Source organism: Pseudomonas sp. LTJR-52 (assembly GCF_003691465.1).
Classification (GTDB): Bacteria; Pseudomonadota; Gammaproteobacteria; order Pseudomonadales; family Pseudomonadaceae; genus Chryseomonas; species Chryseomonas luteola.
In genome coordinates this window covers 3137479-3194503 of sequence record NZ_CP033105.1, presented here as the reverse complement: position 1 = coordinate 3194503, position 57025 = coordinate 3137479, and the positions used below count along the sequence as shown (strand labels likewise).

Annotated in this window: 55 protein-coding genes (2 of these 55 running past the window's edge); 42 read left to right on the top strand and 13 right to left on the bottom strand. The window is 53.9% G+C overall.

What is annotated here, in order from left to right:
• The 3 genes from EAW52_RS14950 to EAW52_RS14940 all read right to left on the bottom strand — a co-directional run.
• A protein-coding gene (locus tag EAW52_RS14950; RefSeq protein WP_122043081.1) for a phosphonate ABC transporter ATP-binding protein crosses the window boundary here: on the bottom strand, positions 1–161 show its start. It extends 640 nt beyond the left edge of the window; only the first 161 of its 801 coding nucleotides appear in the window; its start codon is at positions 159–161; its stop codon lies off the left edge, out of view.
• Positions 158–1006, bottom strand: coding sequence for a putative selenate ABC transporter substrate-binding protein (locus tag EAW52_RS14945; RefSeq protein WP_122043080.1), 849 nt, complete (start codon positions 1004–1006; stop codon positions 158–160). Before EAW52_RS14945 ends, EAW52_RS14950 begins: the two co-directional genes overlap by 4 nt.
• Before the next feature lie 146 nt (positions 1007–1152).
• A complete protein-coding gene (locus EAW52_RS14940) occupies positions 1153–3081 on the bottom strand; it encodes a transglycosylase SLT domain-containing protein (RefSeq protein ID WP_122043079.1) in 1929 nt (642 codons plus the stop codon).
• A 217-nt stretch (positions 3082–3298) separates the two neighbouring features.
• Here EAW52_RS14940 and EAW52_RS14935 point away from each other — a divergent pair, with 217 nt between their 5' ends.
• Positions 3299–5218 carry an ATP-binding cassette domain-containing protein gene (locus EAW52_RS14935; protein WP_122043078.1) on the top strand — a complete coding sequence of 640 codons (1920 nt, stop codon included), beginning with the start codon at positions 3299–3301 and terminating at the stop codon, positions 5216–5218.
• A gap of 33 nt (positions 5219–5251) precedes the next feature.
• On the opposite strand, the gene EAW52_RS14930 is transcribed toward EAW52_RS14935, so the two are convergent.
• Positions 5252–5686, bottom strand: a complete 435-nt coding sequence (locus EAW52_RS14930) for a universal stress protein (protein WP_010797693.1) — start codon at positions 5684–5686, stop codon at positions 5252–5254.
• Positions 5687–6177: 491 nt separating this feature from the next.
• Between EAW52_RS14930 and fadB the strand changes: the two genes are divergently transcribed.
• From fadB to EAW52_RS14900, 6 genes are all read left to right on the top strand, one after another.
• Positions 6178–8325 (top strand): fatty acid oxidation complex subunit alpha FadB, encoded by a 2148-nt coding sequence (fadB, locus tag EAW52_RS14925; RefSeq protein ID WP_122043077.1) that lies wholly within the window; start codon positions 6178–6180, stop codon positions 8323–8325.
• Between the two features lie 27 nt (positions 8326–8352).
• Positions 8353–9528: an acetyl-CoA C-acyltransferase FadA gene (gene fadA / locus EAW52_RS14920; RefSeq protein WP_122043076.1), complete on the top strand. Its 1176-nt coding sequence runs from the start codon at positions 8353–8355 to the stop codon at positions 9526–9528.
• Positions 9529–9588: 60 nt separating this feature from the next.
• Positions 9589–9840, top strand: a complete 252-nt coding sequence (locus tag EAW52_RS14915) for a DUF1653 domain-containing protein (protein WP_010797696.1) — start codon at positions 9589–9591, stop codon at positions 9838–9840.
• Positions 9841–9984: 144 nt separating this feature from the next.
• Positions 9985–12597: a type I DNA topoisomerase gene (gene topA, locus EAW52_RS14910; protein ID WP_122043075.1), complete on the top strand. Its 2613-nt coding sequence runs from the start codon at positions 9985–9987 to the stop codon at positions 12595–12597.
• Between the two features lie 92 nt (positions 12598–12689).
• Positions 12690–13208: a DUF6586 family protein gene (locus EAW52_RS14905; protein ID WP_122043074.1), complete on the top strand. Its 519-nt coding sequence runs from the start codon at positions 12690–12692 to the stop codon at positions 13206–13208.
• Positions 13209–13354: 146 nt separating this feature from the next.
• On the top strand, positions 13355–13591 hold the full coding sequence (locus EAW52_RS14900) for a hypothetical protein (RefSeq protein WP_010797699.1): 237 nt from the start codon (positions 13355–13357) through the stop codon (positions 13589–13591).
• Here the strand turns inward: EAW52_RS14900 and sulA are convergent, their stop codons facing one another.
• Entirely contained in the window at positions 13592–14062 is a 471-nt protein-coding gene (gene sulA / locus EAW52_RS14895; RefSeq protein ID WP_122043073.1) for an SOS-induced cell division inhibitor SulA, read from the bottom strand.
• 30 nt (positions 14063–14092) lie between these two features.
• Positions 14093–14704, bottom strand: a complete 612-nt coding sequence (gene lexA / locus EAW52_RS14890; RefSeq protein WP_010797701.1) for a transcriptional repressor LexA — start codon at positions 14702–14704, stop codon at positions 14093–14095.
• Between the two features lie 170 nt (positions 14705–14874).
• Here lexA and EAW52_RS14885 point away from each other — a divergent pair, with 170 nt between their 5' ends.
• The 3 genes from EAW52_RS14885 to EAW52_RS14875 all read left to right on the top strand — a co-directional run bounded on the left by EAW52_RS14885 (position 14875) and on the right by EAW52_RS14875 (position 17433).
• Positions 14875–15582, top strand: coding sequence for a TetR/AcrR family transcriptional regulator (locus tag EAW52_RS14885; RefSeq protein ID WP_122043072.1), 708 nt, complete (start codon positions 14875–14877; stop codon positions 15580–15582).
• A 105-nt stretch (positions 15583–15687) separates the two neighbouring features.
• On the top strand, positions 15688–16686 hold the full coding sequence (nagZ, locus tag EAW52_RS14880) for a beta-N-acetylhexosaminidase (protein ID WP_122043071.1): 999 nt from the start codon (positions 15688–15690) through the stop codon (positions 16684–16686).
• A gap of 9 nt (positions 16687–16695) precedes the next feature.
• Positions 16696–17433: an S-methyl-5'-thioinosine phosphorylase gene (locus EAW52_RS14875; RefSeq protein ID WP_010797704.1), complete on the top strand. Its 738-nt coding sequence runs from the start codon at positions 16696–16698 to the stop codon at positions 17431–17433.
• Positions 17434–17479: 46 nt separating this feature from the next.
• On the opposite strand, the gene mfd is transcribed toward EAW52_RS14875, so the two are convergent.
• Positions 17480–20929 carry a transcription-repair coupling factor gene (mfd, locus tag EAW52_RS14870; protein ID WP_122043070.1) on the bottom strand — a complete coding sequence of 1150 codons (3450 nt, stop codon included), beginning with the start codon at positions 20927–20929 and terminating at the stop codon, positions 17480–17482.
• Positions 20930–21084: 155 nt separating this feature from the next.
• Between mfd and EAW52_RS14865 the strand changes: the two genes are divergently transcribed.
• Together EAW52_RS14865 and sthA are read left to right on the top strand one after the other, a co-directional pair.
• A complete protein-coding gene (locus EAW52_RS14865) occupies positions 21085–22530 on the top strand; it encodes a glyceraldehyde-3-phosphate dehydrogenase (RefSeq protein ID WP_026003962.1) in 1446 nt (481 codons plus the stop codon).
• 206 nt (positions 22531–22736) lie between these two features.
• Positions 22737–24131, top strand: coding sequence for a Si-specific NAD(P)(+) transhydrogenase (sthA, locus tag EAW52_RS14860; protein ID WP_010797707.1), 1395 nt, complete (start codon positions 22737–22739; stop codon positions 24129–24131).
• Here sthA and EAW52_RS14855 read toward each other — a convergent pair.
• Genes EAW52_RS14855 through EAW52_RS14845 form a run of 3 tightly spaced genes read right to left on the bottom strand, consistent with a single transcriptional unit; the run spans position 24128 to position 25736 of the window.
• A complete protein-coding gene (locus tag EAW52_RS14855; protein ID WP_122043069.1) occupies positions 24128–24871 on the bottom strand; it encodes a glycerophosphodiester phosphodiesterase in 744 nt (247 codons plus the stop codon). The two genes, sthA and EAW52_RS14855, sit on opposite strands and share 4 nt — an antisense overlap.
• Complete coding sequence (locus EAW52_RS14850) at positions 24868–25161, bottom strand: phosphodiesterase (RefSeq protein WP_122043068.1); 294 nt, start codon at positions 25159–25161, stop codon at positions 24868–24870. The genes EAW52_RS14855 and EAW52_RS14850 overlap by 4 nt, the downstream gene beginning before the upstream one ends.
• Positions 25161–25736: a PilZ domain-containing protein gene (locus EAW52_RS14845; protein ID WP_122043067.1), complete on the bottom strand. Its 576-nt coding sequence runs from the start codon at positions 25734–25736 to the stop codon at positions 25161–25163. Before EAW52_RS14845 ends, EAW52_RS14850 begins: the two co-directional genes overlap by 1 nt.
• A 241-nt stretch (positions 25737–25977) precedes the next feature.
• Between EAW52_RS14845 and EAW52_RS14840 the strand changes: the two genes are divergently transcribed.
• The 12 genes from EAW52_RS14840 to murB are packed head-to-tail and all read left to right on the top strand — an operon-like array spanning position 25978 to position 36733.
• Positions 25978–27234, top strand: coding sequence for a lipoprotein-releasing ABC transporter permease subunit (locus EAW52_RS14840; RefSeq protein WP_122043066.1), 1257 nt, complete (start codon positions 25978–25980; stop codon positions 27232–27234).
• The gene (gene lolD / locus EAW52_RS14835) at positions 27227–27910 is read left to right on the top strand and encodes a lipoprotein-releasing ABC transporter ATP-binding protein LolD (protein ID WP_019365915.1); all 684 of its coding nucleotides are present in this window, start codon (positions 27227–27229) and stop codon (positions 27908–27910) included. The genes EAW52_RS14840 and lolD (EAW52_RS14835) overlap by 8 nt, the downstream gene beginning before the upstream one ends.
• 34 nt (positions 27911–27944) lie before the next feature.
• Positions 27945–29189, top strand: a complete 1245-nt coding sequence (locus tag EAW52_RS14830) for a lipoprotein-releasing ABC transporter permease subunit (protein ID WP_122043065.1) — start codon at positions 27945–27947, stop codon at positions 29187–29189.
• The gene (gene lolD, locus EAW52_RS14825; protein WP_010797714.1) at positions 29182–29865 is read left to right on the top strand and encodes a lipoprotein-releasing ABC transporter ATP-binding protein LolD; all 684 of its coding nucleotides are present in this window, start codon (positions 29182–29184) and stop codon (positions 29863–29865) included. Before EAW52_RS14830 ends, lolD (EAW52_RS14825) begins: the two co-directional genes overlap by 8 nt.
• A gap of 56 nt (positions 29866–29921) precedes the next feature.
• A complete protein-coding gene (locus EAW52_RS14820) occupies positions 29922–32153 on the top strand; it encodes a DNA internalization-related competence protein ComEC/Rec2 (protein ID WP_122043064.1) in 2232 nt (743 codons plus the stop codon).
• 49 nt (positions 32154–32202) lie between these two features.
• A complete protein-coding gene (locus EAW52_RS14815) occupies positions 32203–32841 on the top strand; it encodes a MotA/TolQ/ExbB proton channel family protein (protein WP_019365918.1) in 639 nt (212 codons plus the stop codon).
• Complete coding sequence (locus tag EAW52_RS14810; RefSeq protein ID WP_010797717.1) at positions 32838–33278, top strand: biopolymer transporter ExbD; 441 nt, start codon at positions 32838–32840, stop codon at positions 33276–33278. The genes EAW52_RS14815 and EAW52_RS14810 overlap by 4 nt, the downstream gene beginning before the upstream one ends.
• Entirely contained in the window at positions 33275–34273 is a 999-nt protein-coding gene (lpxK, locus tag EAW52_RS14805; protein ID WP_122043063.1) for a tetraacyldisaccharide 4'-kinase, read from the top strand. Before EAW52_RS14810 ends, lpxK begins: the two co-directional genes overlap by 4 nt.
• Positions 34274–34298: 25 nt before the next feature.
• Positions 34299–34484 carry a Trm112 family protein gene (locus EAW52_RS14800; protein ID WP_122043062.1) on the top strand — a complete coding sequence of 62 codons (186 nt, stop codon included), beginning with the start codon at positions 34299–34301 and terminating at the stop codon, positions 34482–34484.
• Positions 34481–35248: a 3-deoxy-manno-octulosonate cytidylyltransferase gene (gene kdsB, locus EAW52_RS14795; RefSeq protein ID WP_122043061.1), complete on the top strand. Its 768-nt coding sequence runs from the start codon at positions 34481–34483 to the stop codon at positions 35246–35248. Before EAW52_RS14800 ends, kdsB begins: the two co-directional genes overlap by 4 nt.
• A complete protein-coding gene (locus EAW52_RS14790; protein ID WP_122043060.1) occupies positions 35248–35727 on the top strand; it encodes a low molecular weight protein-tyrosine-phosphatase in 480 nt (159 codons plus the stop codon). The genes kdsB and EAW52_RS14790 overlap by 1 nt, the downstream gene beginning before the upstream one ends.
• A complete protein-coding gene (gene murB / locus EAW52_RS14785; RefSeq protein WP_122043059.1) occupies positions 35708–36733 on the top strand; it encodes a UDP-N-acetylmuramate dehydrogenase in 1026 nt (341 codons plus the stop codon). Before EAW52_RS14790 ends, murB begins: the two co-directional genes overlap by 20 nt.
• A gap of 56 nt (positions 36734–36789) precedes the next feature.
• Here the strand turns inward: murB and rne are convergent, their stop codons facing one another.
• Positions 36790–40110 carry a ribonuclease E gene (gene rne / locus EAW52_RS14780; protein ID WP_122043058.1) on the bottom strand — a complete coding sequence of 1107 codons (3321 nt, stop codon included), beginning with the start codon at positions 40108–40110 and terminating at the stop codon, positions 36790–36792.
• 566 nt (positions 40111–40676) lie between these two features.
• Here rne and rluC point away from each other — a divergent pair.
• Genes rluC through EAW52_RS14765 form a run of 3 tightly spaced genes read left to right on the top strand, consistent with a single transcriptional unit; the run spans position 40677 to position 43279 of the window.
• The gene (gene rluC, locus EAW52_RS14775) at positions 40677–41630 is read left to right on the top strand and encodes a 23S rRNA pseudouridine(955/2504/2580) synthase RluC (RefSeq protein ID WP_122043057.1); all 954 of its coding nucleotides are present in this window, start codon (positions 40677–40679) and stop codon (positions 41628–41630) included.
• Positions 41623–42273, top strand: coding sequence for an HAD-IA family hydrolase (locus tag EAW52_RS14770; RefSeq protein ID WP_122043056.1), 651 nt, complete (start codon positions 41623–41625; stop codon positions 42271–42273). Before rluC ends, EAW52_RS14770 begins: the two co-directional genes overlap by 8 nt.
• A gap of 28 nt (positions 42274–42301) precedes the next feature.
• Positions 42302–43279, top strand: coding sequence for a S49 family peptidase (locus tag EAW52_RS14765; protein ID WP_010797726.1), 978 nt, complete (start codon positions 42302–42304; stop codon positions 43277–43279).
• 15 nt (positions 43280–43294) lie between these two features.
• Here the strand turns inward: EAW52_RS14765 and EAW52_RS14760 are convergent, their stop codons facing one another.
• Entirely contained in the window at positions 43295–43873 is a 579-nt protein-coding gene (locus EAW52_RS14760; protein ID WP_122043055.1) for a nucleoside triphosphate pyrophosphatase, read from the bottom strand.
• 120 nt (positions 43874–43993) lie between these two features.
• Here EAW52_RS14760 and EAW52_RS14755 point away from each other — a divergent pair, with 120 nt between their 5' ends.
• From EAW52_RS14755 to EAW52_RS14695, 13 genes are all read left to right on the top strand, one after another.
• Positions 43994–44530, top strand: coding sequence for a YceD family protein (locus tag EAW52_RS14755; protein ID WP_122043054.1), 537 nt, complete (start codon positions 43994–43996; stop codon positions 44528–44530).
• Positions 44531–44543: 13 nt separating this feature from the next.
• A complete protein-coding gene (gene rpmF / locus EAW52_RS14750) occupies positions 44544–44726 on the top strand; it encodes a 50S ribosomal protein L32 (RefSeq protein ID WP_010797729.1) in 183 nt (60 codons plus the stop codon).
• A 3-nt stretch (positions 44727–44729) separates the two neighbouring features.
• On the top strand, positions 44730–45740 hold the full coding sequence (gene plsX / locus EAW52_RS14745) for a phosphate acyltransferase PlsX (protein ID WP_122043053.1): 1011 nt from the start codon (positions 44730–44732) through the stop codon (positions 45738–45740).
• Positions 45741–45825: 85 nt separating this feature from the next.
• Complete coding sequence (gene fabD, locus EAW52_RS14740; protein WP_122043052.1) at positions 45826–46764, top strand: ACP S-malonyltransferase; 939 nt, start codon at positions 45826–45828, stop codon at positions 46762–46764.
• A gap of 14 nt (positions 46765–46778) precedes the next feature.
• Positions 46779–47522, top strand: coding sequence for a 3-oxoacyl-ACP reductase FabG (gene fabG / locus EAW52_RS14735; protein WP_019365930.1), 744 nt, complete (start codon positions 46779–46781; stop codon positions 47520–47522).
• 163 nt (positions 47523–47685) lie between these two features.
• Positions 47686–47922: an acyl carrier protein gene (gene acpP, locus EAW52_RS14730; protein WP_007160597.1), complete on the top strand. Its 237-nt coding sequence runs from the start codon at positions 47686–47688 to the stop codon at positions 47920–47922.
• 120 nt (positions 47923–48042) lie between these two features.
• Positions 48043–49287 carry a beta-ketoacyl-ACP synthase II gene (gene fabF / locus EAW52_RS14725; RefSeq protein ID WP_122044816.1) on the top strand — a complete coding sequence of 415 codons (1245 nt, stop codon included), beginning with the start codon at positions 48043–48045 and terminating at the stop codon, positions 49285–49287.
• Entirely contained in the window at positions 49287–50105 is an 819-nt protein-coding gene (gene pabC, locus EAW52_RS14720) for an aminodeoxychorismate lyase (protein ID WP_122043051.1), read from the top strand. The genes fabF and pabC overlap by 1 nt, the downstream gene beginning before the upstream one ends.
• The gene (gene mltG, locus EAW52_RS14715) at positions 50105–51154 is read left to right on the top strand and encodes an endolytic transglycosylase MltG (RefSeq protein WP_122043050.1); all 1050 of its coding nucleotides are present in this window, start codon (positions 50105–50107) and stop codon (positions 51152–51154) included. Before pabC ends, mltG begins: the two co-directional genes overlap by 1 nt.
• Positions 51151–51783 (top strand): dTMP kinase, encoded by a 633-nt coding sequence (gene tmk / locus EAW52_RS14710; protein ID WP_122043049.1) that lies wholly within the window; start codon positions 51151–51153, stop codon positions 51781–51783. Before mltG ends, tmk begins: the two co-directional genes overlap by 4 nt.
• Positions 51776–52762, top strand: coding sequence for a DNA polymerase III subunit delta' (locus tag EAW52_RS14705; protein WP_122043048.1), 987 nt, complete (start codon positions 51776–51778; stop codon positions 52760–52762). The genes tmk and EAW52_RS14705 overlap by 8 nt, the downstream gene beginning before the upstream one ends.
• A gap of 31 nt (positions 52763–52793) precedes the next feature.
• The gene (locus tag EAW52_RS14700) at positions 52794–53150 is read left to right on the top strand and encodes a PilZ domain-containing protein (protein ID WP_010797738.1); all 357 of its coding nucleotides are present in this window, start codon (positions 52794–52796) and stop codon (positions 53148–53150) included.
• Positions 53151–53209: 59 nt separating this feature from the next.
• On the top strand, positions 53210–53995 hold the full coding sequence (locus tag EAW52_RS14695; RefSeq protein WP_122043047.1) for a TatD family hydrolase: 786 nt from the start codon (positions 53210–53212) through the stop codon (positions 53993–53995).
• 212 nt (positions 53996–54207) lie between these two features.
• On the opposite strand, the gene EAW52_RS14690 is transcribed toward EAW52_RS14695, so the two are convergent.
• Positions 54208–55338: an aminotransferase class V-fold PLP-dependent enzyme gene (locus EAW52_RS14690; RefSeq protein WP_122043046.1), complete on the bottom strand. Its 1131-nt coding sequence runs from the start codon at positions 55336–55338 to the stop codon at positions 54208–54210.
• A 166-nt stretch (positions 55339–55504) separates the two neighbouring features.
• Here EAW52_RS14690 and EAW52_RS14685 point away from each other — a divergent pair, with 166 nt between their 5' ends.
• Positions 55505–56146: a TetR/AcrR family transcriptional regulator gene (locus EAW52_RS14685; protein WP_010797741.1), complete on the top strand. Its 642-nt coding sequence runs from the start codon at positions 55505–55507 to the stop codon at positions 56144–56146.
• Between the two features lie 77 nt (positions 56147–56223).
• On the top strand, positions 56224–57025 hold the 5' portion of the coding sequence (locus tag EAW52_RS14680; RefSeq protein ID WP_122043045.1) for a GTP 3',8-cyclase MoaA. The gene runs 167 nt beyond the window's last position; only the first 802 of its 969 coding nucleotides appear in the window; its start codon is at positions 56224–56226; its stop codon lies off the right edge, out of view.

Sequence of the window (57025 nt, the reverse complement as noted above, 5' to 3'; positions counted from 1 at the left end):
TTATGGCTTGTCGCCATCAGGCGGAGCAAGCTGGTCTTGCCTGCTCCAGAAGGGCCAATCAGTGCTACGCGTTCACCTTTGGTGATCTTCAGGTCAAGCTTTGAAAGCGCACGATGCCCATTGGCGTGAAGAAGCTCCACGCCAGCTAACTGGACGCTCACTTCAACAGACCGGCCGCACGTGCAGAGCCTTCGATGCCCTTATAGTTTTCAGGAGAAGTTTCTACAAAACGACTGGCTGCCTGTAGATCCAGAATGGCTTTGTCTTCAGGCTTCGAAGGATCCAGTGCAAGAAAGGCCGCCTTGATTTTGGCCGCCAGTTGCGGATCCAGATTGCCTCTGACGGTCCAGTTGTAATCGTAATAGGGCGGAGTGGTCGCGAAGACCTTGACCTTGCTTGTGTCTACTTTCTTGGCATCAACCAGCTTCTGCCAGACCGAAGCGTTCAAAACGCCTCCATCCACTTTTCCAGCCTGTACCCAGGCGGCAGTTGCATCATGGGCTCCAGAATAGGCTACACGTGAGAAAAACTGCTCCGGTACTACCCCTTCCTGCTGCATGAAGTAACGGGGCATCAGGCTGCCGGAGGTCGAAGAGATCGAGCCAAAGGCGAACGTTTTGCCTTTCAGGTCTTGAACCGATTTGACGTTTGGATCAGCTGTAATGAATTTGCTGGTGAACTTCTGATCCTCTTCCCGTTGTACCAGCGGATTCATAGGCGCTTTGAGTTGGGCCTGGACAAAGGTAAAGCCACCCAACCATGCCATGTCCAGTCTGTCAGAGGCCAGCGCTTCGACCACGCCTGCATAATCGGAGACCGGCACGAAGGTAACAGGCATGCCAATCTGCTTTTCCAGGTACTCTCCCAGCGGTTTGAACTTGCGAAGCAATTCGGTAGGTGCTTCATCCGGGATAGCCGAGACGCGTAGTGCATCTGCTGCCTGGGTAAGAAGGGAAGTGGCGCACAGGGTAAGACCGGCCACGAGGGCCAGGGAACGCTTCAACATGAGTTTCTCCGGTTCAATAGCGGAAAAAATAGAGCCGCGAAGTATACGGAGATTGACGAAATTTCACAGCCGCTTAATGGCACCCTGGTGTGGTGACGTGTAACAAGGCAGGAGCTACAAAGCTATTGCAGCTCCTGCTTAAGTCATCAAGTTTCGTCAAAGAAGCGTTCATGCCACTCTACCAGTGGCTGAGGCGTATTGAGTTTTTGGCCGTAGATGACAGCATACGCCAGCACATTTTGGACATATTGACGGGTTTCATCAAACGGAATGGTTTCTACCCAGACATCGAACGCCAAGTGCCGGGCGTCCTTTAGCCATCTTTTTACACGTCCGGGACCGGCGTTATAAGCCGCTGAGGCTAGAACGCGGTTACCGTTGAATTGCGCATGAACCATGCTCAGGTAAGCGGTGCCCAGCTGGATGTTCGTGTCCGGTTGCAGGGCTGATTGAGGGCTGGCCAATGGAATAGAAAACTTGCTGGCAGTATGTTTTGCCGTCGCAGGCATCAACTGCATCAAGCCCATGGCTCCCACGCCTGAACGGGCATCGGCCATGAAGCCGCTCTCTTGCCGGGTAATAGCGAAGACCCAGCTGCTATGCAAGCCTCGCTGGCGCGCTTCACGAACGAAACTGTCGCGGTAGGCGATAGGGAAGCGGATGTCCAGATCGTCCCAGTACTTGGCTTGGCTAATTGAGCGAATAGCCGGGAAATACCATTGCATGTCGTAGGCCATGCGGGCCTGGGCAACCAATTCGTCCCGGTTAAAGCTGCGGCTGACATGAAACCACTCGCGCCGCGCATTTACAAACTCACCACGTGCATAGAACTCGAGCGCGCGCTGAATACCAGGCGTGGTGCGTACTCGGTTGCGGAGGCTATTGCTCAGTACGAGCGGACGATTGTTCAGCTGATAAGGTGCCTTGATGCGGTCGGCTGCTAGAAAGCCGTAGAAATCGCGCTCACGCGAAACTGGCTGGTAATCGGCCAGTACGCTTGAGCTTTGCGGCTGAGACAGCTCCAGGGTACGGGCGCGCCAGTATTGCCAGCGGTTGGTTTCCAGAAGCGATGGGGGAAACCGCTGGATTAATTGGTAAGCCTCTTTCCAGCGGGCCAGGCGCAGTAGAAGGCGCGCACGCCATTCGCTGACCGTGTCATCACGGAGTTCTGGATCGTAACGCTCCATGAGCGGAAGGGCTCGTGGGTCAAAGTTCTTGGCCAGGGTCAGCCCAATCTCACGCGCAATAGATACTTTTTCGTCGCGCGAAAAGGGTAGGCGCTGACTGTAGGTATCGAGTAGGCCCAATGCTTTCTCGGGATCCTGTTTGGCAAGGCGTCGCAAACCCAGACCAACCACATCGGCCATGGGCTCGCTGGCAGGTGTGAAGCGCTGCACATCGGCTAGCTGTTGGGGTTTCTGAGCGATATCGCTCATCAGGTTGGCAAGTGAGCCCAGGGTGGGCATCTGCTGTCCCAAATGGGTGACTAGCCCGTAATTACGCGCTTCGGCCGCCAGCTTGGCACGTTTCCAAACCATGCTTTCAGGCATCTGGCCGCGAGCAGCCCAGGCACTGAAAAGGCCATCACAGGCGGCTGGTTGTGACTTGCCTACCAGCCAGAGCTTTTCCGCTGTCTTGAAGGGTTGTGTTGTCTGGCCTTCCTGAATCTGGTGCTGGGCATTCAGGCAATCCAGTTCGGTAAAGTTGAGCTTGGAGTCATAGTGGCGGTCAAAGGTACTCCAATCGCCGCGCTCGGAGAGCCAGCGCAGCCAGCGCAGCTTCATCCAGTTTGCCTGCGGGAGATCGCCATGCTCGGCAAGAAAGGCTTCTATTTCTGTATTGCTGGCGTTCTTGAGGCGTGCGGTCAGCTCGTCATATTGCAGGTAGGGCTCCAGGGGATACCCTTGCAACGCATTGCGTGACTGCAAATAGAGACTGGCATCTCCCTTGGCCAGCGCTGCCTTGGCTTGGTCGTATAGGAGACGTTGTTGCTCAATGGGGGCCGCGTGAGCGGTTTCCAATCCAATGAGAGAAGCAAAGACACAGGTCAACAGCTTGAACAGACGGCCGCGCATGAGATTCCCGGAGAAGACTGCTGGTACATGCGGCTCGGCCGCACAAAGGCGATTACTTTAGCTTGTCGGCCATTACGACGAAAGCGTATGAGCTACCAACGGTCAGGCTAATAATCTTGTCGTCATATGTACGAAAACATTGAGTGCCGTCGGTAGGAAAACATGCAGTTCGTGCGGATGGGCACTAGAATGCACGTCCTTTTTCTTGGAGATGCCTATGACCTTGCTCAAATTCACCGGCGTATCCCTGGCTTTCGGTGCCATGCCATTGCTGGACGGAGTGTCCTGGCAGATCGCTCGGGGTGAGAGAGTCTGCGTGATCGGGCGCAACGGTACTGGCAAGTCCAGCATGCTGCGCCTGGTTAAGGGCGAGCAGATGCCAGACGATGGCGAGATCTGGCGTGCTCCGGCGCTGAAGATTGGAGAGTTGCCCCAGGAGCTGCCTCGGGCAGATGATCGTACCGTATTCGATGTTGTGGCCGAGGGACTGACTGGCGTAGGGGAGTTGCTGGCGGAGTATCATCGACTGTCCCAGAACATTCACACTGACGAAGACCTGACGCGTCTGATGCGCGTTCAGCAGGATTTGGAAGCCAAGGATGGCTGGCGACTGCAGCAGCTGGTCGAGAGCACGCTGAGTCGCCTTCAGTTGCCTGCAGAAAAGACCCTTGCAGAGCTTTCCGGAGGCTGGCGTCGGCGTGTGCTATTGGCGCAGGCCCTGGTGGCTGAACCTGACTTGCTATTGCTCGATGAGCCAACCAACCATCTGGATATCGGGGCTATTGCCTGGTTGGAAGAGGCCTTGAGTCAATATCCGGGTGCGATTCTGTTCATCACCCACGATCGAGCTTTCTTGCAAGCCCTGGCGACACGCATTCTTGAGTTGGATCGAGGCCATCTGATCGATTGGCAGGGCGATTACGCCAGTTTTCTGGTGCATAAAGAGCAGCAGCTTGCAGCGGAAGAGACCGCCAACGCACTGTTCGATAAGCGTCTGGCTCAGGAAGAGGTCTGGATTCGTCAAGGCATCAAGGCTCGACGTACCCGCAACGAAGGGCGAGTGCGTGCATTGAAGGCCATGCGCTTTGAACGCAGCGAACGACGCGAACGCCAGGGTAAGGCAAATCTGCAGCTGGAAACCGCCGACAAGTCTGGAAAACAGGTCATTGTTGTCGAGCACGTGGATTACGCCCATCCAGGCAGCGAACCCATTATCCGTGATTTTTCCCTGGTGGTGCAGCGAGGCGACCGGATGGGCTTGTTAGGCCCTAACGGCTCTGGAAAGACAACGCTGCTCAAACTGCTGCTGGGTGACCTTGAGCCGACGGCAGGAAAAATCGTGCATGGCACCAAGCTTGAAGTGGCCTATTTCGATCAGCTGCGACATGCGCTTGAGCCTGAAAAAACCGTCATCGACAACATGGCTGAAGGGCGTGAAATTATCACAATCAACGGTCAGGATCGTCATGTCCTCAGTTATCTGGGGGACTTCCTGTTTAGCCCACAGCGTGCCCGGACGCCAGTGAAAGCGCTGTCGGGGGGCGAGCGTGCCCGGTTGTTGCTGGCGAAGCTGTTCAGCAAGCCGGCCAATCTGTTGGTACTCGACGAGCCTACCAACGATCTGGATGTGGAAACGCTCGAACTGCTGGAGGAAGTGCTTCTGAGTTTTGAGGGCACCGTGTTGATGGTCAGCCACGACCGGGCGTTTCTCGATAACGTCGTGACCAGCACCCTGGTATTTGAAGGCGAGGGCCTCGTGCGCGAGTACGTCGGAGGCTATCAGGATTGGCTACGTCAAGGCGGATCGCCTCGCTTGTTAGGTGCGACAGGATCGAAAATGGAGGCCAAGTCGGATGCGGCGGCCACTCAAGAGACACCCGTAGAAGCATCCAAGGTAGCAGCGCAGCAGGCGCCGGCCCGTAAAAAGCTCAGTTATAAGGATCAACGCGAGCTGGATGCCTTGCCGACACAGATCGAGGCGACAGAAAACGAGCTGGCGAGACTGCAAAGCCAGATTTCCGATCCGGCGTTCTACCAGCAGCCGCTTGAAACGACGCGTGTCGTTGTTGAGCGCTTCGAGGCTTTACAGCGTGAGCTCGATCAGCTGCTGGAGCGATGGGCTGAACTGGAAGAATGAAAAAAAGGGCTCCTGAGGGAGCCCTTTTTAGTATTACTTCCGGGTCAGGGAGACCGCTAAGGTGTCACACGGGGCACCATGTAACAAGTCATTGGCGGTCGAGCCCAGAAGAAGGGCAAGGCCATGGCGGCCGTGGCTGCCTACAACGATCAGATCACAGGCATTTTCGCGAGCAAAGCGGTGGATTTCCTGGCGAGGCTGCCCATAGGCTAACTGACACTGGCCCTCCAGAAGACTGTATTGCGCAACAAAGCTGTCCAAGCGCTCACGGGACTGTTCGATCTGCTGTTGTTGAAGGGAAGAAAGGTCCATGGGCACGTCACCGCCGAACGCCATAGCCATTGGTTCGACCACATGGACCAGGGAAACTTTGCTTTGGAGGCCGGTAGCCAAGTCGACAGCACGACGGATTACGGCATGGCATTCATCAGTCAGGTCGATGGCTACCAGAATGTGTTTATAAGACATTTTATTTCTCCTCCTTAAGGATGGCGAACATTTCAAGTATGGCCTGTCTGGTGCGGCTCGCACCTGCTATCCAGATACCGTTTGGACCGCATTTCGCGGTACTTGCTCCTTGCTGCGGGTGTTGCGCCTCGCTGTTGTTAACAGATCGCTGCGCCAATTGCACCTATCCTTTGTAGAGATTGACGATTTTTCAGTCCCATGCCGTCCGGGCTCAATGGGTTGTTATGCCACGTTAACGCATGGGTCGAATTGACATAACGCAGGTTTTGAATGATCGTGTAGGGGCTGTCAAACACTTGTATGAATCAGATGTTTGTCTTGCGGGCCCTGTAGTGCTCGGGCAGAGAAGAGAAGGTTGCCGCAAGGTATAGCTTTCGCGTTCCGCCCGGGCTTAACGAATCCTAGTATCACGCCATGCAGTTGGCTGCCTGCCTGAATGGGCAACAAGGCTTGGATGTGAGTGTTCCGCTTCCACGTATGGAGATCAGTTGATGATTTACGAAGGTAAAGCCATCACGGTTAAGGCTCTAGAAAACGGTATCGCCGAGTTAAAGCTTGATCTTACTGGCGAGTCGGTCAATAAATTTAATCGCCTGACCTTGAACGAGCTGCGCCAGGCTGTCGATGCCCTCAAGGCCGACGCTTCGGTCAAGGCCGTCATTCTCAGTAGCGGAAAGGATGTTTTCCTCGTAGGGGCAGACATCACCGAGTTTGTCGAAAGTTTCCGTATGCCAGACGAGGATCTGCTGGCAGGGAACCTGGAGATCAATCAGATCTTCAATGACTTTGAGGACCTCGATGTCCCTACTGTAGCGGCAATTAACGGCATCGCGCTTGGCGGTGGCCTTGAAATCGCCATGGCTGCCGACTTCCGGGTCATGAGCGAGACCGCAAAGGTTGGTCTGCCAGAAGTAAAACTGGGCATTTATCCCGGTTTTGGCGGGACTGTTCGGTTGCCTCGCCTGATCGGTAGCGACAATGCCATCGAGTGGATTGCTTCGGGCAAGGAGAACTCTGCTGCCGAGGCGCTCAAGGTCGGTGTCGTGGATGCAGTTGTTGCACCCGACAAGTTGCAGGCCGCGGCGTTGGATCTGGCACGTCGAGCCATTTCTGGCGAGCTTGACCACAAGGCCCGTCGTCAGCCCAAGCTTGAAAAGCTCAAGCTAAACCCCATTGAAGCCATGATGGCATTCGAGTCGGCCAAAGGCTACGTTGCAGGTCAGGCGGGTCCGAATTATCCCGCGCCAGTAGAAGCGATCAAGACCATCCAGAAGGCCGCTAATTTCGGACGAGAGAAGGCGCTTGAGGTCGAAGCCAAAGGCTTCGTGAAGCTCGCCAAGACAACTGTTTCGCAAAGCCTGATCGGTCTGTTCCTGAATGATCAGCTGCTCAAGAAAAAGGCTAAGGTTTACGATCAGCAGGCGGGTGAGATCAAACAGGCCAGCGTCTTGGGGGCAGGTATCATGGGCGGTGGTATCGCCTATCAGTCTGCGCTCAAAGGCACGCCGATTCTCATGAAGGATATCCGTGAGGAAGCCATTCAGCTCGGTCTTGATGAAGCGAGCAAGCTTCTCAACAAGCGCGTCGAGAAGGGCCGTCTCGAGCCGGTGAAAATGGCTGAAGCGCTCAATCGTATTCGCCCCACTTTGTCCTATGGTGACTTCAAGTCGGTGGATATCGTGGTTGAGGCTGTCGTTGAGAATCCCAAGATCAAGCAGGCTGTGCTGGCAGAGGTCGAAGATCAGGTTGGTGAAGAAGCCATTCTGGCGTCCAATACCTCAACCATCTCGATCAGCTTGCTTGCACAAGCCCTGAAGCGTCCTGAAAATTTCTGCGGTATGCACTTCTTCAATCCGGTGCACATGATGCCTCTGGTTGAAGTAATCCGCGGCGAAAAGACCAGCGAAAAAACGATTGCGACCACTGTGGCCTATGCCAAGAAAATGGGTAAGAACCCTATCGTGGTCAATGATTGTCCGGGCTTTCTGGTCAATCGGGTGCTGTTCCCTTATTTCGGTGGTTTTGCCGGCCTGATTGGGCAGGGCGCTGACTTCCAGCGTATCGACAAGCTCATGGAAAAGTTTGGCTGGCCTATGGGGCCGGCTTACTTGATGGATGTTGTAGGGATGGATACGGCGCATCACGCCCGTGATGTGATGGCGGAAGGCTTCCCTGACCGGATGAAAGAGTCCCGCAAGACCGCTGTTGATGCGCTGTACGAGGCTAAACGTCTTGGACAGAAGAACGGCAAAGGGTTCTATGTGTACGAGACCGATAAAAAGGGCAAGCCAAAGAAAGTCGCTGATGCAGAAACCTACGCCTTGCTCAAGCCTGTCGTGTATGAGCAGCGCGATTTCACGGATGATGAAATCGTTCAGCGCATGATGATTCCGCTGTGCCTGGAAACGGTTCGTTGCTTGGAAGATGGCATTGTCGAGTCGGCTGCAGAGGCGGACATGGGATTGATCTATGGCATTGGCTTCCCTCCCTTCCGAGGCGGTGCGCTGCGTTATATCGATTCCCTGGGCGTTGCCGAGTTCGTGGCACTGGCCGACCAGTATGCTGACCTGGGGCCGCTGTATCACCCGACTGAAAAGCTGCGCGAAATGGCCCGTAACGGCCAGTCCTTCTTTGGTTAACGCAGACAGTACAGAGCGAGAATTCTTATGAGCCTGAATCCAAGAGACGTTGTTATCGTCGACTTTGGCCGCACACCGATGGGTCGCTCCAAGGGTGGCATGCATCGTAATACCCGGGCAGAAAACATGTCTGCCCATTTGATTACCCAGCTTCTGGCACGCAATCCGCAAATCAATCCGGCAGAAGTGGAAGATGTGATCTGGGGGTGCGTAAACCAGACGCTCGAGCAAGGCTGGAACATTGCGCGAATGGCGTCCTTGATGACGCCCATCCCTCATACTAGCGCAGGGCAGACCGTAAGCCGGCTCTGCGGGTCTTCGATGAGCGCACTGCATACAGCGGCGCAGGCCATCATGACCGGTAATGGGGATGTGTTCGTGGTAGGTGGCGTCGAGCATATGGGACACGTCAGCATGATGCATGGCGTTGACCCTAACCCGCATCTGTCGCTTTATGCTGCAAAGGCCTCTGGCATGATGGGGCTCACAGCAGAGCTGCTGGGCAAGATGCACGGCATTACCCGGGAATCACAGGATAAATTCGGCTATCGTTCGCACCAGTTGGCTTGGAAGGCCACTCAGGAAGGTGCGTTCAAGGACGAAATCATCCCTATGGAAGGACATGATGAAAATGGCTTCCTGAAGATGTTTGACTATGACGAGACTATCCGTCCTGATACAACGGTGGAAGGCCTGGCCGAACTCAGACCTGCGTTTAATCCAAAGGATGGTACAGTAACTGCAGGTACGTCATCCCAGATCACCGACGGCGCCTCCTGTATGATTGTGATGTCCGGTCAGCGGGCAATGGACCTTGGCCTGCAGCCACTGGCGCGTATTCGGGCCATGGCGGTTGCTGGCGTAGACCCTGCGATCATGGGCTATGGTCCTGTTCCGGCTACCCAGAAGGCCCTCAAGCGTGCAGGGCTGTCGATGGGCGACATTGACTATGTCGAACTCAATGAGGCTTTCGCAGCCCAAGCATTACCGGTGCTGAAAGACCTCAAGCTCCTCGACAAGATGGACGAAAAGGTCAATCTTCATGGTGGGGCCATCGCGTTAGGTCATCCCTTTGGTTGCTCTGGAGCTCGTATTTCCGGCACGCTATTAAATGTCATGAAACAAAAGGGTGGTGCACTGGGCGTAGCAACCATGTGTATCGGCCTGGGTCAAGGCATTACGACGGTGTTCGAACGCGTCTGAGAATGGCGTTTATGCTACCGAAACCGGGGCCTGGCCCCGGTTTTTCTTTCTGGAGGGAACATGTCCTTACAACCTGGGCTCTATCGGCATTACAAGGGGCAGGAGTACCGTGTCCTGGGCGTAGCCAAACATTCTGAAACGGAAGAGGAGCTTGTTTTTTACCAGGCGTTGTATGGTGAATACGGCCTTTGGGCGCGTCCGCTCAGTATGTTTCTGGAAAGCGTCGAGGTGGACAGCGAGCGTGTTCCCCGCTTTGCTTTAGTAAAGGTTGAGGAGAATCCGTTAGGGCTTGCCGATAACGCGCAGCCTTGACCTTGCTCCAATAGCCACTATATATAGCGGGGCCGTACAGCCACGCTGTCATGGTTCGTCAGTCACTGCCTCACTGCCAAATGTCTGTCAGACTGTCTCGCCTTTCTCTTTACATCTTTTAATAACGCAGGAATCAACCGATACATGGGCAAATCGCTGGTCATCGTGGAATCCCCGGCCAAGGCCAAGACCATCAACAAGTATTTGGGCAACCAGTACGTGGTGAAGTCGAGTATCGGCCATATCCGTGACCTGCCTACCAGTGGGTCGGCAGGCGCGTCAAAAGAGTCCGCCACGAAAGGACGCAAGTCTGCTGCCGAAGCTCCAGCCCTTTCTCCAAAGGAAAAGGCCAAGCGCCAGCTTATCGCTCGCATGGGGGTCGACCCCGAGCATGGCTGGAAGGCGCACTACGAGATCCTGCCTGGAAAGGAAAAGGTGATCGAAGAGCTCAAGCGTCTGGCTAAGGAAGCTGACACCGTTTATCTCGCAACCGACTTGGACCGCGAAGGGGAAGCCATTGCCTGGCATCTTCGTGAGGCCATCGGCGGAGACGAAAGCCGATTCAAGCGGGTCGTCTTCAACGAAATCACTAAAAAAGCGATTCAGGATGCGTTCTCCAAGCCGGGCGAGCTGGATATCAATCGAGTCAATGCCCAGCAGGCCAGGCGCTTTCTGGACCGTGTAGTGGGCTACATGGTCTCGCCTCTGCTATGGCAGAAGATCGCACGAGGGCTTTCGGCCGGACGTGTTCAGTCCGTTGCGGTCAAGCTGCTTGTGGAGCGTGAGCGGGAAATTCGTGCCTTCGTTCCTGAAGAGTACTGGGAGGTTCATGCCGATTTGGCGAACCCCAAGAATGCCAAGGCGCGTTTTGAGGTCGTCCGACAAAGCGGCGAAGCATTCAAGCCGTTGAACGAGGCGCAGGCAAGTGCTGCCGTCGAGAAGTTAAAGGCTTCCAGCTACAGCATTAGCAAGCGTGAAGACAAGCCTACCAGCAGCCGACCTTCCGCTCCGTTCATTACATCGACTTTACAACAGGCTGCCAGCAATAGGCTGGGCTTTGGTGTAAAGAAAACCATGATGATGGCCCAGCGTCTTTACGAGGCGGGTTATATCACTTACATGCGTACCGATTCGACGAACCTGTCCAGCGATGCCATTACCATGGCTCGGGCGTTTATTGAAAATGAATTTGGCGAAAAATACTTGCCGGCCAAGCCTAATTTCTACAGCAGCAAGGAAGGTGCGCAGGAGGCTCACGAAGCAATTCGTCCGTCTGACGTAAACACGCGTCCTGACCAGCTGTCTGGCATGGAGCGAGACGCCGAACGCTTGTACGATTTGATCTGGCGTCAGTTCATTGCCTGTCAGATGCCTCCTGCGGAATATCTTTCTACGACCGTTACGGCAAAGGCCGGTGAGTTTGAGTTGCGCGCCAAAGGGCGAATCCTCAAGTTCGATGGCTTTACCCGAGTTCTGTCGCAACAGAGCAAGCCTGGCGAAGACGACGTACTGCCCGAAATGAACCAGGGCGATGCCATGAAGCTGCTGAAGCTGGATCCCACTCAGCACTTCACTAAGCCGCCGGCACGTTTCTCCGAGGCCAGTTTGGTCAAGGAGCTGGAAAAGCGCGGTATTGGTCGTCCGTCGACCTATGCAGCCATCATTTCCACGATTCAGGATCGCGGCTATGCCACCGTGCATAATCGCCGTTTCTACGCGGAAAAGATGGGTGACATTGTTACTGACCGGCTGGGCGAGAGCTTCTCTGACCTCATGGATTATGGTTTTACCGCCAGCATGGAGGGTGATCTCGATACCGTAGCGCAGGGCGAGCTCGACTGGAAAAATCTGCTGGATGAGTTCTACAGCGACTTCAAGAAAAAGCTGGAAGCCGCCGAGAGCGCTGAAGGGGGGATGCGTGCAAATGTGCCGACTCTTACGGATATCCCTTGTCCGACGTGTAGCCGGCCGATGATGATTCGTACCGCTTCAACGGGTGTATTCCTTGGGTGCTCGGGTTATAGCCTGCCGCCCAAAGAGCGTTGCAAGGGAACGATCAACCTTGTTCCTGGTGATGAAATTGCTGAGGACGACGAAGGCGAGTCGGAGTCGCGTGTGCTGCGCGGCAAGCACCGCTGCGATATTTGCGGAACTGCGATGGATGCTTACCTGATTGACGAGCATCGCAAGCTCCACATCTGTGGCAATAACCCCGATTGCTCGGGTTATGAAGTTGAAACCGGTAACTATCGCATCAAGGGCTATGAAGGGCCCTCACTGGAGTGTGACAAGTGCGGCAGTGAAATGCAGCTCAAGACGGGTCGTTTCGGCAAATTCTTTGGATGTACCAATCCTGAGTGCAAGAATACGCGCAAGCTGCTTAAGAACGGCGAGCCGGCTCCGCCCAAGATGGATGCCATTGCAATGCCTGAGCTCAAGTGCGAGAAAGTCAACGATACGTATGTATTGCGAGATGGAGCTTCAGGTCTATTCTTGGCGGCCAGCCAGTTTCCAAAGAATCGCGAGACTCGCGCACCGTTGGTCAGCGAGCTGTTGCCGCACAAGGATGAAATCGATCCGAAATACCATTATCTATTAAGTGCACCAGCCAAAGACCCAGACGGCCGTTCTGCTGTTATTCGCTTCAGTCGCAAGACGAAGGAGCAATACGTACAGACAGAAGAGAATGGTAAGCCGACCGGTTGGAAAGCCTATTTCGATAATGGGAAGTGGAAGGTAGAAGACAAGCGTAGCTGATGCGCTGTTCTGGTTGCCAGGCCTGCAAGCCTGGCAATTGGTGTCTGTGTAGCGGGGCAGCTGGCACCGCTTTGCCTTAGGAGGATTCAGGCATGTCTCATGAGATCTATACTCGTACCAACCAGAAGTTGTACTTCGCCGGTTTAAGCCTTGAATCGTGGCGCAGGGCGGAGCACGAGCAGAGCATGAATGCCCAGGGGCAGATTCAGGCCGAGCGAGAGGCGACGTTGTTTCATTTGTATGGTGCTGTTTTGGGGTTGTGTCATGAAGTGGCAGGTTATTACCGCCTGCCTAACGCCCAGGCTGCCTCAATCGAGCAGTTTTTAAATCCACAAGCTTTGAAAGATTCGCCAAGTCCTGAGTTGGCTGAATTGTTTGAATTGGCAAGTCATCAGCAAACATGGCTGGCTCAATTGCTGGATGGGTTCTCCGCATTGCAAAAACCACCGCAGCCTATCAAGCAGGCTAAGGTTGACCCTGGTCTGCCGCTGATTGAGTCGGTTACGCTTGATGAAGAGAAGAGGCTGCTGAGCCATACTGAGCTCGAAGCCTGGAGAAAAAACATCAAGGAGTTGGCGCTGCGCTTTCGTGGTTCATTGACCGAATGGTGAGGCACAGACGCCAAAAATGTGTAGATCTTCTTGATTGAAGAGCTGTCTTGCAACATTTTAGTCTTTATTGCATTACGTTAATCGATAGAGCCTAGGGAAGGGCAGGTGCGACTGCTACAATGCCAGCGCCTGCTGGAGATGCACATATGTCTACGTCTTATCTTGAAATTGTCGAACTGGCTGATGGCCGTATCGTTCTGCGCCGTGCCGATGGTGAAGAGGCACTGGTGACATTGGAATTTTCTTCCGATGCGAAGGACTTTCTGCATGGCCAGCAAGTTGAGGTGGCTAAAGCCATGTTCAATTTGGGTGTGCAGATGGCGGGGCGTCTAGCCGAAGGAGATATGATAGAACGCGAAGATACTCCCCGCGTTCTTCATTGATCAGCCCAAGCGAATGTTAAGGCTTTGGGCGTTGCCTGTCTGAGCGGCCAAAGCCAGCTTTTTCTTATCGGAAGTCTTCATGCCGTGGAGCCAGCTCACCACGGTATGGCTTCTTCCTGAGCGTAAGGCTTCACAAGCAAGCTCTAGTGTCTGCATGCTCTGACGCGGTTGCAGTAGCAGGATTCTATTCAGATTCAAATCCCTTGAGCGCAGCCACTTTGTTGTCAGCAGCGTCGGAGGTGCTATCAGTGTCAGCCACCGGGGATCCTGTTCGTCACTCAACTCCCGCAGCATGGGTGCTAGCAAATGCAGGCAATGGTCTTGAGCGCCGTTTAGAGTCACTTCACTAAAGCAATCAGGCAGAGTCGCCGCCTGAATAGGTCCAGCCAAAAAAGGATTGAGCGACGGTTGAACCAGTGCGTCGTGAAACAACGGCAACTGTCCATGATCCGGCGGCAATAAAGATTGCACTGAACACCTCCTTATAGATACGTTGACTCGTTAACGCCTGATGACACCTACGCTCAGGCCTTCGATTACTAGATCCTGCTTATTGAGGTCCACCTCAATAGGCTGGAAATCAGGGTTTTCAGCAATCAGCCAAACCTTATTGCCCTCACGTTTGAACCGCTTGACCGTAACTTCTTCTCCGACACGAGCAACCACGACTTGCCCGTTGCGCGCCTCACGAGTGACGTGAACCGCCAGAAGGTCACCATCAAGAATACCAATGTTCTTCATGCTCATGCCTTCTACCTTGAGAAGGTAATCCGCACGTGGTTGGAAGAAGTCAGGGTTAATATTGCAATTTTCTTCCACGTGCTGCTGGGCCAGGATTGGCGCGCCTGCAGCGACACGGCCGATGACAGGGAGCTCACTGTCAGAGGGTTTCTGTGTTTCCAGACCGGGAATGCGGATTCCGCGAGAGGCACCAGGCGTCATTTCAATAGCGCCTTTACGTGCAAGCGCCTTGAGGTGCTCCTCTGCCGCATTCGGGGATTTGAAGCCAAGCTCCTGAGCGATTTCCGCACGGGTGGGCGGGAATCCATTTTCCTCAAGGCAGCGCTTGATGAAGCTCAGGATTTCAGACTGTCTCGGAGTTAGTTTTAGCATAATAGGTGTCTGGCTTTATATACAGTTCCTGGGATTATATACAGTATTGGTTTGAGGGCAACCGACTTTTTATCAGCCAAATGCCATTACGGCACTTAGCTATTCCAGGCATTGACTCAGGAATGTTTTAAACATATGTTTAAAACATTTTACGATCAGGTAGTTAAGCGATGGCCCAATCTGAAACGGTCGAGCGGATATTGGATGCCGCTGAACAACTTTTTGCTGAGCGTGGCTTTGCTGAAACATCGCTCCGCCTGATAACCAGCAAGGCGAATGTAAACCTTGCAGCAGTGAATTATCACTTCGGCTCGAAGAAGTCCCTTATCCAGGCGGTATTCTCTCGTTTTCTGGACCCTTATTGCGCGTGTCTGGAAAATGAGCTGGACCGACGGTACGGCAAGTCCGGGACCAAGGCGGATCTTGAGGAGCTTCTTTATCTGCTGGTAGACCAGGCGTTAGCCATCAAGCCGCGCAACGGTAATGATCTTTCCATTTTCATGCGACTTTTAGGGCTGGCATTCAGTGAGAGCCAGGGGCATCTGAAGAAATACCTCGAAGAGGCATACGGACGCGTTTTTCGTCGCTACATGGAGCTGGTTGCTGTGGCCGCGCCTGACATTCCTCCGCTGGAGCTGTTCTGGCGCGCTCACTTCATGATAGGGGTGGCTGCATTCAGCATGTCAGGTATCAAGGCTTTGAAGGCCATGGCTGATAATGATTTTGGTGTACATACGTCAACGGAGCAGGTATTGCGTTTGATGGTGCCTTTCATGGCCAGTGGCATGCTGGCGGAGAGTGCGATGACGGATCAGACTCTGGCATCTGCGCAATTCAAGCCCCGCAAGCCTGTTAGTCAGGATGCTCAGCGCTTCTGAGTGAGGATATGCCAGCGCTTTCAGCAAAGGCATTACTGACACATTGATTGAAACGAGTTGAAAGGGCACCATGCCTCACTTGTTTTCTGTGCCTCAGGAATGCCTATGCAAGGCTCATTAATGGTGGACATTGGCGGCACATGGCTGACCGCTGAAGACCGACATCTCCTGCGCCAGCCCGAAGTGGGTGGGCTCATTCTTTTTGCTCGCAATATCGAGCATCCTCGCCAGGTGCGTGAGCTATGTGAAGCCATACGCGCCGAGCGGCCGGAGTTGCTATTGGCTGTCGACCAAGAGGGCGGCCGCGTCCAGCGACTTCGACAGGGCTTTGTACGTCTGCCTGCCATGCGGCGATTTGCCAATCATCCAGAGGCCGACCGCCTTGCCGAGGCATGCGGGTGGATAATGGCAACCGAAGTGCTGGCCGTCGGGCTCGACTTCAGCTTTGCTCCGGTTCTGGATCTTGATCATGGCCGTAGCGCAGTAATCGGTCAGCGAGCCTTTGAAGGAGCGCCGGGCAGCGCAACCGATCTGGCGGGTGCTTTCATTCGCGGCATGCATGCTGCCGGCATGGCTGCAACTGGCAAGCATTTTCCGGGACATGGGTGGGCAGAAGCCGACTCGCATGTGGCCATTCCCCGTGATGAGCGCAGCCTGGAAGACATCAAGGCCGTCGACCTCGTACCTTTCAAGCGCTTGAGTGGGCAGTTGGAGGCGATCATGCCTGCTCATGTGATCTATCCCTGCTTAGATGAGCAGCCAGCCGGGTTTTCGCGGCGATGGCTGCAGGACGTGCTTCGCAGCGAGTTGGGTTTCAGGGGTGTTATTTTTAGCGACGATCTATCCATGGCCGGTGCGCATGTTGCTGGTGATGCTGCAGGACGCATAGAGGCTGCCTTGAGTGCTGGCTGTGACATGGGACTCGTTTGTAATGACCGTGCCGCGGCTGAGTTGGCGCTAACCGCGCTGCAGCGCTTGAAAGCCAAGCCTTCGCAGCGGTTGAAAAGCATGAGTGCAAAAGCATTTCCGTCCATTGAATACCGTCAGCATCCTCGCTGGCTTGCGGCTTTATCTACTCTGCGCCAAGCAGGTTTGATTGATTAAGGAGTTTATATGACCGTTTACGCCATTATTGGCGGGACTGGCCTGACGCAGCTGGAAGGTCTGACGCTGGATGAGTCCCTCAGAATAAACACGCCCTATGGCGCGCCTTCGGCGGACATCCTCAAAGGCCATTATGCAGGGCGTGAAGTATTGTTCCTGGCGCGCCATGGTCATCCGCATCGTATCCCGCCTCATCAGGTCAATTATCGGGCCAATATATGGGCGCTCAAGCATGCCGGTGCAGAAGCAATCCTGGCCGTTAATGCAGTAGGCGGTATCCATTCAGCAATGGGTAGCGGGCATCTATGTGTGCCTCACCAGATCGTCGACTATACATGGGGGCGTGAACACACCTTTTTTGAAGGGTCTCTGGAAGCGGTAACCCATATCGATTTCAGCTACCCCTATGATGAGGCGCTTCGCCAGCAATTGATCAGTGCGCTGCGTCAACACGGCTATGCCCACAGCGATCAGGGCGTCTATGCCTGTACACAAGGGCCGCGCCTGGAAACGGCAGGAGAGATCGTTCGCCTGGAGCGTGATGGATGTGACATCGTGGGGATGACAGCCATGCCAGAAGCCGCACTGGCTCGGGAGCAGGATTTGGCTTATGCCTGTCTTGCGTTGGTCGTTAATCCAGCTGCAGGTAAGGTAACTGGCGTTATCACCATGGCTGAAATAGAGCAGGCGCTGCATGAGGGTATAGGCAGGGTTAAAGCTGTACTGGCAACAGTACTGGCAGGTTAAGCCCGACTGGCCGGGCACCTCCTGAGTGCCCGGCCGGTTACCTAGACTAGGCGTTTTCCGGGGCCAAGCGCTCGAAAAGTGCCTCAATGATATTGAAACGCTCTTCAGGACGCTCCATCGGTACCTGGAATTTAAAGATGGTTGCACCCTCAAGGCGATACTTGTTGGGCTGGCTTTGTATCATTTTGACCAGTACCAACGGATCAACCTTCGTATCATGAGTGAACTCGATGCGACCGCCTTGCGGGCCGGCATCAACTTTCACAACACCTAGGGCTTCTGCCTTGATCTTCATAAGTGTCAGGCGGACCAGGTTTTTGACGGCATTGGGCAAAAGACCAAAGCGGTCAATCATCTCGACCTGTAGCTCCTTGAGTGCATCTTCATCGGCTGCAGAGGCAATACGCTTGTACAGAATCAGACGAGTATGGACGTCTGGTAGATAGTCCTCTGGAATGAGCGCAGGTACCCGCAGGTTGATGTCCGGACCACCGCCAAGGGGCTGTTCCAGATTCGGTTGTTCACCTTTGCGAATAGCCTTGACCGCCCGTTCCAGCATTTCCATGTACAGCGTAAAGCCTACAGCCTGGATCTGGCCGCTTTGACCTTCGCCCAGGAGTTCGCCAGCGCCCCGTATTTCAAGGTCATGAGTGGCCAGAATGAAGCCTGCGCCCAAGTCCTGCGCACCAGCAATCGCCTCAAGACGTTTTTCAGCATCAGGCGTCATGCTTTTTCGTGGCGGTGTCAGCAGGTAGGCATACGCCTGGTGGTGACTTCGTCCCACGCGTCCACGCAGCTGATGCAGCTGCGCCAGGCCGAACTTGTCTGCACGCTCGATAATGATGGTATTGGCGCTGGGCACGTCAATACCGGTCTCGATAATAGTTGACGCTACCAGCACGTTGAAGCGCTTGTGGTAGAAGTCGCTCATGACCTGTTCTAGGTCCCGTTCGCGCATCTGTCCGTGACCAATGCCAATACGGGCCTCCGGCACCAGCTCCGCTAGGTCCCGGGCGCACTTTTCAATAGTCTTTACTTCGTTGTGAAGGTAGTAGACCTGTCCGCCGCGTAGCAGCTCGCGAAGAAGGGCTTCCTTGATAACCGCGTTCTGCTGCTCCATGACGAACGTCCGGACCGACAAGCGTCGAGCCGGAGGAGTGGCAATGATGGACAGATCACGCATACCTGCAACAGCCATGTTGAGCGTGCGCGGAATCGGTGTGGCCGTAAGGGTCAGAATATCGACTTCGCTACGTAGCGCTTTGAATTGCTCCTTCTGACGCACGCCAAATCGGTGCTCCTCATCAATGATGACGAGTCCCAGATTCTTGAGCTTCACGTCGTCCTGCAGCAGTTTGTGTGTGCCGATAATAATGTCGATATTACCGTCAGCTAATTCCTGTACGGCCTTTTCAACATCCTTGGCAGACTTGAAGCGAGACATCACCTCGACGCGCACAGGCCAGTCGGCAAAGCGGTCGCGAAAGCTGTTGTAATGCTGCTGCGCCAATAGGGTTGTAGGGACCAGAACGGCCACCTGTTTGCCGCTGTGTACCGCTACAAACGCCGCCCGCATGGCGACTTCGGTCTTGCCAAAGCCTACATCGCCGCAGACCAGGCGATCCATGGGCTTGCCTGACAGCATATCCTTGAGTACAGCATCGATAGTAACTTGCTGGTCAGGTGTTTCTTCAAACGGAAAGCCTGCTGCGAAGGTTTCGTAATCCACCTTGGGATCAGTAAACGCAAATCCTTCCCGAGCGGCTCGACGGGCATATACATCCAGCAGCTCGGCTGCAACATCGCGCACCTGCTCAGCTGCCTTGCGTTTGGCTTTCTGCCAGGTTTCAGAACCTAGTTTGTGCAGTGGAGCAAGCGCGTCGTCAGCGCCTGAATAACGGGCAATCAGGTGCAGGTTGGCAACCGGAACATAGAGCTTCGCTTCGTCTGCATATTCCAATAGTAGAAATTCTTGCGCTTGGCCCTCCAACTCAAGCGTTACCAGACCCATATAACGCCCAACGCCGTGGTCAATATGCACGACCGGCGCGCCCTCGCGTAGCTCGGTCAGGTTCTTGACGACGTTGTCACCATGCTCGTTGCGCTTTTCTCGGCGACGACGCTGCATGATGCGCTGACCAAACAACGGACTTTCGGCAATGAGGGCTACATCGGGTTTTTCGAGTAGCAAGCCTTCGTCGAGCGGCGCGACTGTAATCGACAGGCGCTCGTCAGTTTCCTGAAAATCTTCCCATCCCTCGACCCATGTAGGACGCAGGTTGATACGTGCCAGCAACTCAAGCAGCACCTCCCGACGGCCGGCGGATTCTGCTGTAAACAGGATGCGCCCATCAAACTCAGCCAGGAAATTTTGCAAGGCCGCCAATGGCTGATTAGCCTTGGCCTCAATGGCAAGATTGGGCAGAGGCCGCGCTGAAAAACGCTCACGACCCACACCCGGCTCGATATCATCGCCACTGATAACAATGCGTGGCCATTGCTTGAGACGAGCGAAGCACTCTTCTACCGGGAGGAAAACTTCAGCCGGTGGTAATAGAGGACGCTCCGGGTCAACGCGACGGTCCTCGTAACGGGTCCGTACGTCCGTCCAGAACTGTTCAGATGCCTGCTCGATGCCTGGTAACGAAAAAACCTGTGCGCTCTGAGGCAGGTAGTCAAACAGCGTTGACGTCTCATCAAAGAACAGCGGCAGGTAATACTCGATGCCTGCGGGCGTCAGGCCACTGGCCAGATCCTGATAAAGAGGGCTGCGGCGATAATCCACATCAAAACGCTCTCGAAAGCGCGCCCTGAATCCTGTGACGGCTTCTTTATGCAGCGGAAATTCTCGAGCAGGAAGCAGTCGGATCGAGTCCACCTTGTCGATTGATCGCTGCGTCTCTGGATCGAATGTGCGTAATGTCTCAATTTCGTCATCGAATAAGTCGATTCGGTACGGGAGGCTACTGCCCATCGGGAAGAGATCGATCAGTGCTCCACGGACTGTAAATTCGCCATGCTCGTAAACGGTATCAACATAGCGGTATCCGGCTGCTTCCAGGCGAGCCCGCATACCTTCTACATCCAGACGTTGTCCCACATCCAGCACAAGACTGCTGCCTAACAGGAAGCGTGTAGGTGCCATGCGATGTAGGGCTGTTGCGATAGGCACTACCAAAATGCCGTGATCAAGCTCTGGTAGACGATAGAGCGCCGCTACACGTTGGGAAATAATGTCTTGATGCGGCGAGAAAATATCGTAAGGCAACGTTTCCCAGTCAGGGAAATGCAGTACGGGAAGCCTCGGGGCAAAGAAGCGCAGTTCTTGCTCCAGGCGTTCGGCGCTCTGGCTGTCCGGCGTTAAAAGTAGGGTGAAGCGTTGGCTGGCAGCGCTTGCAGCCTCGGCAATAGCCAGACTTAGCGCGGCTCCGGGGAGATTTCCCCAATGCTGTCGTCCGGCGGTATCAGGAATTGATGGAATACGCAAAACGGGCACGCTGGTTAGGCTCCGTTGAAAAAAAATCTGAGTTGGGATTGTAACGACGGTCTCGTCTCGCTGTCAGTGCATCGACGCGCGAAGATTGCCGGTTCAGGCAGGTGCGGTCATAATGTAGTTCCTTTTGTTAGCCCCTACATATGGAAGGTATCACCGTGAGTCAGAACTCCGACCAGTGTCTTGGTGAATGGATCGATCGTGAGGCGATTGCGGAGGCAATGATTCCGCTGATCGGTCAGCTCTACCGTAATAATAATGTTGTGACCTCTATATATGGGCGTGGTTTGGTTAATCGTTCAGTGATCGCCATTCTCAAGGCGCATCGCTTTGCACGTCAGGTCGATGATGTCGCATTGTCTGTACACGATACCTATCCGCTGCTTAAGGCTATTAGTGAACTTGAGCTAGGTGCCGCTTCCATTGATTTGGCGCGTCTGAGCTTGAAATTCAAGCAGGCGGGGGCAGGGCGTGATCTAAAAGAGTTCCTACGCGAAGAACTGGCTGCCGTTGTAGGTAAGCAGGGCACCGAAAAGCGCCAGGGAACCGATGTGGTTCTGTATGGCTTTGGCCGTATCGGACGTTTGCTTGCACGTATCCTTATCGAGCACTCTGGAAGCGGCGATGGCCTGCGCCTGCGTGCCATTGTGGTACGCAAGGGCGCTGAAAACGATCTGGTCAAGCGTGCCAGCCTGTTGCGTCGCGACTCGGTACATGGTTCCTTCGAAGGCACCATTACTGTCGATGAGACCAACAACACAATTTGTGCAAATGGCACCCTGATTCAGGTGATTTATTCCAACGATCCGACCACGGTCGACTACACCCAGTACGGTATCAATAATGCGATCATTGTTGATAACACCGGTAAATGGCGTGATGCAGAAGGCCTGTCGCAACACCTGAAGTGCCCGGGTGCTGCACGTGTTGTGCTGACGGCGCCTGGCAAGGGGTCGCTCAAGAATATCGTTCACGGTATCAACCACAACACCATCAGCCCGGAAGACACTATTGTTACGGCTGCTTCTTGCACCACCAATGCCATTGTACCGGTGCTGAAGGCTGTCAATGACAAGTACGGCATTATCAACGGTCATGTCGAAACGGTTCACTCTTTTACCAATGACCAGAACCTGATCGATAACTTCCACAAAGGTGATCGTCGCGGTCGTAGCGCGCCGTTGAACATGGTGATTACCGAGACGGGTGCTGCCAAGGCGGTTGCCAAGGCGCTGCCAGAGCTGGCCGGCAAGCTGACAGGTAACGCCATTCGCGTTCCAACGCCCAACGTGTCGATGGCCATCCTGAACCTGAACCTTGAAAAAGGCACCAGCAAGGAAGAGATCAACGATTATCTGCGTTATATGGCGCTGCACTCTGATCTTCACAAGCAGATCGATTTCGTCAACTCGCCTGAAGTGGTATCCAGCGACTTCGTTGGCTCTCGTCATGCTGGCATAGTAGACGCAGGTGCTACCATTTGCAGCGATAACCGTGTCGTTCTCTATGTGTGGTACGACAACGAGTTCGGCTATAGCTGCCAGGTCGTTCGTGTGCTTGAGGAAATGGCTGGTGTAAACCCACCGGCTTATCCAGCGGTTTAAGCATTGTTCATATGAAGACGGGAGCTTAGGCTCCCGTTTTTATTTATCGCTTTAAATTGAAAAGATTTTCTAGTGTGACGAAAGGTCGCAACGAGAGGATAGGTGTAACCTATATAGAGATCATCGCTTAAATCGGGTTGCCGTAGAGCCGGTGATGATGTGCTCGACGCTCATGAGCGATCGGTTCGTTTTTTCGAGGAGTAATCATGGCTGTCTATAACTATGACGTAGTGGTGCTGGGATCGGGCCCGGCAGGCGAGGGGGCTGCAATCAATGCAGCCAAGCACGGACGCAAGGTGGCGGTCGTGGACAGTCGCCAGGTCATCGGTGGAAATTGCATTCACCTTGGCACCATTCCGTCAAAGGCTCTGCGTAACTCAGTCAAGCAGATCATCCATTTCAACAATAATCCGATGTTCCGCACGATTGGCGAGCCTCGCTGGTTTTCCTTTCCTGACGTGCTCAAGAGTGCTGAGCGCGTCATTGGAAAGCAGGTTAATTCACACACATCCTATTTTGCTCGTAACCGGGTCGATGTGTACTTCGGAACCGCAAGCTTTATCGACGAGCACACGATCAACGTCATAAATCCCAATGGCGGTACCGAACAACTGGTTGGCAAGCAGGTGGTTATTGCAACGGGCTCGCGTCCTTATCGCCCGGCTGATGTTGATTTCTCCCACCCGCGAGTCTATGACAGCGATACCATCCTGACCTTGAGCCATACACCACGGCGCCTGATCATTTATGGAGCAGGTGTCATTGGGTGTGAATACGCCTCCATCTTCAGTGGCCTGGGTGTGCTCGTCGATCTGATCGATACGCGCGATCAGCTGCTGAGCTTCTTGGATGATGAAATCTCCGATGCGCTTAGCTACCACCTGCGCACCAATAATGTGCTCATTCGTCACAATGAAGAGTATGAGCGTATTGAAGGCCTGGAGCATGGGGTCGTTCTTCACCTTAAGTCAGGCAAGAAGCTGCGAGCTGACGCGCTTCTGTGGTGTAACGGGCGCACCGGCAATACCGACCAGCTGGCGTTGGAGAATGTTGGTATTGAGGTGAACAGCCGCGGCCAAATTAACGTGGATGAGAATTACCGCACCAGTTGCCCCAATATCCTGGCGGCTGGAGATGTCATTGGTTGGCCTAGCCTCGCCAGTGCAGCGTTTGACCAAGGTCGTTCAGCTGCCGGTAATATTCTGGATGATGATTCAGCGCGCTATGTCGATGATATTCCTACTGGAATTTATACCATTCCCGAAATCAGTTCTTTGGGTAAAAACGAGCGCGATTTGACGCAGGCCAGGGTACCCTATGAAGTTGGCAAAGCCTTCTTCAAAAGCATGGCGCGAGCGCAGATTTCAGGCGAGCCGGTAGGCATGCTCAAAATCCTGTTCCATCGTGAGACTCTGGAAGTCCTTGGTGTTCACTGCTTTGGCGATCAGGCGTCCGAGATTCTTCACATCGGACAAGCCATCATGAACCAGAAAGGTCCTGGCAATAACATCAAGTACTTCATCAATACGACGTTTAATTATCCCACCATGGCTGAGGCGTACCGCGTAGCTGCCTTTGATGGGTTGAACCGGCTTTTCTAAGCCGGCTTAGCCTGTGGTTTGTGATCATCCAGCACGGTTCTAGCCAGTGCTGGATAATCCGTAATTAAACTGTCTGCACCGAAGTCGATTAGGCGTCGCATCAAGGAAGGCTCATTTACCGTCCATACCGATACATGCAGGCCTTGGCGCTGGGCCTTCAAGAGTCGCTCAGGGGTGCACAGCGTCCAATTGAGCGCAAGTAAATGGCAGCCGTAGTTAGCAGCCACTTTCAGCGGATCCAGCCAGGCGTATTCTGCCACTAGCCCACGTTGAAGCCAGGGAGTGTCACGGTTAAGCGCCCTTAATACTTCCCGTGAGCTGGATGTTACCGTAATGTGATCGCTGAGATTGAAGCGTTTCGCTAGCTCATCAATGGCTTTGATGGTGCGTGCAGCCCGGACGCGTGAAGCGCTTTTGACTTCAAGCTGCCAATGCTCGAAATCCACTTGCTCGAAAAGATCCTCAAGGCGTGGAATAGGGCAGGGTCGAGGCCATGAGGGACCTGCCAAGCGTGCGTCATAGGTAACCAGCGTATCGGCAGGCAACTCGGCAACCTTACCTCGACGTCCCGTAGTACGCTTGAGGGTAGGGTCGTGAATGACCATTAATTCTCCATCACTGGACAGGTGGAGGTCCAGCTCGCAGCGGGTTACGCCCACCTGCAGGCACTGCTCAAAACTGGCTAGCGTGTTTTCCGGGGCCTCGCCTTTGGCTCCTCGATGGCCGTAGATGACTGTCATGGCGTTTCCCTGCGATTAAGTGGCTGATGGTCACGAACCGCATCGATGACACGGTCATTCTCAAAATAGACGCTGAAGTCGCGATAGTCCCAGCGAGTAATGGGCGGCTTACCTACGGCTGGATGTTCTTCGTCCGGCAAACCAAAGCGATTCAGCACCTCGGTGCGAAGTTGCCCAGGTTGGGGCAGGGCCGTGTGGGTGTCACCTTGACGACTAATAGGGATCGAGAGCGTATCGGCGAAAACAGCTGTTGGGCCGAGCAACAGTAAAAAACTCAGCCAGTAGTTCACTATTGCTCACCCTTGGGCTGTGCTCTGAGCGTACGGCGCTCATGGGCCTGCTTCTTGAAGATATGCCGAGCAAGCAGCTGGCGTTGTGCATCGCTGATGTCTACGAAGCTGGTGCCTATCTCATAACTGTCTGGCGTAGCCAGCTGGCAGTGAATCACTTCAGCTTTCAATTCCAGGCCTAGTGCTTGAGGCATCAGTATCATGCGCAGGCTTAGCTGGCTACCCAGTGAAAACGCCTCCAAATGCTGAAAGCTGATGCCACCCTCGGACAGTACGACAGGTCTGGGTTCTCCGACTTCATGAATCAAATTCCAGGTCAGTGCCTGACCCAGTAAATCGATTCGCTTGTTGAGCAGCTTTATACAGGCGGCAATTGGGCGGTCGCGCTCATTGACGCTACGCAGAAGGTGCTGTGATTCGAACTCCAGAAGATGCATTTCACTTAACAGATCGAACAAAGGTGACGCATTAGGCGTGGCGGATTGTTCTGTCCCGGCAAGTGGGGTGATTTCCAGTGCGATCGAGTCTGTGATGCGATAGTATTCGCGGCGTTCATCCGCGTCTGGTGCGGTCATGGTAAACCCACGGCGATGATCGAAGCGTTGAGTGTAATGCCTGCTGATGGGGGCTTGCCAGTCTGTAAGCTGGCGCTTCGTCAGGGCTGTGAAGCAACAGGGATTCGCTCCGCCTGAAGTGGCGAACGCTGCATATATGAGTGTAGTCGAGCTTGGGACTATAACGGCCAGTTCTGTATTGTTTGCCGTTTCCCTTGTCCATAAGGACTCGCTTGCGTCCCATTCCTGCTTAAGCCTGGATATGTTTAGACCACTACCTATCTACATCGGCATGCGTTATGTGCGTGCCAAGCGAAGAAATCACTTCGTTTCATTTATTTCCCTGACCTCCATGGTTGGGCTGGCGCTGGGTGTGCTGGTCATGATCGTAGTGCTTTCGGTCATGAATGGATTCGACCGTGAAATGCGCGACCGCGTCCTGGGGATGATTCCCCATGCCACTGTAGAGTCCTACCAGCCGATCAATGATTGGCGGGCTATTGCCGATCAGGCCAGAAAAAATCCTCAAGTGGCCGCGGTTGCGCCGTTTACCCAGCTGCAAGGCATGCTAACCCAGGACAAGGCCGTTCAGACCGTACTTCTCAACGCCATTGATCCGGATGAGGAGCCGAAGGTTTCGATCATCAGTGACTTCATGCGTGAAGGTAAGCTGACGGATCTCAAACCAGGCGGTTTCGGCGTTATTATCGGAACGCTGGCTGCGCAGAAACTGGGCGTTAAAGTGGGCGATAAGGTTACCTATATCGCCCCGGAAGTAGCTGTAACGCCTGCCGGTATGTTTCCCCGGATGAAGCGGCTTACCGTCGTAGGTATTTTTAGTGTCGGGGCCGGGGAGCTGGATGGTTCGGTGGGTCTGATCCATGTTGAAGATGCGGCGCGCCTGCAGCGGTGGCAGCCCAGTCAGGTCCAGGGCATCCGCCTGAAACTGCACGATCTGTTCAAGGCACCCCAGGTCTCATGGGATATTGTCCGGTCGCTGGCAAGTGACAACGAAGACTTCTATGCGCGTGATTGGACTCGCACCCATGGCAACCTGTATCAAGCCATCGGGATGGAGAAGACCATGATTGGCCTTCTCCTTCTTCTGATCGTGGCGGTAGCTGCCTTCAATATCATCTCGACATTGGTCATGGTGGTAACTGACAAGACGTCCGACATTGCCATTTTACGGACGTTGGGTGCCACGCCTCGCCAGATCATGTTTGTTTTCATGGTTCAGGGTACTTTCATCGGCGTAATCGGAACCCTGCTTGGCTGCGCCTTGGGAGTTGTCGCTGCGCTTAATGTCAGCGGCTTCATTGCTTGGCTGGAGCGTACGACAGGACATCAGTTCCTGAACGCTCAGGTGTATTTCATCAATTATCTGCCGTCCCAGTTGCAGCTCAATGATGTCTTGTGGGTGTGTGGTGCCTCGCTGCTGCTGAGTTTCCTTGCCACCCTGTACCCTTCCTGGAGTGCTGCTCGCACCCAGCCTGCCGAGGCGTTGCGTTATGAGTGATAAAGCCGTACTGCGTTGCCAGAACCTGGGCAAGCGCTACGAAGAGGGACCGCAAACGGTCGACGTCCTGACCGGCGTAGAGTTGGAGCTGCTTCCAGGCGAGCGTGTTTCGATCGTAGGCAGTTCCGGTTCAGGAAAAACTACGTTGCTGAACCTGTTGGGCGGACTGGACACCCCAAGTCAGGGCAGTGTGTGGTTGGATGGGGAGGAGCTTTCGGCGCTCAATGAGAAGGCACGCGGTCTGTTGCGTAACCGTGCCATGGGCTTCGTTTATCAATTTCATCACTTGCTCCCTGAGTTCAGCGCACTGGAAAACGTCTGCATGCCATTGCTTATCGGTCGAACGTCGATAGCTGAAGCCCGCAGGAAAGCTTCTGCATTGCTGGAGCGGGTGGGGCTGGGACATCGACTAAGCCATAAGCCGGCTGAGTTATCCGGAGGCGAGCGCCAGCGGGTAGCCATCGCACGTGCATTGGTCAATGAGCCCAAGCTGGTTTTGCTGGATGAGCCTACAGGCAATCTGGATCAGCACACGGCCCATGGAATTCAGCAAATGATGCTTGAGCTTTCAACGTCCTTGCGTACGTCCTTTCTTGTAGTAACCCACGACCAGTCGCTGGCCGCTCAGATGGATCGTACGCTGCGCCTGGAAGATGGCCGCCTGGTTCCGGCCTGACGGCCATTCTTCTCCTGAAACAGTGTAAGGCGAAATGTTCAGACCTTTATCTCTTTTCATTGGATTGCGATATACACGGGCAAAGCGCCGTAAATCGTTTATCTCATTCTTCTCGCTGGTCTCCATGATCGGGCTGACGCTGGGCGTATTGGCCATGATTCTGGTGCTATCAGTCATGAACGGCTTTCAGCGGGAGATGCGTACCCGAATCCTGGGAATGGTGCCTCACGCAACCATTAATGCAGAGCAGCCATTCTCGGACTGGAAAAGCGTAGCGGACAAGGCGGTGCAGCAGCCTCATGTATTGGCTGCGGTTCCCTATACCCAGCTGCAGGGCATGCTATCCCAGCGCGGACGCATGCAGCCGCTGTTGGTGGATGGCGTTGATCCTGAGCTGGAGCCCAAGGTCTCGATCATCGGTGATCGCATGGTTCAAGGGCAGCTGGATAACCTGAGAGCGGGTGAGTTTGGCATCGTTATTGGCGAGATCACGGCTCATCGCTTCCAGCTGGGTATGGGTGACAAGGTCACCGTTATCGTCCCTGAGGTAACCTCTGCGGCAGGCAACATCACGCCACGGATGCGTCGCTTTACTGTGGTAGGTATCTTCAAGGTCGGTGCAGAGCTTGATGGTTCCCTAGGGATTATCAATGTAGCGGACGCCGCTCCATTGAAAGGATGGGAGCCAGGGCTCATTCAGAGCGTTCGTCTGGCATTCGATGATCTGTTCAAGGCGCCACAGTATTCCCGTCAAGTAGCTAATGCCATGGGGCCGGGTTATCAGGCGCAGGACTGGACCAGTACCCAGGGAAGTCTGTTCCAGGCAATGAACATGGAAAAGACCATGATTGGTCTGCTGCTTCTACTGATCGTAGCGGTAGCGGCCTTTAACATCATCGCCACGCTGATCATGGTTGTTGCTGACAAGAAGGCAGATATTGCGATCTTGCGTACATTGGGCGCTACGCCTCGCCAGATCATGTTTGTTTTCATGGTGCAAGGGACCGTGATTGGAGTTATCGGCACGCTTGTCGGTGGTGTTTTGGGTGTTATTGCTGCGCTTAATGTAAGCCAGTGGATTTCAGCCCTTGAACGTATTGTCGGGCATAAGATATTTGGCTCTGACATGTACTTCATCAGTAACCTCCCGTCTGAGCTCCAGCTAGAAGATGTAGCGCTAATCTGTTGCGCCGCGTTGTGCATGAGTTTTTTGGCTACGCTTTACCCTGCCTGGCGTGCGTCGCGCACAGAGCCTGCCGAGGCATTGCGATATGATTAACGAGGCCGTGCTGCGTTGCGTTGATCTGGGCAAACGCTATGTCGAAGGTCCTGAGACCGTCGAGGTTCTTTCAGGGGTCAATCTGGACCTTCAGCCAGGTGAGCGCATTTCCATTGTAGGCAGTTCTGGTTCAGGCAAAACCACATTACTGAACCTATTGGGTGGCCTGGATACACCGTCTCAGGGCGGTGTTTGGTTGGCAGGCGAAGAACTTTCCCGACTGGGTGAGAAAGCGCGCGGTCTATTGCGCAATCGTGCCATGGGCTTCGTCTATCAGTTTCATCACTTGCTCCCGGAATTCAGTGCATTGGAAAACGTCTGCATGCCGCTGCTTATTGGGGCTACGCCGATCTCGGAGGCGCGGGAGCGTGCCGCTCAGCTGCTTAAGCGGGTGGGGCTGGGACATCGATTGAGTCACAAGCCTGCTGAATTATCGGGTGGTGAAAGGCAGCGGGTCGCGATAGCCAGGGCCCTTATCAATCAGCCCAAGGTTGTTTTGCTGGACGAGCCTACAGGCAATCTGGATCAGCATACTGCACACAGTATCCAAGAGTTGATGCTTGAGTTGAGTGACTCGCTGAGCACAGCCTTCCTCATAGTGACGCATGATTTGGCGCTCGCAGCGCAGATGGATCGGTGTTTGAAATTAGCTGACGGACAATTGGCTGACGTATAAGGTTGAACCCGGCAGGATGCCGGGTTGTTGTTCTTGGGCTTCGATGGAGCGGAGTCATGCGCACAGGGATCGTTGCGTTTATTGCAGGCCTATTGGTGCTGCGCTTTCTACCCGAATTGCCTGATCGAGAGGTTCTTGTTGCCTGCTTGATAGTGGCATTCGGTCTGATGTTCCTGCCCCGTGTCTACGTGGCAGGTGCCTTCTTGATAGGCTTTGGCTGGGCCTGCCTGTCGGCTCATTGGGCGCTGGATGAGCGACTGGATGATGGTCTGGACGGACGAATAGTCTGGCTTGAGGGAACAGTTGTAGGGCTTCCTGAGTTGCGCGAAGGTTCGACGCGTTTTCTTTTGGAAAATGCGCAGAGCCGTCGAGGGGCTTTACCAAGCCGTATCCGGGTCTCCTGGTCAAATGCGCCAGCCGTACGATCAGGTGAGCAATGGCGTCTCGCTGTAGAATTGCAAAAGCCGGGCGGGCTCCACAATCTCCGGGGAATGGATGGCGAAGCCTGGATGCTGGCTCATCGAATCGGTGCAAGCGGTGTCGTTAAGGCAGGGCAACGACTTTCCCGTCAGGCCACCTTGGATGCCTGGCGAGACGCATTAAGGCAGCGGTTATTGCATCTTGACGCCTTTCAGCGAAACGGTGGGCTGGCTGCATTGGTTCTGGGCGATGGCTCAGGCGTTTCGACTCAGGATTGGCAGCTTTTACAGGCTACAGGCACTACGCATCTGATGGTTATTTCCGGTCAGCACATTACGCTGCTTTCGGGATTTGTATTTGCGCTGATCGCCGGATTGGCGCGTCTGGGCTACTGGCCTGTCCGGATACCGTGGTTTCCTGTTGCTTGCCTGTCTGCGCTTGTATCGGCGATAGGATACGGATTTCTGGCAGGCTTTGACGTTCCTGTAAGACGAGCCTGCATCATGATCGCGCTGATTACACTATGGCGATTACGGTTTCGTCACCTGGGGGCATGGGTACCGGTAGGTATTGCCTTGGCGGCTGTGCTGGTGGCTGAGCCGCTGGCAAGCCTTACGGCAGGCTTTTGGTTGTCTTTTATCGCTGTAGGTCTCTTGATATGGATCTTTGGCGGCCGTTTGGGTCAATGGAGTCCTTGGCGCAGTTGGGGGCGGGCCCAATGGATGATGGCAGTCGGGCTAGCGCCGGTTTTACTGGCTCTGGATCTGCCTGTCAGTCTGTCGGGGCCGATCGCTAACCTTGTTGCCGTGCCTTGGGTAGACTTTTTAGTGGTGCCAGCCGCCTTGCTGGGTACCGTGTCTCTTCTGATTATTCCTCCCCTAGGCGAGTTGCTACTGTGGTGTTCAGGCGCGACCCTTGATGGTTTATTCGCATTTCTCGGGTACGTGTCGGCACTGGTTCCTGCGTGGCAGGGAGCATGGGTGCCTGCGTGGGCTGTCGCTTTAGGCATGCTGGGTGTGTTGCTATGGCTGGCTCCCGATGGGGTGCCGGTCAGGCCTTTGGCAGTATTTCTGCTGATTCCGTTGTTCTGGCCGCCAGTGACCCGACCAGCGTCAGGACTGGCAAAGGTAACCGTGCTCGACGTCGGACAGGGGTTGTCTGTATTCATACAGACCAAAGGCCACGCCATGCTATACGACGCCGGGCCGCTTAGCGGAAGCTATGATGCTGGCGAAAGGGTGGTAGTCCCCAACCTGAAAGCTACAGGCGTCAGTCATCTAGACATGATGTTGGTCAGTCATGGGGACGCAGATCATGCAGGAGGCGCCGCTGCTGTTTTCAGTGCCTTGAAAGTGGACAAGGTGGTGAGCGGGGAAGTGAAGCGGCTTCCTGCGGGCTTGCATCCGACACCCTGCGAAGATAATCAGCGCTGGGTGTGGGAGGGAGTCTTATTTACTGTCTGGCAGCCTAGCCCCTTGATGAAGGGAAACGCTGCATCGTGCGTGCTGATGGTAGAAGCAGCAGGTGAGCACCTTTTGCTAACCGGTGATATAGACGAAAAGGCCGAGCGTCGCCTCGTTGAATCTGGGCGGGATATACGGGCTCAATGGTTATTGGCACCTCATCATGGCAGCCGAACGGCGTCGAGCGAGCGTTTCGTCAGTCTGGTAAAACCTGAATATGCCTTGATCTCGAGGGGAATTCACAACAACTTTGGCCATCCACATGCACAAGTGATCAGTCGTTATGAACGTCATGGCGTCCGGATTTACGATACAGCCTTGAGCGGTGCAATATCATTTACCCTCGGTAAGCATGATTTGCCGCAAGGCGCTCGTCAGAAGCGTTATTTTTGGCAAGAAAAATAATTGGCGCTTCATGATAGAGTTGCGCACTTTTAAGGAAAGGGTTCAGGGCGTGTTCGAACTGGTCAAAGCAGGCGGCTGGATGATGCTGCCAATTATTCTGAGTTCTATTGTAGGCATGGCTATCGTAGCCGAGCGGTTATGGACACTGCGCCGTGCACGTGTCGTTCCGCCGCAACTGTTGGCTCAGGTATGGAAGTGGCTGCAAGATAATTCGCTCACAAGCGAGAAGCTTAAGGAGTTGCGCGCCAATTCGCCTTTGGGTGAGGTAATGGCTGCAGGGCTTGCCAATTCCCGTCATGGCCGTGAAGTCATGAAAGAGGCCATTGAAGAGGCTGGTAGCCGCATCGTGCATGATCTGGAGCGCTATCTGAATACCCTGGGTACGATTGCTGCCATGGCACCCTTGATGGGACTGCTAGGCACGGTGTTTGGCATGATCGAGATCTTCAGCTCTTTCATGGAAAGCGGTCTGGCCAACGCTCCGGTTCTGGCTGGCGGTATTTCCAAGGCCTTGCTGACCACGGCGGCTGGTCTGATCGTGGCTATTCCTGCCGTATTCTTCCATCGCTTCCTGCTGCGTCGTGTCGATGAACTGATTGTCTCTATGGAACAAGAGTCCATCAAGCTGGTTGAAGTCGTTCAGGGTGATCGTGAAGTAGACTTCGTCACGGAAGGTACCAAAGCGTGAAGTTTCGGCGTAGATCAGGCGGGGCAGCTAGAGACGAGGCCTACGTCAACCTGACATCACTGATTGATGTTGTATTCGTGTTGCTGCTGTTCTTTGTCGTAACTACCACCTTCAACAAGCCGAGCCAGTTGAAACTGGAGCTGCCTGAGGCGCAAAGTGCAGAACCTGCCGAAGCAGCTGCCAAGGACTTGGAAATCAGCATTTCAGCAGACGGCGTCTTTTCACTGAACGATCAAACGTTGGCTAAAGGTGATCTGACTTCGCTCATGACTGCATTGCAGCGTGAGTCGGGTGGGGATAACAGCGTGCCACTGATCATCTCTGCTGATGGCCGCACGCCTCATCAATCAGTGGTGACGGCAATGGATGCCGCTGGAAAGCTGGGCTTTTCACGAATCCGCATCACAACGGTTGAGGCTCAGGCAGACAAACAGTGAGTATTTCCTCACGGCTTCTCAGGGCTTGGTATCGTGGTCATCCGGCCCTGAATGTACTGAAACCCTTAGAGGCCCTGTATTGTCACGTTGCTCGACGAAAGCGTAGGCGCTTTCTGGAGAGCGACAAGGGTGTTTTCGTTTCACCTGTTCCTGTGCTGGTCGTGGGAAACCTCACAATAGGTGGAACGGGCAAAACTCCGATGATCCTTTGGCTCATCGAGCACTGCCGCGGTCGTGGATTGCGAGTCGGTGTGGTAAGCCGGGGCTATGGTGCAAAACCTCCACATTTTCCCTGGCGGGTAATGCCGGACCAGCTGCCTGCGGTAACGGGTGATGAGCCTTTGCTTATTGTTCAACGGACCCGGGTTCCGCTTGTCATCGCTCCGAATCGTCCTGCTGCGGTTCAGGAGTTGCTGCGAACCGAGTCGCTGGATCTCATCCTCAGTGATGACGGTCTACAACACTATGCGCTTGCACGTGACCTTGAGCTTGTCATGGTTGACGCGGCAAGGGGCTTTGGCAACAAGCGCTGTCTTCCGGCGGGGCCACTTAGAGAGCCTATTGAGCGACTGCTAAGCGTTGACGCCATTCTTTATAATGGTGGCACCAGCGATACGGAAGATGGCTACTCGGTTCAATTGAAACCAACGGCCTTGATCAATCTAGTATCAGGTGAGCGCCGGCCTCTCAATTATTTTTCTCCTGGCCAGGAGGTTCACGCACTGGCTGGGATTGGTAATCCTGATCGCTTCTTCAAGACGCTCGAAGCATTGCAGTGGCGACCCATTGCCCACCCATTCGCCGACCATGCAGTTTATACCTCTGAGCGACTACGCTTTCAGCCGGCTTTGCCATTGATAATGACTGAGAAAGATGCCGTCAAATGCAGAGCCTTTGCCGCTCCTGATTGGTGGTATCTTGCGGTTGATGCTCAGCCTTCAGCAGCTTTTGTTTCGTGGCTGGACAGACGGCTAGACCTGTTACAGGCTCAATAACTTATTTACCCAACAAGGATTCCTTATGGATCTCAAGCTTCTCGACATCCTGGCTTGTCCTATTACCAAAGGTCCGCTCAAGCTAAGCGAAGACAAGACTGAGTTGATTAGCAAGGCCGCAGGGCTTGCGTATCCTATCCGGGATGGCATCCCGGTCATGCTGGAAAGCGAAGCCCGTGTCCTCAGCGTTGATGAGCGTCTGGATAAATGACTGTCTCCTATACCGTAGTCATTCCTGCGCGTTTTGCTTCGAGCCGTTTGCCCGGCAAGCCGTTGCAGGATATTGCAGGCAAGCCCATGATTCAGCATGTATGGGAACAGGCGAGTAAGAGCGCAGCCGGTCAGGTGGTTGTGGCTACAGATCATTCCGACATCATGGCAGCCTGCGAGCGTTTCGGTGCACATGCGCTGCTGACGCGTACTGATCACGCTTCAGGCACGGACAGGCTGGCAGAGGTAGCCGAACTTATTGGTCTCCCGGACGATGCCATTATCGTGAATGTTCAAGGGGATGAGCCGCTTGTTCCGCCTGCCATTATCGATCAGGTTGCTCAGAATCTTGCCGCTCATTCCGAGGCGGGCATAGCCACATTGGCTGAGCCCATTCATGATATCGCCGCGTTATTCAACCCGAATGTTGTTAAGGTTGTCAGCGACAAGAATGGTCTGGCCTTGTCATTTAGTCGAGCGCCTATGCCTTGGGCGCGTGATGCGTTTGTCACAAGCCGCGATATCTTGCCCTCAAGCGTGCCGTACCGACGTCATATCGGTATCTATGCCTATCGAGTAGCATTTCTGAAGGACTTTGTGCGCTGGGGTGCATGCTGGCTTGAAAATACTGAAGCCTTGGAGCAGCTACGTGCACTTTGGCATGGCGTGCGTATCCATGTAGCAGATGCCATTGAGTCACCAGAGGCCGGAGTAGATACAGCTGAAGATCTGGAGCGGGTTCGCCGAGTCTTGGGAGGCGAATAATGCGTGTTCTGTTTGTCTGCATGGGCAACATTTGCCGCTCCCCTACGGCCGAGGCCATCTTTCGCGACAAGCTTGTCAAGGCTGGCCTACTTGACCGTATTGTTGTCGACTCGGCGGGAACAGGCGACTGGCATGTCGGTAAAGCCCCCGATCCTCGCTCGATCCAAGAAGGTGCTAAGCGAGGATATGATCTTTCAGGCCTGCGGGCTCGACAGATTACGACTGAAGATTTTCGCTCATTTGACCTTATCTTGACGATGGACCATGAGAACATGGCCTTTTTGTCCAGGCTTCGTCCTTCCAACGCTTCAGCTGAAGTAGATCTTTTGCTTCGCCGTTATGGTCTTGAGCAGGATGAAGTGCCGGATCCCTATTTTGGCGGAGTTGCTGGCTTCAAGCATGTTATTGACTTGCTTGAAAAGGCATGTGAAGCGCTTGTGCATGAGGTAAGGGGGCCACTTGAGCCTTACTGTACGTGAGTGGGTTTGTCTTAAACCTTTTAATACATTTGGTTTCGATGTGCGGGCACGCTTTTATGCAGAGGCTTACACGGATAATGATGTTCGTGAGGCTATGGCGTTTGCCGACAAGCAGGATGTGCCGCTCTATATCTTGGGCGGAGGCAGCAATCTGGTGCTTACGGAAGATGTTCAGGCTCTGGTGCTGCACATGCGTAGTCAGGGGATCCGACTTCTTGAGGAGGGCTCCTCAGGCCGTGTGATCGTTGAAGCTGAGGCAGGTGAGTCATGGCATGGGCTGGTCGAGGCCTCATTAAGTATGGGGCTGAGCGGGCTGGAGAACCTGAGTCTCATACCGGGTACTGTGGGCGCCTCTCCCATGCAGAATATCGGTGCCTATGGTGTTGAGCTAAAGGATGTGTTTCATGGCTTAACGGCATTGGATCGCAAAACTGGCCAGACTTGCGAGTTTACCCTTGAAGAGTGCTGTTTTGGGTATCGAGAAAGCCGATTCAAGCAGGAGCCTGGCCGTTGGGTCATATTGCGGGTTCGTTTCAATCTAAATCGACACGGTACTTTGCGCCTGGATTACGGTCCTGTTCGCCAGCGCTTGGTAGAACAGGGCGTTGATGAACCGTCTCCCCAGGCAGTAAGCAAGGCCATTATTAGTATTCGACGGGAAAAACTGCCTGACCCTGCCATGTTGGGCAATGCGGGCAGTTTCTTCAAAAATCCTGTGGTTTCAAATCAATTGGCTACAAGACTTAAGGAGCGCTATAGCGATCTGGTCGTTTACCCTGTCACGGATGACCAGGTAAAGCTTGCAGCGGGTTGGTTAATTGATAAGGCTGGCTGGAAGGGCTTTCGGGAAGGGGACGCAGGCGTTCATGCGCAGCAGGCGCTTGTACTGGTTAATTACGGTGCAGCGTCGGGTAAGGATATTCTTGATCTTGCTCAGCAAATTCGCACTGATATCGAGAGTCGGTTTTCTGTCCTGTTGGAGATGGAGCCCGGAGCGCTGAATTAGCGGTAACGGCATAATAAAAAGGGATGCATATGCATCCCTTTTTATTTGTTGAGGTATCAGGGCTGCGGTTTAGGCGCCTGCTTTTCCTCTTCGCTTTCAGATGGCTTTTGCTCTTCCACAGCATCCTGCTGAGGTTGTTGCTGCTCTACTGTTGGCTTTGGCAGGGCAAGCTCTGCAGGAATTTCGGCAGACTCAACCCTTTGTGCTGGTAGTTGATTCAAGCTTTCCGGGCTTGGCATAACAATCTCGGCCGTCATGGCAGGCTGGCTTTCTTTCGAGGGCTCATCCAGTGGTTTTTCCACATGTACATTCTCCAGGCGTTCTTGTGCCTGAGTAATGCCAGAGGTGGGAGCGACTTCAACAACAGGTTCTGAATCGGCCGCCAGGACTGGGGAAGCATGTTCTTCGATCGCTGGAGTTTCAGCAGGCGAGGAGGTAGCCGGAGCCGCCGGGCTGACAGATGTTGCAGCCTGTGCCACTGCAGCTTCCTCCTGCTCGCGCGCCAAGCGCTCGGCCTCACGCTGACGACGGCGACGCTCACGAGGATCGTTAGGCGCACGACCAACGGCCGGTGGCGTTAATTTAGGCTGCGCCTCAGTATCAGGTGTGCTTTCGCTTGCCTGAGCGAGTGGCTGAGCCTCGGAAGAAGCTTCCACCGGTGATACGGCTTTTTCTTTCTGCACGGGTGCCGTTTCAATAGCTGCCTGGGTAGGCTCCTCGGCTTGAGGAGCTTCAACCTCTACTACCGCTACCGTCTGACGAGTTTCCACAGTGGTTTCGTGTGAGACAACTTCAACAATAGGCTGCTCTTCAGTGCGGCTAGGCGCAGGGGCGTGCTGGGCGACTGCTTCTGCTTTCGCTTCGGTCTGGCTTGCCTGCTTGGGCTCGTTTCTTTCCGTTACGGTTGTAACTTCAGCTGCCTGGGCATTGACCACTTCGGCAACCACAGCGGCATTGGCAAGAGAGTCAGTGTTTGACTCTTCCGTCAAGGCAACTGATTCGTTGTCGTTTGACTCGCCATGAGTATCGCGCTGACGTTCGCGGCGATTGCTGCGGCGACGCTGACCGCGAGAGCGGCGACGTGGGCGCTCATCGCTGTCTTGATCGTCAGTCTGATCATTCAGCTCTTCATCGTTCAGTTGCTCGGCGTCAACTGTCGCATCCTGGCGTGTTTCGGCCTCTTCTCTGGCCTGACGTCGTTCGGCACGGGAAGGGCGTTCGCTGCGGTTGGGCTGTTCCTCACGGGCAGGACGCTCGTCCTTGTTTGCGCGCTCTTCATGGACAAGGCGCTCTTCACGTGCCGGGCGTTCTTCGCGGATGGGACGCTCTTCGCGTGGCTGACGTTCCTCACGTGCAGGACGTTCTTCACGGCTCTGGCGCTCCGCTCGCGGCTGACGCTCTTCACGTGGTTGGCGTTCTTCGCGGGCAGGACGCTCTTCTCGAGCGGCTTGGCGCTCTTCGCGTGCAGGGCGTTCGGTACGAGGTTGGCGTTCTTCGCGAGTCGGACGTTCTTCGCGATTGTCACGGGCCTGCGACTGACGTTCTTCGCGAGGCTTGCGCTCTTCATCGCGACGGTTGTCACGGCGACGATTCTGCTGACGACCATTGCGGCGCTCATCAGTACGACGTGCTTCGCCATTGGGCTGGGTAGTTTCGGCTACAGCAGCAGGCTCTTCCGTCTTGCCGGCAAACAGACTAACCAGGGAACGCACCAAGCCCTTAAAGAGGCTTGGCTCGGGCTGATGAGCAGGTTTGCTAGGTGCTTCGACCTGCGGTGCCGGAGTGCGCTCGGGTGCGACCTTGACTGCAGCTTCTTGGCGAACAAGGGTTCGTGTAGCGCTTGCGGGCTGGATCTCTTCAGCCTCGCTGTGCGTCATTTCATAGCTGGACTGGCCGTTCAAAAGATCCGGGTTGTCATCACGCAGGCGTATTACTTCAAAATGCGGGGTTTCGATGTGATCATCCGGCAGAATGATGATGCGAACCCGTGTGCGTAGTTCAATCTTGGTGATGCTGTTGCGCTTTTCATTCAATAGGAACGAGGCGACCTGTAAGGGTACGCGTGCTCGAACCTCTGCTGTCCGATCCTTGAGTGCTTCCTCTTCAATCAGACGCAGAATGGCAAGCGACAAGGACTCGACGTCTCGGATAATGCCCTGACCGTTACAACGTGGGCAGACGATGCCGCTCGTCTCGCGTAAAGAGGGGCGTAGCCGCTGGCGGGACATTTCCAGAAGGCCAAATCGAGAAATGCGACCAATCTGTACTCGAGCGCGATCAGCCTCAAGTGCCTCCCGCATGCGATCTTCAACAGCGCGCTGGTTTTTCACCGGTGTCATGTCGATGAAATCAATAACGATCAAGCCGCCGATATCCCGTAAACGCAACTGGCGAGCGATTTCCTCGGCCGCTTCCAGGTTCGTTTGCAGGGCTGTCTCTTCAATATCGCCACCTTTGGTAGCGCGTGCAGAGTTGATATCGATCGAAACAAGCGCTTCAGTAGGGTCGATAACAATCGAGCCGCCAGAAGGCAGCTTTACTTCACGTTGAAAGGCAGTTTCGATCTGACTTTCGATCTGGAATCGATTGAACAGCGGTACGCTGTCCTGATAGAGCTTGATCTTGCTCTGGTACTGAGGCATGACCTGACGAATGAAGCTTAGTGCTTCTTCCTGAGCCTCTACGCTATCAATAAGCACTTCGCCGATATCCTGGCGAAGATAATCACGAATGGCTCGAATGATGACGTTGCTTTCCTGATAGATCAGGAAAGGCGCACTACGCTCGACAGAGGCTTCCTTGATAGCGGACCAGAGCTGCAGTAGGTAGTCCAGATCCCACTGCAGCTCTTCGGTGCTGCGGCCAAGGCCCGCTGTGCGGACAATCAGCCCCATGTCGGCTGGGGCATCCAGTCCATTCAGGGCTTCGCGCAGCTCGTTGCGCTCTTCACCCTCGATGCGGCGGGAAATGCCACCTGCACGTGGGTTGTTCGGCATCAGAACCAGATAGCGACCAGCCAGGCTGATAAAGGTAGTTAACGCAGCGCCCTTGTTGCCACGCTCTTCCTTTTCAACCTGAACAATGACTTCCTGCCCTTCGGACAGAACTTCCTTGATGTTGATGCGACCTTCTGGCGCTTTCTTGAAGTATTCGCGAGAGATTTCTTTGAGAGGGAGAAAGCCGTGACGCTCTGAACCGAAGTCGACAAATGCGGCCTCGAGGCTGGGCTCGATACGAGTGATGCGGCCTTTATAGATATTGGCCTTTTTCTGTTCACGAGCCCCTGACTCGATATCCAGATCAAATAGTTTTTGGCCATCTACTAACGCAACACGTAGCTCTTCAGGCTGCGTGGCATTGATGAGCATTCTTTTCATGTAATACCGTCGGTTTCCGGGCTACCGGAAACGGCGTTCGGCACACACGACTCGCCGAGGGTCGGTGCTTGGGGTCGTATCAAAGGCGGAGCCATCCGCCTTCGTGTCCAGCAGTACTCGGTTGTATGCCGAGCCGCGACTACGTCTCCTGCTTGCTGTCGTAACAGCAGCAACGTCAAACAGTCAGGAGGAGGAATAAGCTGTCAAAAGCGGACGAATAAGCGTCTAAGCCAGGCATTACCGGCTACACAGTTCAACAGCGGTACATCTCCACCCTTCACGTATCCTTCAGGAATCCTGGTGCCGCTCGCAGAATCCGGAGCGGTTGTTTTTTGTACTCACCTTCAACAGTGGGCACGGTGTTTTTATAAGGCTTTTGTTTTAAGTGGCACGTGTACTGCTTATAGCCATACGAACCACTCGAAGGACGGCCTGACGTCCACTGAACATGTTTATGACAGGGAGCTTATTTACAAGCGCTGTGTCATGCCAGGGTTATTGGCTTCCGGGACTATAACAGCAACCATTAAGTGCTTCAATTAAGTGGAAATTGCTATTATGTAGCAATGACTAATCCTACTTCTTCCAACAATGGTGTACAGCTCTTCGAAGTTTCTTCAGAGCTGGCTGGCCAGCGTATCGATAACTATCTGCGTACTTTGCTCAAAGGTGCGCCGAAAACCTTCATTTATAGAATACTTCGCAAAGGTGAAGTACGTGTTAATAAGGGGCGTATAAAGCCGGATTATCGGCTGCAAGCCGGCGATATCATTCGTGTCCCTCCTATGCGTTTGCCTGAAAAAGATGAACCTGCACCTGTCTCCCAGGCGCTTGCCGAGTTGATGGAGGCTGCGATTGTCTATGAAGACAAGACACTGATCGTTATCAATAAGCCTGCAGGTATTGCCGTTCACGGAGGGAGTGGCGTCAGCCTAGGCGTTATAGAAGTCTTTCGTCAGATTCGTCCAGATGCCAAAGACCTTGAGCTGGTTCATCGCCTGGATCGGGATACCTCGGGTCTGCTCATGATTGCCAAGAGGCGCAGCATGCTGCGTCATTTGCATGAGGCCTTGCGTGGAGATGGAGTCGACAAACGCTACCATGCGCTGGTTCGTGGTCACTGGCCTGCAGCAAAAAAACAGATTCGAGCGCCTTTGATGAAAAACAACTTGCGTTCCGGTGAGCGGATGGTTGAAGTCAATGTAGAGGGTAAGGACGCTCTCACGGAATTTCGGGTGCTCAGACGCTACGGTGATTTCGCTACTTTAGTAGAGGCAAAGCCGGTCACAGGACGTACTCACCAGATTCGTGTTCATGCCAAGCACGCAGGTCATTCCATTGCAGGGGATCCTAAGTACGGTGATGAGGCGTTTTCCAGGGAGATTCGGGATTTGGGCGGTAAACGGCTGTTTCTTCATGCTGCCAGTCTTAATGTACCGCTCCCCAATGGGGAAACATTGCAACTGACTGCTCCTGTTGATGAGACCTGGGCGGCTACATTGAGTCGATTGGATGCCTAATTACGACTTGCTGGTATTTGACTGGGACGGGACGCTCTCTGACTCCGTTGGTCGTATCGTGGAAGTTATGCAGGCGGCTGCCGCCGACCTTCGGCTCCCTGTTCGAAGCGATCGATCGATTAAGTCCATTATCGGGCTGGGCTTGCCAGAGGCCATCCAGACGCTTTATCCAGAGATGTCACCAGAATCTGTAGAGCGTTTTCGTCAATGCTATAGCGATCATTTTGTCATGCTTGAGCGAGAGCCTTCTCCGTTTTTCGAGGGTGTGGCTGAAGGCTTGGCAGCGTTTCGGCGCAAAGGCTATCGTTTGGCTGTTGCTACCGGTAAAAGCCGAAGAGGGCTGGATAGGGTGCTTGCAGCCAAGGGGCTGGCTGACTTCTTTGACGTAACGCGTTGCGCTGATGAAACGGCCAGTAAGCCGGATCCGTTAATGCTTAACGAGATCTTGGCGCATTGTCAGGTGCATCCGTCAAAGGCACTGATGATCGGGGATGCACCATTTGACCTTGAAATGGCTCGCAGAGCGCAAATGGCCTCGGTTGCAGTCAGTTACGGTGCTCAGCCAGTTGAGGTGCTGCGTAATTACGAGCCAACGCTTGTGGTTGATCGTTTTGAGGAGTTGCGTGTCTGGTTGGATGCGTAACGATTAATTGAACCAAGCAGGACTACCAATGGCAGATGATTGGAAAGCGTCGGATCGCCCGGCGGATGAAAAAAGCTGGAAGCTCATCGAAAAGGCGATGCTGGCCAGCGTGCATGAGCAAAGAAGGGCACGTCGTTGGGGAATCTTTTTTAAATTCCTAACGTTTACTTATCTTTTTATCATGCTGGCGCTCTTTGTTCCTTTTTCCGGGCTCAAGGGAGAAGCCTCGCGTGAGGGCTCCCATACGGCGCTTATTGAGGTGAAGGGAACCATTGCGGCTGATGAGAAGGCGAGTGCCGACAATATTGTTGGAGCACTGCGCGATGCCTTTAAAGACGAAGGTACCAAAGCCGTTATCCTTCGTATCAATAGCCCGGGTGGCAGTCCTGTGCAGTCAGGTTATGTCTATGACGAGATCAAGCGTCTGCGTGGATTGCATCCTGACATCAAGCTTTATGCCGTGATTTCTGATCTGGGAGCTTCGGGCGCCTATTACATCGCCAGTGCTGCCGATGCCATCTATGCTGACAAGGCCAGTCTTGTAGGCTCAATCGGCGTAACGGCAGCATCCTTTGGCTTTGTCGGAACCATGGATAAGCTAGGCGTTGAGCGTCGCGTTTACACATCCGGTGAGCACAAGGCCTTTTTGGACCCCTTCCAGCCTGCTAAAGAAGAGGAGACCCGCTTCTGGCAACAGGTGCTCGATACTACACATCAGCAGTTTATCGACAGCGTGAAAAAGGGGCGTGGTGATCGCTTGAAGGTCGAGGGTCATCCTGAGTTGTTTTCCGGGCTCGTGTGGTCTGGAGAGCAAGCGCTTGGGCTGGGGCTAATCGATGGCCTGGGTAGTGCCAGCTTTGTGGCTCGGGAGGTGGTTGGTGAAGAAAAGATTGTGGATTACACCGTTCAGGAAAGCCCATTCGACCGCTTTGCCAAGCGCCTGGGGACCAGTGTGGCGGAGCGCCTGGCATTGCTGGTGGGGTGGCAGGGGCCTGTGTTGCGATAAGTTGAGAGGCTGATGCTAGGGTACTGCTACGCCCTCATTGAGTAATAGATCGGTCAGCCGAATAAGCGGCAGGCCGATCAAGCTGGTCACGTCCTCTCCTTCGGTAGAGCGAAAAAGGGTAATTCCCAGTCCCTCGACTTTAAAGCTTCCAGCGCAGTCATAGGGTTGTTCAATATTGAGGTAACGCTCGATTTGATCGCTTTCCAGCGTACGAAAATGAACGGTAAACGGTACGCAATCCAGCTGGCAGGTTCCGGTTTGGGTATTGAGCAGCGCGAGCCCGGTCATGAACGTCACGCTTTTTCCGCTGGCATTCGACAGTTGCTTATGGGCGCGCTCGTATGTCAGAGACTTGCCAAGTATCTGGCCGTCAAGCGAGGCGGTTTGATCGGAGCCAATAATCAAATGGTTGGGGTAATTAGGCGCCAGCGCGCGGGCCTTGGCTTCAGCCAGTCGCATAGCCAAGTAACAAGCGCTTTCGCCTGGATGAGGGCTTTCGTCTATATTAGGTGAAGCGTATGTAAAGTTTAATTTCAGGCGAGCCAGTAGTTCGCGTCGATAGGGTGAGCTTGAAGCGAGCAGTAACGGAAGCATTATAATGAGTCTCTGTGAACGCAGAATCGTCGGTCTAACCGACCAAAAGTCAGCAAAGGATACTATCCTTTGCCTAATTTCCTTTGACAGGCCTGAGGTCGTCTCTATAATGGCGCGCTTATGTTGAATGGGCCACTTCCACCTCACGTAGATCCACGCAAACTGGCTGATCGCGGTGTCACGCTTCGGGGTGAACTGCCGGTATCTAGTTTGCCACGTCTTTGCGAGCAGCTGTCGAGCACTGAGGGAACGGTGAAGGCCGTCCTCGAGTTCTTCCGTGATGAGCAAAGGCTTGTCGTCATTCATGGCGCACTGGATACTGAAGTGCAAATGGTATGTCAGCGATGCCTGGAGCCGGGCGCGTTTCCTGTACACGGCGAGTATGATTACGCAGTGCTATGGGAAGGGCAGTCGGCGGATGCGTTGCCAAAAGGTTATGACGCACTGGAAATCGGTGAAGAGCCTTTGGATCTGATTGGTTTGATTGAGGATGAGCTTTTGCTTGCCTTGCCAATCATTCCAACTCATGAGCCCGGCATCTGCCATCATCCAGCAGGATTCGAAGCGCCTGAAGCGCCCGAAGAAAGCGCGGACGAGGAAAAGCGAGCCAACCCGTTCAGCGTACTGGCGCAGTTGAAGCGTGACCCAAACGTTTAGGAGTTAATGAGTTATGGCTGTTCAGCAGAACAAAAAATCCCGTTCCGCCCGTGATATGCGTCGCTCCCACGATGCGCTCGAGCCGAATGCATTGTCTGTAGAAAAGAGCACCGGTGAAGTTCACCTGCGTCACCACGTGTCTCCGGACGGTTTTTACCGTGGTCGTAAAGTGATCGACAAGGGTTCCGACGAGTAATCCTTGTCGTCACCTGTCATCGCTATCGATGCAATGGGCGGGGACTTCGGTCCCCGCTGCATTGTGCCTGCCTGTATTTCTTTCCTCGCTAGTCATCCTGCCGTTACGTTGATCCTTGTTGGTGATCCTGATGTCATCCAAGGCCATGTCGGTCAGTCCTCATTTGATGATTCTCGTCTGCGTATCCATGTAGCCACTCAGGCCGTTGATATGGCGGAAAAGCCTTCTTATGCTCTTCGTAACAAGCCTGACTCTTCCATGAAGGTTGCGCTGGGGCTGGTTGCCAGTGGCGAGGCTGACGCATGCGTTAGTGCAGGTAATACTGGCGCCCTGATGGCCTTTGCTCGACAGACGCTGGATACGCTTCCTTGGATAGAGAGGCCGGCCATCTATACCCATCTGCCTGTGATGGGTCGTCAATGTGTATTGGTGGATCTTGGCGCTAATCTGGACTGTTCTGCTCTCAATCTTTACCAGTTTGCATGCCTGGGGGCCGCTGCTGCTAAAGCAAAAGGGATACATAAGCCCCGAGTCGCTCTTTTGAATGTAGGTGTTGAGCCGACCAAGGGTAATAGTGTCGTCCAGCAAGCATCAATACTGCTGGAGAAGTGCAGGCGCCTTAACTATATCGGCTTCATCGAGGCGAACGCACTGTTCCGTTCTGAAGCGGATGTGGTGGTGTGTGACGGCTTTGCCGGCAATGTCCTGCTTAAAGGAAGCGAGGGGCTTGTTTCCATGCTTTTCAAGCAGTTGGAAGGGGCGCCTGTTTTTCTAAGGCTCCTGGCTGCTCCCCTGTTATATCGTCTGAGAAAAGACATGATGCCTGCCCGCCATAATGGTGCCGGTTTTCTCGGGTTGCGTGGTCTGGTTATTAAAAGTCATGGCAGTGCTGATGAGTTCGGCTTTCAGCGTGCGATAGAGCAAGCAGTGCAGGCAGTAGAGCTTCGCCTGGATGCTTTGATAAAGGCGAATTTTCTAGACCTTTATGAGGATTCAGTGCCTAAGTGTGACTGACCTCGGTTGCCTGACATCAAACCAAGAACCTGCTACGGCATGCTGTTAGGCTGTGGCTTTTGATGAGACTAAAAAGAGATCGACTATGTCTGCTTCTTTCGCTTTCGTATTTCCAGGCCAAGGCTCACAGTCCTTGGGTATGCTGGCCGATATTGGAGCTCAACATTCGCAGATACGCGATACGTTTGCCGAGGCTTCTAATGCGCTTGGCTACGATATCTGGTCACTGGTTCAGCAAGGTCCGGAAGAGCAGTTGAATCAAACGGACAAGACTCAGCCCGCCATTCTGACGGCGTCTATTGCCCTGTGGCGACTGTGGGAGGCAAGGGGAGGCGTACGTCCTTCTTATGTGGCAGGTCATAGTCTTGGCGAATATTCCGCTCTGGTTGCTGCAGGTGCTCTGGCCTTTACTGACGCTGTAAAGCTCGTTGAGCGCCGTGGACAGCTGATGCAGGAAGCTGTGCCGGCGGGCGAAGGCGCAATGGCCGCTATCCTGGGGCTAGAAGATGCAGATATCGTTAACGCCTGTGCTGAAGCGGCCCAGGGTGATGTTGTGAGCGCAGTGAATTATAATGCACCTGGGCAGGTGGTTATTGCAGGTAACGCAGCTGCAGTGATGCGAGCTGTCGAGCTATGCAAGGCGCGTGGCGCAAAACGTGCGGTTCCGCTTCCGGTAAGTGTGCCCTCCCATTGTGAGTTGATGCGCCCGGCAGCGGAGCGCTTTGCCGAGGCTGTTAACGCGATCCAGTGGCAGCAGCCCTCCATTCCGGTTGTTCAGAATGTAAACGCCGGAGTCAGTGCAGATCTGACAGCGCTGAAGCAGAACCTGCTGGCGCAACTGTACAGTCCGGTGCGCTGGGTTGAGTCCGTTCAACTGCTTGCGGACAAAGGGGTTGCTCAACTGGTAGAGTGCGGGCCCGGAAAAGTCCTGGCAGGTTTGAACAAGCGGTGTGTCAAAGGTATAGAGACCTATAGTCTTGACGCGCCTGATGCTTTTGCTGCTACCCAAGCAGCATTGGCTTGATTTAAGGAGAAAACATGAGCCTCCAAGGTAAAGTCGCATTGGTAACCGGTGCAACACGTGGCATCGGACAGGCCATTGCTCTTGAGCTCGGACGCCTCGGGGCTACCGTGATCGGTACGGCTACCAGCGAAAGCGGTGCCTCCCGTATCAGCGAAAGCCTGAAGGCCAATGGTATAGAGGGCACCGGACTGGTGCTGAACGTTGCAGACAACGCTTCGGTGACGGCAGCGTTGGAACAGATTCAGCAGCTATATGGCGCGCCTGCTATTCTGGTCAATAATGCTGGCATCACGCGAGATAATCTGATGCTGCGCATGAAAGACGACGAATGGTTCGATGTAATCGATACCAACCTGAACAGCCTGTTCCGTTTGTCGAAAGCCGTATTGCGTGGGATGACCAAAGCTCGTTGGGGGCGCATCATCAGCATAGGCTCTGTTGTCGGGGCCATGGGTAATGTTGGCCAAGCCAATTATGCTGCCGCCAAGGCCGGTCTTGAGGGGTTTACTCGGGCGTTGGCTCGTGAAGTAGGTTCCAGAGCGATCACGGTAAATGCCGTGGCTCCAGGGTTTATTGATACTGATATGACGCGTGAGCTGCCAGACGCTCAGCGTGAGGCGCTTCTGACTCAAATTCCACTGGGTCGATTAGGGCAAGCTGAAGAAATTGCAAAAGTTGTCGCCTTTTTAGCAACGGACAGTGCTGCGTACGTTACAGGTGCTACTGTTCCAGTTAACGGCGGAATGTATATGAGTTAAGCGATTTTTGACGGGTTGAACGACTTTTTGTGAATTTTCAAGACTAGCAAAAAGTCAGTTCAGAGGTCAGGATGTCGCGTCAGCTTGAAATATTGAAAACCCTTTCTATACACTTACGCGCAGTCCGGCTGCACGGATTATTCCATAGGAGTGAAAACACGGTATGAGCACCATCGAAGAACGCGTTAAGAAGATCGTCGCTGAACAACTCGGCGTGAAAGAAGAGGAAGTAACCAACAGCGCTTCCTTCGTCGAGGATCTGGGCGCCGACTCCCTTGACACCGTTGAGCTGGTGATGGCTCTGGAAGAGGAATTCGAAACTGAAATCCCGGACGAACAAGCCGAAAAGATCACCACTGTTCAGGAAGCTATCGACTACATCGTTGCTCACCAGCAATAAGTCGGTTCTTCTGTAGAACACGAAAGCCGCACGCCTGTCCAGGCGTGCGGCTTTTCTATATAACGGTCATCAATGTAATAACTTTAGATGATCGAACAAACGAGCTATGAGGAAATCGTTGTGTCACGTAGACGCGTCGTGATCACGGGCATGGGCATGGTATCGCCGCTGGGCGGGGACGTGCAAAGCAGCTGGGAAGGCATTCTTGCTGGTCGCAGCGGTATTGCCCCGATTGAACACATGGACGTTTCTGCCTTTGCTACCCGCTTTGGGGGATCAGTCAAAGGATTCAACGTAGAAGATTATCTCTCTGCGAAAGAAGCTCGGAAACTCGACCTCTTTATTCAATATGGCCTGGCGGCTAGCTTCCAGGCTATGCATGATTCCGGACTTGAAGTGACAGATGCCAATCGGGATCGAATTGGTGTCGCCATGGGGTCTGGTATTGGTGGTCTCTCCAACATCGAGAACAACTGCAAGGCCTTGTTTGATCAAGGTCCCCGCCGTATTTCGCCATTTTTTGTCCCTGGCTCGATCATTAACATGGTCTCCGGCTTCCTTTCCATCCACTTGGGATTGAAAGGGCCTAATTATGCAATCGCTACAGCATGTACAACCTCCACGCATTGCGTAGGTATGGCTGCACGTAACATTGCCTATGGTGATGCTGATGTCATGGTGGCTGGCGGTGCCGAAATGGCTACCTGTGGGCTAGGGTTGGGTGGTTTTGGTGCTGCACGGGCCCTTTCTACCCGAAATGAAGAGCCTACTGAGGCCAGCAGACCTTGGGATCGTCAGCGAGACGGCTTTGTGCTGTCTGATGGCGCGGGTGCATTGATTCTGGAAGAGCTAGAGCATGCTCAAGCGCGTGGCGCCCATATTTATGCTGAGCTTATTGGGTTTGGCATGAGCGCTGATGCGTTTCATATGACGGCCCCCCCTGAAGATGGCGCTGGCGCAGCACAGTGCATGAGCAATGCACTGAAAGATGCGCGAATCGATCCATCCCAGGTTGATTATATCAATGCGCACGGTACGTCCACGCCTGCTGGTGATATGGCAGAGGCTTCTGCGGTCAAGCGGATCTTTGGTGAGCATGCCTACAAATTGTCGGTGAGCTCTACCAAGTCAATGACTGGGCATCTGTTAGGGGCTGCCGGGGCTGTTGAAGCCATTTTTAGCATCCTGGCCATTCGTGATCAACTGGCGCCACCTACCATCAACCTGGATGATCCGGATGATGGCTGTGATCTGGACTTTGTGCCGCATAAGCCAAAGGCAATGCCTATCGAGATTAGCCTGTCTAACTCCTTCGGCTTCGGTGGTACTAATGGTAGTTTGATCTTCCGTCGCTTTTCTGAGTGATGAAAGACTGGGTTAATGGTCAGCCGGATGAGGCTGGCCTTTCCTTCCGGGATCGTGGTTTGGCATATGGCCATGGGCTTTTCGAAACGATAGGCGTCCATAACGGCCAACCACGATTCCTTGATGATCACCTGATGCGGCTGCTTGATGGATGTCGTCGTCTGGCAATTCCCTTGGAGCTTGATGCAGTCAGGCTTGAAATTCTTGAGTATGCTGCGTTGTTACGCAACGGTGTAGCCAAGCTGATCATTACGGCCGGCCTCGGTGAACGGGGTTATGCGGCTCCGTCGAATCCACTTCCGCAACGTCTTCTGCTGGCCTCTCCTGTGCCTCGCTATCCATCTGAGAATGCTGAGCAGGGGATCCGTCTGTTTCCCTGCCAGACACGTCTGGCTTGCCAACCGCTATTGGCAGGACTCAAGCACCTAAACCGCCTTGAACAGGTATTGGCGCGGGGAGAGTGGCAGGGAACAAACTATGCTGAAGGCCTCATGTGTGATGTGTTTGGGCACGTTGTGGAAGGTGTTTTCAGTAACCTTTTTATCGTGTCCAGGAACACATTGATAACGCCTGTGCTTGATAAATGTGGTGTTGCTGGTGTGATGCGCTCCTATCTTCTTCGCTGCGCGGATGGGCTTGGCGTCATGACCGAAATCAGGCCGGTGACGTTGAGTGAGTTCATGGCCGCTGATGAGGTATTTATGTGCAACAGTCAGTATGGTGTTTGGCCAGTATGTACGTATGCTGAGCATGAATGGCCAATAGGCCCGTTGACACGTCAACTTCAACAGATTGCTTCGAAGGCTCTGGATTCGTAATGCGAAAATTATTGGTTCTGCTCGAGGGCGGCTTGCTCTTGATGGGGCTGGCGCTAGCCGGAATGGGCTGGTTGCAACACAAGGCACTCGAGCAGCCTGTGGCGGTTGGCCAGGAACAGCTTGTCGAAATACCCAAGGGCGCTACGCCGGGCGGTATGCTCCGGCATCTTGAGGAGGAGAAGTTACTAAGCGGATCCTTCTGGTTGCGTTTGTATTGGCGTTTCAATCTTTCCGGACAGGCTCTGCACAGCGGTGAGTACCGAGTAACACCAGGGATGAGTGTTCGTGAATTACTTGCCCTCTGGCAAAAAGGCGAGGTGGTCCAATACAACGTTACGCTCGTTGAAGGCTGGAACTTCCATCAGGTTCGGGATGCCTTGGCTCGTCAGGAAAAGCTGGAGCAAACATTGGCTGGACTGAGTGACGAAGACGCCATGGTACGTTTAGGCAAGCCTGGTATGCATCCCGAGGGACGTTTCTTTCCCGACACCTATCGTTATGTAAAAGGAATGCGCGACGTCGAAATTCTGAAGCAGGCCAGTCAACGTTTGGAGCAGGTTCTTGCCGAGGAGTGGGAAGCGCGCGCCCCGGATGTGCCCTATCAGGAGCCGTATCAGGCTCTGATCATGGCCTCTTTAGTGGAGAAGGAAACCGGGGTTCCGCAAGAGCGACCTCAGATAGCAGGCGTTTTTGTACGCCGGCTGGCATTGAACATGCTCCTGCAGACAGATCCTACGGTTATCTACGGGCTGGGTGACAACTACAAGGGCAAGTTGACCCGAGAATATCTCCGCCAACCTACGCCTTATAATACCTACGTGAACCCTGGTTTACCTCCTACGCCTATCTCCATGGTAGGGCGGGAAGCGATTCATGCTGCGCTGCATCCTGAGCCAGGTAAAAGTCTTTACTTCGTAGCGCGCGGAGACGGAACGCATGTGTTCTCCGATGATATCGATGCCCATAACCGCGCTGTTCGTGAGTATCAACTTAAACGCCGAGCCGATTACCGTTCGAGTCCGGCACCTATTACCAAGGAGTCTGAGTGAGCGGGTTGTTTATTACGCTGGAGGGGCCGGAAGGGGCAGGTAAAAGCACTAACCGTGATTATCTGGCAAGGCAATTACAATCGCATGGCCTTGAAGTGGTGCTGACACGTGAGCCTGGTGGAACTCCATTGGCCGAGCGCATCCGCGGACTTCTGCTCGACCCCTGCGATGAGGGCATGCATGCAGATACTGAGCTGCTGCTTGTGTTTGCTGCACGTGCACAGCATTTAAACGCTGTAATTAAGCCTGCCCTTGATCGTGGTGCGGTTGTCCTGTGTGATCGATTCACTGATGCGACCTACGCGTATCAGGGCGGGGGGCGTGGGCTTTCGGAAGCACGCATTGCCACCCTGGAGCACTTTGTTCAGTCAGGCCTGCAGCCTGATCTTACCTTGGTGTTCGATTTACCTATCGAAATAGGTCTTGAAAGAGCAGCCAAACGAGGTCGCCTCGACCGGTTTGAGCGGGAACAACACAGCTTTTTCGAGGCCGTAAGGCAGACTTATCTCTCCCGCGCCGCGGCTGGTACCGACCGCTATCGGGTGATTGACGCAGCCCAGTCGCTTGCCGATGTACAGCAACAACTTGATCAGCTTGTGCCTGAGTTGTTGGAGCGCGCCCGTGGTTGAGCGGTACCCGTGGCAATCGGAACTATGGGAGCGGCTGACTCATCGTGAACGGCATGCCCATGCTTATCTATTTCATGGGCCAGCGGGTATTGGCAAGCGGGCACTGGCCGAGCGGCTTGTAGGGCGTTTGCTTTGCCAGAACGTAGCAGCAGGGGAGGCATGCGGCCAGTGTAAGGCTTGTCTTTTGTTAAGGGCTGGAACGCATCCTGACTATTTTCTTGTAGAGCCGGAAGAGGTGGAAAAGTCTATCCGCGTTGATCAAATCAGGAGCCTGGTCGACTTCGTTGCCCAAACCGCACAGTTGGGCGGCCGCAAGGTCATTCTGCTGGAACCAGCTGAGGCAATGAACCTCAATGCCTCAAATGCTTTACTGAAAAGCCTGGAAGAGCCTTCCGGTGACACGGTCCTGGTGCTGATCAGTCATCAGCCGAGTCGACTATTGCCTACCATCAAAAGTCGTTGTGTGCAGCAGGCCTGCCCCGTGCCTCGTCCAGAAGAAAGCCTGGCTTGGTTAAGGCAGGCCTTGCCTGATCTCTCCTCGGAGGATCTCAATGATGTGCTGACGCTGGCTGGTGGTTCGCCTTTAACGGCTGCTCGTTTGCATGCGATGGGCGTTCAGGCTTACCGATCACATGTTGTAGATGGCTTGAAAAAGCTCTTGAAGCGGCAGATTGCTCCGAGTCCATTAGCCGAAGGCTGGAACAATATTCCATTACTGCTATTGATGGACTGGTTCTGTGAGTGGGCATTGTTGATCCTGCGCTATCAAATGACTCGGGATCAAGCGGTGACCGGTTTGGCCGATATGAGCAAAGTAATCCAGTATCTGGGTGACAAGGCCGATTCCACTCAGGTCATAAACCTGCAGAACTGGCTGCTCGAGCAGCGGCAGAAAGTAATGGGTAAGGCTAATCTGAACCGCGTGCTGCTACTTGAAGCGCTGTTGATACGGTGGGCAAGCCTACCGCAGCAGGGCTAGAATTCACTTAATAATGGTTGAGTGCTGTCGTATGAGTTTGCCTCCGAATCTGGGTCCTCGAAACGGAATTCTGTCCCTTACGATCAAGGACAAATCAGTACTGTATGCCGCCTATATGCCTTTCATCCGTAATGGTGGCCTGTTTATTCCAACAAACAAGTCATACAAGCTAGGGGATGAAGTATTCATGCTGCTCAACCTGATGGATGAGCCTGAAAAAATCCCTGTTGCCGGAAAGGTCGTCTGGATAACGCCCCGGGGCGCACAGGGAAATCGTGCTGCTGGGGTTGGCGTTCAATTCAATGACGGCGATAACACGGCTCGAAACAAGATCGAGACCTATCTGGCGGGTACGCTCAAGTCGGACCGCCCTACGCATACCATGTAATTCTTTCTTTCGTGCAAGCATGGCCTTGCTGAAAGCGCACGTTTTTACCAGGAAAACCCATGAAACTGATCGACTCCCATTGTCATCTAGATCGCCTTGATCTAACTGCTCACAATGGATCACTGGACGCGGCGCTTGAGGCGGCAAGGGAGAGAGGCGTAGGGCACTTTCTATGCATTGGTGTAAGCGCCGAAAATGCTGCCGATGTGAAGACTGTTGCCGAGCGTTACCCGGACGTGCATTGCTCTGTTGGAATTCATCCATTGGATGTTTCTGCTGAAAAGGAGCCTGCGCTGGAGTGGCTGTTGCGCGAGCTGAATCATCCTCGTGTGGTCGCCATCGGAGAAACCGGGCTGGACTATCATTACGAGCCTGAAAGCGCTGAGCTGCAGAAGCAGTCCTTTCGGTTGCATCTTGAGGCGGGGCGGATTACCGGTAAACCTGTCATTGTGCATACCCGTGAAGCCAGAGCTGACACGTTGGCCTTGCTCAGAGAGGCTGATCTGACTGCTGCAGGGGTATTGCACTGTTTTACCGAGGACTGGGAAATGGCCAAGGCTGCCCTGGACCTGGGTTTTTATATCTCTCTTTCAGGAATCGTGACGTTCCGAAATGCCGAGGCATTGCGTGAAGTGGCTCGTCAGGTGCCAGCCGATCGGCTTCTTGTAGAAACCGATTCGCCTTATCTGGCGCCTATTCCTTATCGTGGCAAACCGAACCTCCCTCAATATGTGCGTGAGGTGGCTGAGTTTTTAGCTTCGGTTCGTGGTGTCGAGCTGGAAGCACTGGCCGAGCAAACTACAGAAAATTTCTACCGGCTCTTTCCTCTGGCAAAAGCTGTATAAAACCAATAGTCAAAAAAAACCCGGTTTTTGCTAACCGGGCCAAGACCATTAGGAGTTTAACGGGATGCACCAATAGCGATGTATCCCACCGATAACGCCTCGGGGGAGTGGCGCTGCCGGTAAGTAGAAGTATTGATCAGTCATGGGGAACATCCAGTCGGGATTGATCATTTTTTAAACAGATTTGGAATAGGCAACCTTTCATTGAGCACTTATCGCGACAACTTCCGGATGATGTCCAGCGTCTCATCCAGTACCTGTTGCGGTGTGTAAAAGTGTGGCGAAAGACGGATGCCAGCACCGCGTTGAGCGCAGATAATGTTCTCGCGCTTCAGGCCTTCAAAAAGAGTCGTATTGTCTTTGCCATCCAGCGTAAACGTTAGAATACCAGCTCTGCGATTGGGATCTGTCGCACTGTGGACATGAGCGCCGGGAAGTGCTTTCAGTCCTTCAATCAACATGTGCATTCTGGTATGTAATTCCTGCGCAACTTGCACCATGCCTACCTCATCGAGCAATGAGAGACTGGCCTTCAAGGCGACAGCGCCGAGCATGTTGGGGCTACCGCATTCGAAGCGGCGGGCGGTGCGTGCAGGTTTCCATTCCCGACTATTATAATCACCAGCATTATCGAGCATATGCCAGCCATATTCATTTAGCGTCAGCTGCTCTCTAAGATCACTCCGACAATAAAAAACGCCAAGCCCCTCTGGGCCTAGCATCCATTTATGCCCGTCTGCCATGGCAAAGGCGCACTCGCAGGCTTGTACGTCCAGAGGAAGTGCGCCTAGCTGTTGAATTGCATCAACACACAACAGTACGCCTTTCTGGCGACAGCCCTGGCCTAATTTGACCAAGTCCAGGCGTAGGCCGCTTGCGTATTGCACTGCGCTGATCGCCAGCAGGCGTGTCCGGGACGTACAGGCCTCTAGCAGCGCCTGTTCAGGATTTGTCCCAGCCAGATTGACCTCAATGACTTCGACTCCAAAGCGGGACAGTGCCTCCCAAACGATTCGGTTCGATGGGAATTCTTCATTGCTGATGACCACTTGATCGCCGGCCCGCCAGTCCAGACCAAACGCAACAAATGACAGAGCCTCTGACGTATTCTTGACCAAGGCTATATCTGCCGTGCTGGGTGCGTTAAGCAGCTTCATCAGAAGCGCTCTCAATTGCTGCTCGATTTCAAGCCAGGCGGGGTAATCCTTGGCTCCCTGGATAACGTTTTCCTGTGCAAACGCCGTTACGGCCTGCGATGCACGCTTCGGCCAGGGAGCTACCGCGGCATGGTTGAGGTAGCGCAGGGTTTCATGATGCGGAAACTCGTTCATCCAGGTGTTCATAAGAGGCTCATCCATACAAAAATATGTATTTTTAGGCATAATGCCGTAATCAATGTGACATCGCCTGTCAGATGCGTATCGTCCATCTCGCGTTGTGCCAGCCGATGGTAATAGCTTCCCCTACCGATACCTTCCGCATTCAGACTCTAAAAAGAAACTTATTTCTATGCAGAAAGAACCTCGAAAGGTCCGTGAATTTCGTCGCCGTGAGCAGGAGATTCTAGACACAGCCCTCAAGCTTTTCCTGGAAGAAGGGGAGGACAGTGTTACTGTAGAGATGATCGCTGACGCGGTCGGGATTGGAAAAGGAACGATTTATAAACATTTCCGATCGAAAGCCGAGATCTATCTTCGCCTGATGCTGGATTACGAGCGAGACCTGGCTTCGCTGTTTCATTCGGAAGACGTGGCACGTGATCGGGAAGCGCTGTCCCGCGACTACTTTGAGTTTCGTATGCGCGACCCTCAGCGCTACAGGCTTTTTGACCGGCTGGAAGAAAAGGTGGTTAAAGCTAATCAGGTTCCTGAGTTGGTCGAACAATTGCATAAGATCAGAGCGTCAAACTTCGATCGTTTGACTCAGCTGATCAAGGGGCGAATCGCTGAAGGGAAGCTGGAAGATGTTCCTCCTTATTTTCACTATTGCGCTGCCTGGGCGCTGGTGCATGGGGCGGTAGCCTTGTACCACTCTCCCTTCTGGCGAGATGTCATTGAAGATCAGGACGGATTTTTTCAGTTTCTCATGGACATCGGCGTGCGTATGGGTAACCGCCGTAAGCGAGACACGGAAATACCGGCTTCCCGGTGAGTCCGACAGTCTGAGCTTGAATAAATCGTTCTCGACCCAGATATCTTTTTTCTCTGTTAAGCAGTTGGAGTTCAAGCATGATCGTTGACCGTCAGGGTCGAGCCTTTCGCAACCTACGGATCAGCTTAACCGCTGCATGCAATTATGCATGTACATATTGTGTTCCCAATGGGAAACGCCTCGTAGCGGCTCAAGATGAGTTATCGGCTGATGCCATGGCTCGTGGTGTTGAATACCTTATTGAGGCTGCAGGCATCGAGCGTCTGCGTATTACTGGTGGTGAGCCACTGGTCACTCCCAAGTTCGAGCCTTTCTTGCAGGCGGTTTCCGCCTTAAAGCTCAAAGACATTAGTCTTACCACTAACGGCCAGCTGCTGGCTAAAAAGCTGCCCATCATCATCGACAGCGGGGTTCGCCGTCTGAACGTCTCTCTGGATACGCTCGATGCGGAAGCCTTCCCTGTACTCGCGCGGGGAGGCGATCTGAAGACGGTGCTTGCAGGTCTTGAAGAAGCCCGTCAGGCAGGACTTAAAATCAAGGTCAATATGGTCCCATTGCGTGGCCAGAATCTTGATCAGGTATTGCCGCTGCTCGAATACTGTCTCGAGCGCGGCTTCGAGTTGCGATTTATCGAGCTGATGAGGATGGGGCATCTCGCGCGTGATCCCAACGGCTTCCAGCAGCAGTTCGTACGGTTGGCAGAGCTTTTAGAGATCATCGGTGCGGTCCATCCTTTTGTACAGGCTGATGCGCCTGTAGACGCCACTGCCTTGCGTTATCAGGTAGAGGGTGGGGGCTACTTCGGCGTTATTGCGAATGAAAGCGTACCTTTCTGCCGTAGCTGTTCGCGTCTACGCTTGTCTTCAACAGGTTGGCTGC

Bases quoted from the DNA above. Each gene is read 5' to 3' on its own strand.
- EAW52_RS14840 (WP_122043066.1), top strand. From the start codon at position 25,978: ATGTTTAGACCACTACCTATCTACATCGGCATGCGTTATGTGCGTGCC.
- EAW52_RS14820 (WP_122043064.1), top strand. From the start codon at position 29,922: ATGCGCACAGGGATCGTTGCGTTTATTGCAGGCCTATTGGTGCTGCGC.
- lolD (WP_010797714.1), top strand. From the start codon at position 29,182: ATGATTAACGAGGCCGTGCTGCGTTGCGTTGATCTGGGCAAACGCTAT.
- EAW52_RS14770 (WP_122043056.1), top strand. From the start codon at position 41,623: ATGCCTAATTACGACTTGCTGGTATTTGACTGGGACGGGACGCTCTCT.
- EAW52_RS14905 (WP_122043074.1), top strand. From the start codon at position 12,690: ATGTCTCATGAGATCTATACTCGTACCAACCAGAAGTTGTACTTCGCC.
- EAW52_RS14690 (WP_122043046.1), bottom strand. From the start codon at position 55,338: ATGAACACCTGGATGAACGAGTTTCCGCATCATGAAACCCTGCGCTAC.
- EAW52_RS14875 (WP_010797704.1), top strand. From the start codon at position 16,696: ATGACCGTTTACGCCATTATTGGCGGGACTGGCCTGACGCAGCTGGAA.
- nagZ (WP_122043071.1), top strand. From the start codon at position 15,688: ATGCAAGGCTCATTAATGGTGGACATTGGCGGCACATGGCTGACCGCT.
- EAW52_RS14940 (WP_122043079.1), bottom strand. From the start codon at position 3,081: ATGCGCGGCCGTCTGTTCAAGCTGTTGACCTGTGTCTTTGCTTCTCTC.
- EAW52_RS14790 (WP_122043060.1), top strand. From the start codon at position 35,248: ATGCGTGTTCTGTTTGTCTGCATGGGCAACATTTGCCGCTCCCCTACG.
- EAW52_RS14900 (WP_010797699.1), top strand. From the start codon at position 13,355: ATGTCTACGTCTTATCTTGAAATTGTCGAACTGGCTGATGGCCGTATC.
- fabD (WP_122043052.1), top strand. From the start codon at position 45,826: ATGTCTGCTTCTTTCGCTTTCGTATTTCCAGGCCAAGGCTCACAGTCC.
- rluC (WP_122043057.1), top strand. From the start codon at position 40,677: ATGACTAATCCTACTTCTTCCAACAATGGTGTACAGCTCTTCGAAGTT.
- acpP (WP_007160597.1), top strand. From the start codon at position 47,686: ATGAGCACCATCGAAGAACGCGTTAAGAAGATCGTCGCTGAACAACTC.
- EAW52_RS14945 (WP_122043080.1), bottom strand. From the start codon at position 1,006: ATGTTGAAGCGTTCCCTGGCCCTCGTGGCCGGTCTTACCCTGTGCGCC.
- kdsB (WP_122043061.1), top strand. From the start codon at position 34,481: ATGACTGTCTCCTATACCGTAGTCATTCCTGCGCGTTTTGCTTCGAGC.
- mltG (WP_122043050.1), top strand. From the start codon at position 50,105: ATGCGAAAATTATTGGTTCTGCTCGAGGGCGGCTTGCTCTTGATGGGG.
- rne (WP_122043058.1), bottom strand. From the start codon at position 40,110: ATGAAAAGAATGCTCATCAATGCCACGCAGCCTGAAGAGCTACGTGTT.
- EAW52_RS14685 (WP_010797741.1), top strand. From the start codon at position 55,505: ATGCAGAAAGAACCTCGAAAGGTCCGTGAATTTCGTCGCCGTGAGCAG.
- fabG (WP_019365930.1), top strand. From the start codon at position 46,779: ATGAGCCTCCAAGGTAAAGTCGCATTGGTAACCGGTGCAACACGTGGC.
- EAW52_RS14800 (WP_122043062.1), top strand. From the start codon at position 34,299: ATGGATCTCAAGCTTCTCGACATCCTGGCTTGTCCTATTACCAAAGGT.
- fadB (WP_122043077.1), top strand. From the start codon at position 6,178: ATGATTTACGAAGGTAAAGCCATCACGGTTAAGGCTCTAGAAAACGGT.
- EAW52_RS14765 (WP_010797726.1), top strand. From the start codon at position 42,302: ATGGCAGATGATTGGAAAGCGTCGGATCGCCCGGCGGATGAAAAAAGC.
- pabC (WP_122043051.1), top strand. From the start codon at position 49,287: ATGAAAGACTGGGTTAATGGTCAGCCGGATGAGGCTGGCCTTTCCTTC.
- lolD (WP_019365915.1), top strand. From the start codon at position 27,227: ATGAGTGATAAAGCCGTACTGCGTTGCCAGAACCTGGGCAAGCGCTAC.
- EAW52_RS14935 (WP_122043078.1), top strand. From the start codon at position 3,299: ATGACCTTGCTCAAATTCACCGGCGTATCCCTGGCTTTCGGTGCCATG.
- EAW52_RS14845 (WP_122043067.1), bottom strand. From the start codon at position 25,736: ATGACCGCACCAGACGCGGATGAACGCCGCGAATACTATCGCATCACA.
- rpmF (WP_010797729.1), top strand. From the start codon at position 44,544: ATGGCTGTTCAGCAGAACAAAAAATCCCGTTCCGCCCGTGATATGCGT.
- topA (WP_122043075.1), top strand. From the start codon at position 9,985: ATGGGCAAATCGCTGGTCATCGTGGAATCCCCGGCCAAGGCCAAGACC.
- lexA (WP_010797701.1), bottom strand. From the start codon at position 14,704: ATGCTAAAACTAACTCCGAGACAGTCTGAAATCCTGAGCTTCATCAAG.
- EAW52_RS14930 (WP_010797693.1), bottom strand. From the start codon at position 5,686: ATGTCTTATAAACACATTCTGGTAGCCATCGACCTGACTGATGAATGC.
- EAW52_RS14760 (WP_122043055.1), bottom strand. From the start codon at position 43,873: ATGCTTCCGTTACTGCTCGCTTCAAGCTCACCCTATCGACGCGAACTA.
- EAW52_RS14695 (WP_122043047.1), top strand. From the start codon at position 53,210: ATGAAACTGATCGACTCCCATTGTCATCTAGATCGCCTTGATCTAACT.
- EAW52_RS14700 (WP_010797738.1), top strand. From the start codon at position 52,794: ATGAGTTTGCCTCCGAATCTGGGTCCTCGAAACGGAATTCTGTCCCTT.
- EAW52_RS14885 (WP_122043072.1), top strand. From the start codon at position 14,875: ATGGCCCAATCTGAAACGGTCGAGCGGATATTGGATGCCGCTGAACAA.
- sthA (WP_010797707.1), top strand. From the start codon at position 22,737: ATGGCTGTCTATAACTATGACGTAGTGGTGCTGGGATCGGGCCCGGCA.
- EAW52_RS14755 (WP_122043054.1), top strand. From the start codon at position 43,994: ATGTTGAATGGGCCACTTCCACCTCACGTAGATCCACGCAAACTGGCT.
- EAW52_RS14855 (WP_122043069.1), bottom strand. From the start codon at position 24,871: ATGACAGTCATCTACGGCCATCGAGGAGCCAAAGGCGAGGCCCCGGAA.
- EAW52_RS14915 (WP_010797696.1), top strand. From the start codon at position 9,589: ATGTCCTTACAACCTGGGCTCTATCGGCATTACAAGGGGCAGGAGTAC.
- fadA (WP_122043076.1), top strand. From the start codon at position 8,353: ATGAGCCTGAATCCAAGAGACGTTGTTATCGTCGACTTTGGCCGCACA.
- EAW52_RS14830 (WP_122043065.1), top strand. From the start codon at position 27,945: ATGTTCAGACCTTTATCTCTTTTCATTGGATTGCGATATACACGGGCA.